This window comes from Allobosea sp. WAO (assembly GCF_001509835.1).
In the GTDB taxonomy this organism is placed as follows: domain Bacteria; phylum Pseudomonadota; class Alphaproteobacteria; order Rhizobiales; family Beijerinckiaceae; genus Allobosea.
Genome location: NZ_JXTJ01000004.1, coordinates 1 through 55,014 on the forward strand (window position 1 = coordinate 1; position 55,014 = coordinate 55,014).

56 protein-coding genes (1 of these 56 only partly in view) are annotated in these 55,014 nt (G+C 67.0%); 27 read left to right on the forward strand and 29 right to left on the reverse strand.

Annotation, left to right across the window (positions count from 1 at the left end; all coding sequences use genetic code 11):
- Positions 1-208: 208 nt before the first annotated feature.
- Positions 209-559, forward strand: a complete 351-nt coding sequence (locus tag DK26_RS04540; protein ID WP_066468831.1) for a hypothetical protein — start codon at positions 209-211, stop codon at positions 557-559.
- 132 nt (positions 560-691) lie between these two features.
- Positions 692-979, forward strand: a complete 288-nt coding sequence (locus DK26_RS29285; RefSeq protein ID WP_066468833.1) for a hypothetical protein — start codon at positions 692-694, stop codon at positions 977-979.
- 90 nt (positions 980-1,069) lie between these two features.
- On the opposite strand, the gene DK26_RS04550 is transcribed toward DK26_RS29285, so the two are convergent.
- Both DK26_RS04550 and DK26_RS29290 read right to left on the reverse strand, forming a co-directional pair.
- Positions 1,070-2,230 carry a glycerophosphodiester phosphodiesterase gene (locus DK26_RS04550; RefSeq protein WP_066468835.1) on the reverse strand — a complete coding sequence of 387 codons (1,161 nt, stop codon included), beginning with the start codon at positions 2,228-2,230 and terminating at the stop codon, positions 1,070-1,072.
- A 122-nt stretch (positions 2,231-2,352) separates the two neighbouring features.
- The gene (locus tag DK26_RS29290; protein ID WP_184231675.1) at positions 2,353-2,493 is read right to left on the reverse strand and encodes a hypothetical protein; all 141 of its coding nucleotides are present in this window, start codon (positions 2,491-2,493) and stop codon (positions 2,353-2,355) included.
- 149 nt (positions 2,494-2,642) lie between these two features.
- On the opposite strand from DK26_RS29290, the gene DK26_RS04555 reads away from it, so the two are divergent.
- The gene (locus tag DK26_RS04555) at positions 2,643-3,941 is read left to right on the forward strand and encodes an RsmB/NOP family class I SAM-dependent RNA methyltransferase (RefSeq protein WP_066468837.1); all 1,299 of its coding nucleotides are present in this window, start codon (positions 2,643-2,645) and stop codon (positions 3,939-3,941) included.
- Between the two features lie 50 nt (positions 3,942-3,991).
- Positions 3,992-5,566 (forward strand): glutamine-hydrolyzing GMP synthase, encoded by a 1,575-nt coding sequence (guaA, locus tag DK26_RS04560; protein WP_066468839.1) that lies wholly within the window; start codon positions 3,992-3,994, stop codon positions 5,564-5,566.
- Between the two features lie 118 nt (positions 5,567-5,684).
- Here guaA and DK26_RS04565 read toward each other — a convergent pair whose 3' ends face one another.
- From DK26_RS04565 to DK26_RS04575, 3 genes are all read right to left on the reverse strand, one after another.
- Positions 5,685-6,905, reverse strand: coding sequence for an NAD(P)/FAD-dependent oxidoreductase (locus tag DK26_RS04565; RefSeq protein ID WP_066468840.1), 1,221 nt, complete (start codon positions 6,903-6,905; stop codon positions 5,685-5,687).
- Between the two features lie 50 nt (positions 6,906-6,955).
- Positions 6,956-7,582 carry a TetR/AcrR family transcriptional regulator gene (locus DK26_RS04570; protein WP_083532966.1) on the reverse strand — a complete coding sequence of 209 codons (627 nt, stop codon included), beginning with the start codon at positions 7,580-7,582 and terminating at the stop codon, positions 6,956-6,958.
- A 331-nt stretch (positions 7,583-7,913) separates the two neighbouring features.
- A complete protein-coding gene (locus DK26_RS04575; RefSeq protein WP_066468841.1) occupies positions 7,914-9,401 on the reverse strand; it encodes a PLP-dependent aminotransferase family protein in 1,488 nt (495 codons plus the stop codon).
- Positions 9,402-9,515: 114 nt separating this feature from the next.
- Between DK26_RS04575 and DK26_RS04580 the strand changes: the two genes are divergently transcribed.
- Positions 9,516-10,745 (forward strand): benzoate/H(+) symporter BenE family transporter, encoded by a 1,230-nt coding sequence (locus DK26_RS04580; protein ID WP_066468842.1) that lies wholly within the window; start codon positions 9,516-9,518, stop codon positions 10,743-10,745.
- Positions 10,746-10,750: 5 nt separating this feature from the next.
- On the opposite strand, the gene DK26_RS04585 is transcribed toward DK26_RS04580, so the two are convergent.
- Both DK26_RS04585 and DK26_RS04590 read right to left on the reverse strand, forming a co-directional pair.
- Positions 10,751-11,380 (reverse strand): PQQ-binding-like beta-propeller repeat protein, encoded by a 630-nt coding sequence (locus DK26_RS04585; protein ID WP_066468844.1) that lies wholly within the window; start codon positions 11,378-11,380, stop codon positions 10,751-10,753.
- 57 nt (positions 11,381-11,437) lie between these two features.
- Entirely contained in the window at positions 11,438-12,658 is a 1,221-nt protein-coding gene (locus DK26_RS04590) for a DNA-binding protein (RefSeq protein WP_066468846.1), read from the reverse strand.
- A gap of 119 nt (positions 12,659-12,777) precedes the next feature.
- Between DK26_RS04590 and DK26_RS04595 the strand changes: the two genes are divergently transcribed.
- The 3 genes from DK26_RS04595 (at position 12,778) to DK26_RS04605 (ending at position 14,521) form a co-directional block, all read left to right on the forward strand.
- Positions 12,778-13,557 (forward strand): DUF899 domain-containing protein, encoded by a 780-nt coding sequence (locus DK26_RS04595; RefSeq protein WP_066468847.1) that lies wholly within the window; start codon positions 12,778-12,780, stop codon positions 13,555-13,557.
- A 7-nt stretch (positions 13,558-13,564) separates the two neighbouring features.
- On the forward strand, positions 13,565-13,825 hold the full coding sequence (locus tag DK26_RS04600) for a hypothetical protein (RefSeq protein WP_066468848.1): 261 nt from the start codon (positions 13,565-13,567) through the stop codon (positions 13,823-13,825).
- 126 nt (positions 13,826-13,951) lie between these two features.
- Positions 13,952-14,521: a 2'-5' RNA ligase family protein gene (locus DK26_RS04605; RefSeq protein WP_184231674.1), complete on the forward strand. Its 570-nt coding sequence runs from the start codon at positions 13,952-13,954 to the stop codon at positions 14,519-14,521.
- A gap of 15 nt (positions 14,522-14,536) precedes the next feature.
- Here the strand turns inward: DK26_RS04605 and DK26_RS04610 are convergent, their stop codons facing one another.
- Entirely contained in the window at positions 14,537-15,121 is a 585-nt protein-coding gene (locus DK26_RS04610) for a phosphoribosyltransferase family protein (protein ID WP_066468853.1), read from the reverse strand.
- 231 nt (positions 15,122-15,352) lie between these two features.
- Here DK26_RS04610 and DK26_RS04615 point away from each other — a divergent pair, with 231 nt between their 5' ends.
- From DK26_RS04615 to DK26_RS04625, 3 genes are all read left to right on the forward strand, one after another.
- Positions 15,353-15,706: an ArsC family reductase gene (locus DK26_RS04615; RefSeq protein ID WP_157089510.1), complete on the forward strand. Its 354-nt coding sequence runs from the start codon at positions 15,353-15,355 to the stop codon at positions 15,704-15,706.
- Between the two features lie 86 nt (positions 15,707-15,792).
- Positions 15,793-16,917, forward strand: a complete 1,125-nt coding sequence (tgt, locus tag DK26_RS04620; protein ID WP_066468855.1) for a tRNA guanosine(34) transglycosylase Tgt — start codon at positions 15,793-15,795, stop codon at positions 16,915-16,917.
- Positions 16,914-17,705: a hypothetical protein gene (locus tag DK26_RS04625; protein ID WP_248309868.1), complete on the forward strand. Its 792-nt coding sequence runs from the start codon at positions 16,914-16,916 to the stop codon at positions 17,703-17,705. The genes tgt and DK26_RS04625 overlap by 4 nt, the downstream gene beginning before the upstream one ends.
- Here the strand turns inward: DK26_RS04625 and DK26_RS04630 are convergent.
- The gene (locus DK26_RS04630; RefSeq protein WP_066468856.1) at positions 17,679-18,599 is read right to left on the reverse strand and encodes a DMT family transporter; all 921 of its coding nucleotides are present in this window, start codon (positions 18,597-18,599) and stop codon (positions 17,679-17,681) included. The two genes, DK26_RS04625 and DK26_RS04630, sit on opposite strands and share 27 nt — an antisense overlap.
- 90 nt (positions 18,600-18,689) lie before the next feature.
- Entirely contained in the window at positions 18,690-19,973 is a 1,284-nt protein-coding gene (gene eno, locus DK26_RS04635; RefSeq protein ID WP_066468858.1) for a phosphopyruvate hydratase, read from the reverse strand.
- Positions 19,974-20,406: 433 nt separating this feature from the next.
- Here eno and DK26_RS04640 point away from each other — a divergent pair, with 433 nt between their 5' ends.
- Both DK26_RS04640 and queF read left to right on the forward strand, forming a co-directional pair.
- Positions 20,407-20,697: an addiction module antidote protein gene (locus DK26_RS04640; RefSeq protein ID WP_066470114.1), complete on the forward strand. Its 291-nt coding sequence runs from the start codon at positions 20,407-20,409 to the stop codon at positions 20,695-20,697.
- A 24-nt stretch (positions 20,698-20,721) separates the two neighbouring features.
- Complete coding sequence (gene queF / locus DK26_RS04645; protein ID WP_066468859.1) at positions 20,722-21,177, forward strand: preQ(1) synthase; 456 nt, start codon at positions 20,722-20,724, stop codon at positions 21,175-21,177.
- 58 nt (positions 21,178-21,235) lie between these two features.
- On the opposite strand, the gene DK26_RS04650 is transcribed toward queF, so the two are convergent.
- The 3 genes from DK26_RS04650 to DK26_RS04660 form a co-directional block, all read right to left on the reverse strand.
- Positions 21,236-22,441: an MFS transporter gene (locus DK26_RS04650; RefSeq protein WP_066468861.1), complete on the reverse strand. Its 1,206-nt coding sequence runs from the start codon at positions 22,439-22,441 to the stop codon at positions 21,236-21,238.
- Positions 22,434-23,303, reverse strand: a complete 870-nt coding sequence (gene kdsA / locus DK26_RS04655; RefSeq protein WP_066468863.1) for a 3-deoxy-8-phosphooctulonate synthase — start codon at positions 23,301-23,303, stop codon at positions 22,434-22,436. Before kdsA ends, DK26_RS04650 begins: the two co-directional genes overlap by 8 nt.
- A gap of 152 nt (positions 23,304-23,455) precedes the next feature.
- Entirely contained in the window at positions 23,456-24,064 is a 609-nt protein-coding gene (locus tag DK26_RS04660) for a LysE family translocator (RefSeq protein ID WP_066468865.1), read from the reverse strand.
- Positions 24,065-24,193: 129 nt separating this feature from the next.
- Here DK26_RS04660 and DK26_RS04665 point away from each other — a divergent pair, with 129 nt between their 5' ends.
- The 4 genes from DK26_RS04665 to DK26_RS04680 all read left to right on the forward strand — a co-directional run bounded on the left by DK26_RS04665 (position 24,194) and on the right by DK26_RS04680 (position 27,695).
- On the forward strand, positions 24,194-25,072 hold the full coding sequence (locus tag DK26_RS04665; protein WP_066468867.1) for a transcriptional regulator GcvA: 879 nt from the start codon (positions 24,194-24,196) through the stop codon (positions 25,070-25,072).
- A gap of 91 nt (positions 25,073-25,163) precedes the next feature.
- Positions 25,164-25,826, forward strand: a complete 663-nt coding sequence (locus tag DK26_RS04670) for a tetratricopeptide repeat protein (protein ID WP_066468868.1) — start codon at positions 25,164-25,166, stop codon at positions 25,824-25,826.
- Between the two features lie 46 nt (positions 25,827-25,872).
- Entirely contained in the window at positions 25,873-27,276 is a 1,404-nt protein-coding gene (gene der, locus DK26_RS04675; RefSeq protein ID WP_157089511.1) for a ribosome biogenesis GTPase Der, read from the forward strand.
- Positions 27,276-27,695 carry an NUDIX hydrolase gene (locus DK26_RS04680; RefSeq protein WP_066468874.1) on the forward strand — a complete coding sequence of 140 codons (420 nt, stop codon included), beginning with the start codon at positions 27,276-27,278 and terminating at the stop codon, positions 27,693-27,695. The genes der and DK26_RS04680 overlap by 1 nt, the downstream gene beginning before the upstream one ends.
- A 107-nt stretch (positions 27,696-27,802) precedes the next feature.
- Here DK26_RS04680 and DK26_RS04685 read toward each other — a convergent pair whose 3' ends face one another.
- The 10 genes from DK26_RS04685 to rpsF all read right to left on the reverse strand — a co-directional run bounded on the left by DK26_RS04685 (position 27,803) and on the right by rpsF (position 37,582).
- Complete coding sequence (locus DK26_RS04685; RefSeq protein ID WP_066468879.1) at positions 27,803-28,543, reverse strand: SDR family NAD(P)-dependent oxidoreductase; 741 nt, start codon at positions 28,541-28,543, stop codon at positions 27,803-27,805.
- Positions 28,544-28,560: 17 nt separating this feature from the next.
- On the reverse strand, positions 28,561-30,033 hold the full coding sequence (purF, locus tag DK26_RS04690) for an amidophosphoribosyltransferase (RefSeq protein WP_248309869.1): 1,473 nt from the start codon (positions 30,031-30,033) through the stop codon (positions 28,561-28,563).
- 29 nt (positions 30,034-30,062) lie between these two features.
- A complete protein-coding gene (locus DK26_RS04695) occupies positions 30,063-30,761 on the reverse strand; it encodes a CvpA family protein (protein WP_066468883.1) in 699 nt (232 codons plus the stop codon).
- A gap of 194 nt (positions 30,762-30,955) precedes the next feature.
- Positions 30,956-32,380 carry a DNA repair protein RadA gene (radA, locus tag DK26_RS04700; protein ID WP_066468885.1) on the reverse strand — a complete coding sequence of 475 codons (1,425 nt, stop codon included), beginning with the start codon at positions 32,378-32,380 and terminating at the stop codon, positions 30,956-30,958.
- 6 nt (positions 32,381-32,386) lie between these two features.
- Positions 32,387-33,517, reverse strand: a complete 1,131-nt coding sequence (alr, locus tag DK26_RS04705) for an alanine racemase (protein ID WP_083532967.1) — start codon at positions 33,515-33,517, stop codon at positions 32,387-32,389.
- On the reverse strand, positions 33,514-35,004 hold the full coding sequence (locus tag DK26_RS04710; protein WP_066468887.1) for a replicative DNA helicase: 1,491 nt from the start codon (positions 35,002-35,004) through the stop codon (positions 33,514-33,516). The genes alr and DK26_RS04710 overlap by 4 nt, the downstream gene beginning before the upstream one ends.
- A gap of 152 nt (positions 35,005-35,156) precedes the next feature.
- Positions 35,157-35,723, reverse strand: coding sequence for a 50S ribosomal protein L9 (rplI, locus tag DK26_RS04715; protein ID WP_066468889.1), 567 nt, complete (start codon positions 35,721-35,723; stop codon positions 35,157-35,159).
- 36 nt (positions 35,724-35,759) lie between these two features.
- Positions 35,760-36,704, reverse strand: coding sequence for a DUF2232 domain-containing protein (locus DK26_RS04720; RefSeq protein WP_066468891.1), 945 nt, complete (start codon positions 36,702-36,704; stop codon positions 35,760-35,762).
- A gap of 179 nt (positions 36,705-36,883) precedes the next feature.
- Complete coding sequence (rpsR, locus tag DK26_RS04725) at positions 36,884-37,129, reverse strand: 30S ribosomal protein S18 (RefSeq protein WP_038367644.1); 246 nt, start codon at positions 37,127-37,129, stop codon at positions 36,884-36,886.
- 3 nt (positions 37,130-37,132) lie between these two features.
- Complete coding sequence (gene rpsF / locus DK26_RS04730; RefSeq protein ID WP_066468893.1) at positions 37,133-37,582, reverse strand: 30S ribosomal protein S6; 450 nt, start codon at positions 37,580-37,582, stop codon at positions 37,133-37,135.
- Between the two features lie 344 nt (positions 37,583-37,926).
- Between rpsF and fabD the strand changes: the two genes are divergently transcribed.
- The 7 genes from fabD to gmk all read left to right on the forward strand — a co-directional run bounded on the left by fabD (position 37,927) and on the right by gmk (position 44,625).
- Positions 37,927-38,874 carry an ACP S-malonyltransferase gene (fabD, locus tag DK26_RS04740; protein WP_066468896.1) on the forward strand — a complete coding sequence of 316 codons (948 nt, stop codon included), beginning with the start codon at positions 37,927-37,929 and terminating at the stop codon, positions 38,872-38,874.
- Positions 38,875-38,949: 75 nt separating this feature from the next.
- Positions 38,950-39,687, forward strand: coding sequence for a 3-oxoacyl-[acyl-carrier-protein] reductase (gene fabG, locus DK26_RS04745; protein ID WP_066468898.1), 738 nt, complete (start codon positions 38,950-38,952; stop codon positions 39,685-39,687).
- Between the two features lie 254 nt (positions 39,688-39,941).
- Positions 39,942-40,175, forward strand: a complete 234-nt coding sequence (locus tag DK26_RS04750) for an acyl carrier protein (RefSeq protein ID WP_066468900.1) — start codon at positions 39,942-39,944, stop codon at positions 40,173-40,175.
- Positions 40,176-40,228: 53 nt separating this feature from the next.
- Complete coding sequence (gene fabF, locus DK26_RS04755; RefSeq protein ID WP_066468901.1) at positions 40,229-41,494, forward strand: beta-ketoacyl-ACP synthase II; 1,266 nt, start codon at positions 40,229-40,231, stop codon at positions 41,492-41,494.
- 138 nt (positions 41,495-41,632) lie between these two features.
- Positions 41,633-43,006: an endolytic transglycosylase MltG gene (gene mltG, locus DK26_RS04760; RefSeq protein ID WP_066468902.1), complete on the forward strand. Its 1,374-nt coding sequence runs from the start codon at positions 41,633-41,635 to the stop codon at positions 43,004-43,006.
- An 84-nt stretch (positions 43,007-43,090) separates the two neighbouring features.
- Positions 43,091-43,972, forward strand: a complete 882-nt coding sequence (locus tag DK26_RS04765; RefSeq protein ID WP_066468904.1) for a YicC/YloC family endoribonuclease — start codon at positions 43,091-43,093, stop codon at positions 43,970-43,972.
- A gap of 5 nt (positions 43,973-43,977) precedes the next feature.
- Complete coding sequence (gene gmk / locus DK26_RS04770; protein ID WP_248309870.1) at positions 43,978-44,625, forward strand: guanylate kinase; 648 nt, start codon at positions 43,978-43,980, stop codon at positions 44,623-44,625.
- 38 nt (positions 44,626-44,663) lie between these two features.
- On the opposite strand, the gene rsmA is transcribed toward gmk, so the two are convergent.
- The 5 genes from rsmA to lptF are packed head-to-tail and all read right to left on the reverse strand — an operon-like array spanning position 44,664 to position 51,433.
- Positions 44,664-45,527, reverse strand: coding sequence for a 16S rRNA (adenine(1518)-N(6)/adenine(1519)-N(6))-dimethyltransferase RsmA (rsmA, locus tag DK26_RS04775; protein WP_066468907.1), 864 nt, complete (start codon positions 45,525-45,527; stop codon positions 44,664-44,666).
- Positions 45,524-46,543 (reverse strand): 4-hydroxythreonine-4-phosphate dehydrogenase PdxA, encoded by a 1,020-nt coding sequence (gene pdxA, locus DK26_RS04780; RefSeq protein WP_066468909.1) that lies wholly within the window; start codon positions 46,541-46,543, stop codon positions 45,524-45,526. The genes rsmA and pdxA overlap by 4 nt, the downstream gene beginning before the upstream one ends.
- Positions 46,544-46,589: 46 nt before the next feature.
- Positions 46,590-49,106, reverse strand: coding sequence for an LPS-assembly protein LptD (locus tag DK26_RS04785; protein WP_184231673.1), 2,517 nt, complete (start codon positions 49,104-49,106; stop codon positions 46,590-46,592).
- 48 nt (positions 49,107-49,154) lie between these two features.
- A complete protein-coding gene (gene lptG, locus DK26_RS04790) occupies positions 49,155-50,243 on the reverse strand; it encodes an LPS export ABC transporter permease LptG (protein WP_066468913.1) in 1,089 nt (362 codons plus the stop codon).
- Complete coding sequence (gene lptF, locus DK26_RS04795; protein ID WP_157089512.1) at positions 50,243-51,433, reverse strand: LPS export ABC transporter permease LptF; 1,191 nt, start codon at positions 51,431-51,433, stop codon at positions 50,243-50,245. The genes lptG and lptF overlap by 1 nt, the downstream gene beginning before the upstream one ends.
- A 179-nt stretch (positions 51,434-51,612) precedes the next feature.
- On the opposite strand from lptF, the gene DK26_RS04800 reads away from it, so the two are divergent.
- The 3 genes from DK26_RS04800 to DK26_RS04810 are packed head-to-tail and all read left to right on the forward strand — an operon-like array spanning position 51,613 to position 54,013.
- Entirely contained in the window at positions 51,613-53,106 is a 1,494-nt protein-coding gene (locus DK26_RS04800) for a leucyl aminopeptidase (protein ID WP_066468915.1), read from the forward strand.
- Positions 53,107-53,153: 47 nt separating this feature from the next.
- Entirely contained in the window at positions 53,154-53,606 is a 453-nt protein-coding gene (locus tag DK26_RS04805; RefSeq protein WP_066468925.1) for a DNA polymerase III subunit chi, read from the forward strand.
- A complete protein-coding gene (locus DK26_RS04810; protein WP_248309871.1) occupies positions 53,603-54,013 on the forward strand; it encodes a hypothetical protein in 411 nt (136 codons plus the stop codon). The genes DK26_RS04805 and DK26_RS04810 overlap by 4 nt, the downstream gene beginning before the upstream one ends.
- Before the next feature lie 43 nt (positions 54,014-54,056).
- Here the strand turns inward: DK26_RS04810 and DK26_RS04815 are convergent, their stop codons facing one another.
- Positions 54,057-55,014: the 3' portion of an ABC-F family ATP-binding cassette domain-containing protein gene (locus DK26_RS04815; RefSeq protein WP_066468929.1), read on the reverse strand. 923 nt of this gene lie beyond the right edge of the window; only the last 958 of its 1,881 coding nucleotides appear in the window; its start codon lies off the right edge, out of view — the gene reads right to left on this strand; the stop codon is at positions 54,057-54,059.

A 55,014-nucleotide genomic window follows, 5' to 3' on the forward strand; every position in this document is an offset into this window, starting at 1 on the left:
CTCAGCCAGATCCTGCACTGAGGTAGGCCTTTTCCGGCCTCGGGCCGGCCTTCGGGAACGGCGTCCGCTCAGGCGGGCGCCGTTTTCGTTTCGACACTCTTCTGGATCGGTCGCAGCCCGCGTTCACGATCGGTTCAAAAATTCCTGCCCATGGTCGCGCCAAGTCCGCGGCAGCCTCATCCGTTGCCGCCGTATCAGGAGAACGACCATGAAGCGCATCATCCCCGCCCTCGTCGCGGTTCTGCTCGCTGGCGGCGGCGCCTATGCCCAGAGCCTGAACATCGGGCCGGGCGGCATCACGGTCGACCCGCGCACCCCGCAGGAGCGCGCGATGGACCGCGAGATTCGCCGCGATGAGAGGGAGCGGGAGATCCGTCGCGAAGAGCGCGCCCGCGAGCGCGACGCCTATGAGCGTCGCCGTGAATGGGAACGCCGCCGCGAATGGGAGCGGCGTCGGGACTGGCGCGACGGTCGGCGCGGCGAGCGCTGCCGGACCATCACCACCACCGAGGAAACCCGCCGCGGGCCTGTGCGCCGGACGACCCGCATCTGCGATTGATCGGTCTTTCCCGACCACATCGGGCCGGCGCCGATTGCGCCGGCCTTTTTCGTTCCTCAGGCCGACGGGCTGCGCGTTCGGAACTTTTCGGCGATTTTCCCGTTATTTGCCCCGAAAGCGGAGGAAAACGTCATGAAACTTCTTCTCAGTACGCTCGCCGCCGGTCTGATGCTCGGCACTGTCGGCGCCAGCGCCCAGTCCGTGAACATCGGTCCCGGCGGCGTCACCGTCGATCCCCGCAGCCCGCGCGAGCGCGCGATCGACCGGGACATTCGCCGCGAGGAGCGCTGGCGCGAGCGTGACCGCTATGAGCGCCGCCGCGACTGGCGGGCCGAGCGCGGACGCGATTGCCGGACCGTGACCGAGACCCGCGAGACGCCGCGCGGCGAGGTCAGGCGCACCACCCGCGTCTGCGACTGACCACTGGACATTCCACAGCAGGGAATCGAAAGGCCCGTTCCGCAACAGCGGGACGGGCCTTGCTCTTGTCGGTCTGCTGTGCGGTGTCGGCTACTTCGCGTCGCGCGCCTTCACGGCCGTGCCCGGGAAATCGGAGAACAGCCCGTCGATGCCGAGCGCGAGGAACGCCTTGTACTCGGCAGCCGGATCCCCCTTGAAGTTGGAGGCGAGGCGCTTGGGCTCGCTGCGGAAGGTCCAGGTGTGGACGAACAGTCCGGCGGCGTGCGCGTCCTTGACGACATTGGTCGGCGCGATCAGCATCCGGTCCTGCTCGTCGATCTTGCCGTCGCCGTTCAGATCCTTCGGCTTGCCGTCGTCGCCGATCACCTGCTTGCCGGCCAGAATATAGGGCTTCCAGGGGCCGACACCGTCGGCATAGGTCTTGATCTCCTTCAGACCCTCGGCGGTGACGAGGTCCTTGAAGGTGCGTTTGTCACCGGTGACGACGAAATCATAGGGCTTGTCGAAGGGGGCGGCGAGCACGATGCCGCCGTCCTTGTCGACATCGTCGGCATCGACGAGCTGGACGAGGCGCAATTGCGTCTTGCCGCGCAGATATTTGAGATTGGCGGTCTCGAAGCTTTGGATGATCACCGGCGAGCTCTTCTCGGTCCAGCCGGCGGCCTTGAGCTGGTCGAGCATGCGATCCTCGAGCGGCAGGCCGATCGCGGCATGGAAGATCGGGTGCTTGGTCTCCGGATAGATGCCGATAGTGCGGCCGGTCCGGGCGCTCTCGGCCTTGGCGAGGTCGATCACCTGCTGCAGCGTCGGAATCTCGAACTTGCCGTTATGCGACTGGTCGCGATCGGCGAAGGCCTGCTTGGCCCGCAGGGTCTTGAGCTCGGCCAGGGTGAAGTCGCCGGCGAACCAGTCATTGGTGTCGACGCCGTCGACCTTCTTGATGGTCTTGCGCGCGGCGAATTCGGGCCGGGTCGAGACGTCGGTGGTGCCCGACAGCATCGGCTCGTGCCGCGCCACCAGCACTCCGTCCTTGGTCGCGACCAGGTCCGGCTCGATGAAGTCGGCGCCCTGTTCGATCGCAAGCTTATAGGCTTCCAGCGTGTGCTCGGGCAGGGTGCCGCTGGCACCGCGATGGGCGACGATCAGCGCCGGCTTGCCGTCGAGCGTCGGCGCCTGGGCGAGGGCGGCTGGCGCCGAGAGGGCGAGGGCGAATGTGGCCAGCAGCGAGGCCGAATGCAGCGAGGGCTTCATGACGATCCGATCCTTGGTCGCAAAATCAGGCGGCAAGCGTGGTCGGTCGATATGACAGCGCTTTGAAGGCGGCGCTCTTGTTGTTGGGGCGCCGGTTTCCGGCGCCCGCCTCGGCTCAATTCTCAGCGCCGGCCGCTTTCCAGCTTGGTCTTGGCATCGACCGGCTTGGCCGGCGGCGGGGTCAGGTCCTGCTGCTGGGTGGCGCAGGCGGCGAGCGAAAGGCAGAACAGGCCAGCGACGGCAAGGCGGGTGAGCTTGGACATTGACGACGGCCTCGAAGCTGGGTTGGCGTTGCGTAAGCTATTGTGTCGTCTTTCTGCTTGTGGAACGACGGCGTCAAGAGCCCCTAGCCCAGTTCAGAATCGGTCGAGATCGCGCGCGATCCGACAGGCATAATCCCAGGAAGCCGGACATGACTCCCGCCGCCCGCATCAGCGCCGCCATCGAGGTCCTGGCCGATCTGATCCAGCGCCGCCGGCCTGCCGCCGATGCCTTGAAGGATTGGGGGCTGGCCCGTCGTTTCGCGGGTTCCAAGGATCGCGCTGCCGTGGCCTCGCTGGTCTACGATGCCTTGCGGCGCCGGGCGTCCTCGGCCCACGCGCTCGGCGAGGAGACGCCGCGGGCGCTGGTGCTCGGCATGCTGGTCAGCCAGCGCGGGCTTCGGCCCGACGAGATCGCCGCCCTGTTCACCGGCCAGAACCATGCGCCCGCGCCTCTGACCGAGTTCGAGGTCGCCGGGCTCGCCACCTTCGATCTCTCGGCTGCGCCGGGCTGGGTTCGCGCCGACGTTCCCGAATGGCTCTGGCCCTCCTTCGTCGAGGCCTTCGCCGAGCACGCCATCGCCGAAGGCGAGGGGCTTGCGGCGCGCGCGCCCGTCGATATCCGCACCAACCGCCTGAAGACCGGGCGCGACGCGCTGCGCGCGGCCCTGTCGCATCTCCAGCCGGAAATGGGCGCCTGGTCGCCGGATGCGTTGCGCTTCCAGCCCGGCCCCGACGGGCGTGGACCGACGCTGCAGAGCGAGCCAGCCTTCTTCGCCGGCGAGTTCGAGATCCAGGACGAAGGCTCGCAGCTCGTCGCTGCCTTGGCCGGGGCGAGGCCGGGCGACAGCGTGATCGATCTTTGTGCCGGCGCCGGCGGCAAGACCCTGGCGCTCGCTGCCATGATGGGAAATGAGGGCCGCATCTTCGCGACCGATCTCGACAGTCGCCGGCTATCGCCGCTCCACGACCGGCTGACGCGCTCCGGCGCGAGCAATGTCGAGGTGCGCGTGCCGCGCAGCCGCGGCCATGACGCGCTCTCCGATCTCGCAGGCACGGCCGATCTCGTGCTGGTCGACGCTCCTTGCACGGGCTCAGGCACCTGGCGGCGCAATCCCGATGCGAAATGGCGCGTGCGCCCCGGCGCGCTCGCCGAGCGGATCAGGGAGCAGGCCGAGGTGCTGGACCGCGCGGCGGGGCTGGTCAGGTCGGGCGGGCGGATCGCCTACATCACCTGCTCGGTCCTGCCCGAGGAGAACGACGTCGCGGTCGAAGCCTTCCTGGAGCGCCATCCCGGTTTCGCCCTGGTTCCGATGCGTGACCTGTTGAGCGCCGGCGAGGTCGATTACGGCCTCCTCGCACGTTTCGCGACGCAGAGCGGGCTGCAATTGTCGCCGGCGCGAACCGGGACGGACGGGTTCTATCTGAGCTGCCTCGCGGCGCCGGGCTGAGCTGCGTCTGGGCCGTTGCGCGCTCGCCCGCGATGGCGTAACCGAGCGCGATGAGCGCCCAGCCCCAGAACCCCGTCCACGACTCCATCCTCATCATCGACTTCGGCAGTCAGGTGACGCAGCTGATCGCGCGTCGCGTGCGCGAGATCGGCGTCTATTGCGAGATCGCCCCGTTCCAGTCGGCTTCCGAGGCCTTCGCCCGGATGAAGCCGAAGGGCGTGATCTTCTCCGGCGGCCCCGCCTCGGTGCCGGACGCGAACTCGCCGCGTGCGCCGCAGGAGGTCTTCTCCTCTGGCCTGCCGGTCCTCGGCATCTGCTATGGGCAGCAGACCATGGCCCATCAGCTCGGTGGCAAGGTCGAGGGCGGCCATGCCGCCGAATTCGGCCGCGCCGATGTCGAGATCGTTACGCCGTCGGCCTTGTTCGAAGGCATCTGGGAGCAGGGCGGCCGCTACCCGGTCTGGATGAGCCATGGCGACCGCGTCACGCAGCTCCCCGCCGGCTTCACGGTCAAGGCGACCTCGGAGAACGCACCCTATGCGGTGGCGAGCGACGAGGACAGGCGCTTCTACTCGACCATGTTCCACCCCGAGGTGGTGCACACGCCGGATGGCGGCAAGCTGCTGCGCAACTTCGTCGTCGACATCTGCGGCTGCAAGCCCGACTGGAGCATGTCGGCCTATCGCGCCGAGATGCAGAAGAAGATCCGCGACCAGGTTGGCACCGGCCGGGTGATCTGCGGGCTCTCCGGCGGCGTCGACTCGGCCGTCGCGGCCGTGCTGATCCACGAGGCGATCGGCGACCAGCTGACCTGCGTCTTCGTCGACCACGGCCTGATGCGGATGAACGAGGCCGAAGAGGTCGTTCGTCTCTTCCGCGATCACTACAATATCCCGCTGGTTCATGTTGAAGCCGAAGAGCTTTTCCTCTCAGAACTCGCCAAATGCGGCTCCGACCCCGAGGCCAAGCGAAAGACGATCGGCCGGCTCTTCATCGATGTCTTCGACGCGGAGGCGGCCAAGCTCGGCGGCGCCGATTTCCTCGCCCAAGGCACGCTCTATCCTGACGTGATCGAGAGCGTCTCGTTCAGCGGCGGGCCTTCGGTGACGATCAAGAGCCACCACAATGTCGGCGGCCTGCCCGAGCGCATGAAGATGAAGCTCGTCGAGCCGCTGCGTGAGCTGTTCAAGGACGAGGTCCGCGTGCTCGGCCGCGAGCTCGGCCTGCCCGAGGCCTTCGTCGGCCGCCATCCCTTCCCGGGGCCGGGCCTCGCCATCCGCTGCCCCGGCGAGATCACCAAGGAGAAGCTCGACATTCTGCGCAAGGCGGATGCGATCTATCTCGAGGAGATCCGCAAGGCTGGGCTCTACGACGTGATCTGGCAGGCGTTCGCTGTGCTGCTGCCGGTGCGCACCGTCGGCGTGATGGGCGACTACCGCACCTACGATCATGTCTGCGCCCTGCGCGCCGTCACCTCGGTCGACGGCATGACCGCCGACTTCTACCCCTACGACATGGCCTTCCTCGGCCGCACCGCGACCCGCATCATCAACGAGGTCAAGGGCATCAACCGGGTGGTCTACGATGTGACGAGCAAGCCGCCCGGTACGATCGAGTGGGAATGATCCGGTAGCGTCGGGATAGGCTTTGCCTTTAGCTCGGCCTGCCGCATGAGGCATGCGCAACGTTCAATGGCATGCTCGTAGACCGCACTCGCCGACTGGCGAGTGCGAACTCGCCAGATCACCACGGGATCGGCGCACGAACACCTGTCGCGGCGAGATCAAGCCCTGTCCCGTCGAGGCCGCTCATCGCCAGGACATCGGCGCGCTGACGACTGGATGAGGCAAGTCGCGTCAGTCGAAGCGCCAGATTGACGATGATCTGGGACCCGGGCCAGCGCCCGAGCACACTCGTACTTTCATCCTGGCCCTGTTGCTGAAGCCTGTCGACCTGTGGTCGACGATCTTGTTCGAAGCGAGCCAGGGCAACGGAAATCTCCCCGTCCGGCTGTCCGGCCGCGATGTGGCTGGCAAGTGCCAGTGCGTCGACCAGGGCGCAGTTCGCGCCTTGGCCCAGGTTCGGGCTCATGGCATGCGCAGCATCGCCAATCAGGACCAAATTGCCGCAAGACCAGGCGTCACACCGCACGCTTCGGTGTTGCAGGCGCACCATGTCATCCCAACTGCTGTACTGTGATAAAGTGCGACGCATCGGGGGAAAGCGTCGGCATACATCGTCTCTCCAACCGGCGAACTCTCGGTCTGCCGCGCCGACGGCCGTTCGACTGGCTTCGCCCCAGAACCAGAACGTTACATCGCGCCCCATGGGCAGCATGCCGCAGGCCTCTGACCCGCTTAGATATTCTCCGTGGCAGTCGGCCTGAACCGAATACGGAACGACTCCTTGAACACTGCCTTCCACCACCGGCCAAAGATGAGTGGAGATTCCGGCCACCTTCCGTACCGCCGATTTGACGCCATCCGCGCCGACGATGAGATTGCCCGAAACCGATATGATTCCGTCTGCTGTTTCGCAGATCAGCGCTGACGCGGCCCGCCTCGTTTCGACGGCTTTTACTTTGCAGCCCAGGTGAGTTGTGACGCGCGCCCTGACACAGGCTTGCCAGAGAATGTCGTGCAGTCGGGCACGATGGATGCAGACCGGCCAGTACTGCGGAGGAAGGTGGACATTCACTTCGGTCGACGCCAGGCAGCGGCCGCTTGAATCGCGTAGCGCGAAGCGTGGTATTGCTGTTCCGAGGGCGCGAACCTGGTCGCCCAACCCGAGGGCGTCGAGCACCATCAGCCCGTTGGCTTGCAGCAGGATGCCCGCGCCCACAGGTGCAAAAGCGCGGACCCGTTCAACGATGGTGGCTTCGGCGCCGGCTTTTCGAAAGGCCAGCGCGGCTGCCAGGCCCGCTATGCCCCCACCGGCGATCGCAACTTCAAAGCGCCCTGGCATCGAAAATCCCTTCCGTGTTGGAAGCTACGGGAATTCGGTCGGGCTTCCGGTCAGTGGCCTCGCTCGTCTGCCGTACAGTCCGGCGCCGCAAGCATGCTCCGGAGCAGGTGATCGACGCCGCGAGCAAGCCGGCACTTGTCGATTTCCGGAGAAAGCACCGCGCGCCCGGCGATGCCGTCAAAGAGGGCGATCAGCAGGAACACCACGGTATCCGGGTCGAGCTCGGGGGCCACATGGCCGGCCATCTGTCCTCTCTGCAACGCGGCCGATAGTTGCTCACGCAGCTCCGTCTCGTTCTGCTCGAATGCCGCCTTGACCGCCGGGTTGCGGGTGGCTTCGGCCGCGACTTCGAGGGACAGGCGCCCATAGTTTTCGTCAGTCAGGCCGTTGACCAACTCTGGAACGGCATCCGCAAGCGCGGAGACGATGTTCGGCGATGCGTTGAGATGGGAAACGAGCTTTGCCGCTTCGGCGCGCTCTTCTTCGGCGAAGGCCACGATGATGGATTCCTTGGTCGGGAAGTAGCGGTAGAGTGCTCCGGCGCTCATCCCCGAGGCCTCGCAGATCTCCTGCATCGTGGTCTGATGAATGCCCTTGCGGGCGAAGCCATCGGCAGCCGCGCGGAGAACCTGCTGCCTGCGATGCTTGTGCAACTCGTCATTGCGCGTCCGGGCCATGATGTCCTCTACATAATGCGGTTGACCGTTCTCTTTTATGAAAGGGCACAGCGCGAGTCTATAAATAATAGAATGGCCATCCGCATTATTTATGCCAGTGGCGTACCGTTTTGCCTGGCTGCAAGCAGGTCGGACATCGCAGGCGGACTATGCCAAGTGGAGACGGCGTGAATTGCATGGCGCAGCCGGACGGTGGCGAGGCTCCGGCGCCGTTCGTCTTGGGGCATTGGAAGTCGGGGGCCCCGCGGACGCAATGTGGCAAACTGGCGGGAATGATCCGGCGCCAGAGCGGCGTCGCGGAGCGGCCGGCGGCCGGTGGCGATCTGCCGCTTCAAGGTATTGCCGCCCGAAGAGCGTGCGCCAGCTTGCCGACAGCGAGCTCGATTTCGTTCGGCGTATAGGCGGCAAAGCCCATCAGGAAGCCGGGCTTGCCCGCCCTCGAAGCGTAGAGCGACGACAGGCCCAGAAGCTCGATCCCTGCGCGTCGCGCCGCGTCGATGGCGGTGGTTTCCGCTAGGTTTCCGGTCAGCTCGCAGGGCATCTGCAGCCCGCCGGCCGGCACCTGGGCCTCGGTGATGCCCGAAAGGTGCTTGTCGACGAGGCCGGCCAGCAGGCCGAGGCGCTCGGCATAGATGCTGCGCATGGCGCGGACATGCGCGCCGAAATGCCCGCCTTCCATGAACCGGGCGAGCGTCATTTGGGCCAACGGCGCCGAATGCCCGTCGAGCAGAGTGCGCGCCACCGTCATCGGCGCGACCAACTGGGGCGGCAGCACGACATAGCCGATCCGCAGGCCCGGAAAGAGCGATTTGGTGAAGGTGCCGATATAGATGGTCCGCTCATGCGGATCGAGCCCCTGCACGCAGGCGGTCGGCTTTCCCGCGTAGTGGAATTCGCTGTCGTAATCGTCCTCGATGATCCAGGCCTGATGGCGGGCGGCCCATTCGATCAGCGCCAGGCGGCGGTCGAGCGACAGCGTCGCGCCGGTGGGAAACTGGTGCGAGGGCGTGAGGAACACGGCCCTGGCCCGGCGCGGCTCTGAGACGATCTGCTCGACCAGCAGGCCTTGGTGATTCAGTTGGATCGGGACGCAATCCAGTCCCGCCGCATCGAACGCTTTGCGCGCGCCGTAATAGGCGGGGTCCTCGATGAAAATGCGCTCGCCGGCGTCGAGCAGCACGCTCGCGCACAGTGCCAGCGCCTGCTGCGAGCTGGTCAGGATCAGAACCCGGTCGGGCGTGGCATGGGCGCCGCGCTCGAGGTTCACATAGTCGGCGATCGCCCGGCGCAGCGGCTCGACGCCTTGCGGGTCGCCATGAAGCAAGGCTGTCGTGCCGGCCTCCTTCAACACCTGCCGCTCCAGCCGCTCCCAGAGCCGCAGCGGAAAGCCGCGCGTCTCCGGCATGCCCGGCGCGAAGGGCCGCGGCGACAGAAGCTCGCGAACGCCGCCGCTGCGGAACATCGCCTCACCGCGCCGGCTGAGGTTTGGCGACTGGCTGCGAAAGGCAGTGTCACGCAAGGCGTGACGACGACTGGGCGCCAGCTCCGTCGCCTCCGCCACGAAGCTGCCGCTGCCGACGTGCCGCTCGATGAAGCCTTCGGCATGGAGCTGTGCATAGGCAGCTTCGACCGTGTCGCGCGACAGGCCGAGCGATTTCGCGAGGGCGCGCGAGGCCGGCAGCGGCTTCCCGCGCCCGAGGGCGCCGTCGAGGATGAGCTGGCGGATCGCACGCTGGATCCTGGCATGCAGCGGCAGCGCGGCGTGGGCAGGATGGGCCAGCCACGCCTTCACGGTTTCAAGTTGCGAATGCTTGAACAAATGGTCTGAGCCCCTGCTGGGAAGTGGCTGGGATTGTCAGACCATTGATCGGCTAGTTGTCAACGCGCCCCGCAGCGCCTGCGTCCCGAACCTCCCGGAAGACCTGTCACGATCATGCCGCCCGCTTCCACACCGTCCATCCGCCTGAACGATCTCGCGCATCCCGTCGTCGCGGGGCTGATCTCGGTGATCGTCAACTATGGCGGCACCTTCATCCTGGTCTTCCAGGCTGCCAAGGTCGCCGGCCTCAGCCCGGAGCTGACCGCCTCCTGGGTCTGGTCGGTTTCGATCGGCGTCGGGCTGACCGGGCTCTTCCTGAGCTGGCGCTATCGCGAGCCGATCATCACCGCATGGTCGACTCCGGCGGCGGCCTTCCTCGTCACCGCTCTCGCGACGACACCCTATGCCGAGGCGGTCGGCGCCTACATGATCTCCGCGGCGGCCTTCGTCGCGCTTGGTCTGTCGGGCTGGTTCGACAAGGTCATCCGGCTGATCCCGCCGGGTATCGCCTCGGGCCTGCTGGCCGGCATCCTGCTGCAATTCGGCATCGGCGCCTTCGGCGGCGCGAGCGTCGATCCGCTGCTGGTCGGCCTGTTGATCCTCGCCTATCTCGCCTTGAAGCGCTGGTCGCCGCGCTATGCCGTGGTCGGCATCCTCGTGCTCGGCCTCGTCTTCCTGCTGGCGCAGGGCAGGGTGGACTTGTCGGGCCTGCGGCTTCAGTTCGCGGCGCCTGTCTTCACCATGCCGGAGTTCTCCCTGAACGCGCTGCTCAGCGTCGCGCTGCCGCTGTTCCTGATCACCCTGACCGGCCAGTACATGCCGGGAATGCTGGTGCTGCGGAATGACGGGTTCAGGACCAGCGCCAGTCCGATCGTCACCGTGACCGGCTTCGGCTCACTGCTGATGGCGCCTTTCGGATCCCACGCCTTCAACCTCGCGGCGATCACGGCGGCGATCGCCACCGGCAAGGAGGCGCATGAGGACCCGGCGCGGCGCTGGATCGCCGGCATCGCGGCCGGCATCGCCTACATCCTCGTCGGAGTGTTCGGGGTGACGCTCGCGGCGGTGTTCATGGCCTTCCCCGCGACCTTCATCACGACGCTCGCCGGCCTTGCTTTGCTCGGCACGATCGGCGGTAGCCTTGCCGGCGCTCTGACGGAGCCAGCCTCCCGCGAGGCGGCGCTGATCACCTTCCTGGCCTCGGCTGCGAACATCCAGCTGCTCGGCATCGGCGGAGCGTTCTGGGGATTGCTGATCGGCCTCGTTGCGCACCTCATCCTGAACGGTCGTCTGCCGCGGCGTATGCGTGCCGAAACCCTCACAGGGCAGGGCGCAGGGAAATGATGACTCTAGCGCGGTCGCCGTACCGCCCTGAGCACGCCGCTCTTGCCGCCGCCGCAGTAGAAGCGGTCGCCGCCATCGGCCTCGAGGCCCGAGACACCGGTGCCGGCCGGCATGTCGAGGCGCTCGAGCACCGTCCCGGTTTGCGGATCGACGTGCCTGAGCTCGCTCTCGTCATTCTCCCAGGTGCCATGCCAGAGCTCGCCATGGCTCCAGGTGACGCCCGTGACGAAGCGGTTCGACTCGATGGTGCGCAGGATCGCGCCGGTTTCGGGGTCGATCTGGTGGATCTTGCGGTCGCGATGCTGGCCGACCCAGAGCGTGCCTTCCGCCCAGGCGAGCCCGGAATTGCCACTGCCCGGCGCCGGAATCGTATTCAGAACCGTGCCTGTCTGCGGGTCGATCTTCTGGATGCGGTCTTCGGCGATCTGGAACAGGTGTCTGCCATCGAAGGCGGTGCCGGCATCGGCGGTGACGTCGAGCGAGCGTTCCGTCTTGCCGCTCTCGGGATCGAGCGCGTTCAGCCTGCCGTCGGTCGCGAACCAGACGTGCCGGCCGTCATAGGAGACGCCGTGGACGCCATCGACGCCGGGGAAGGGGCCGTATTCGCGGATGATCTCGGCTGCTGATCGTTTCATGGCGCATCTCCGGAACGGGTTCGGTTGAGGCTTGCGACCTTGCTGTCGAGCGCAGTTCTAGCTGCCTGGGAAAGACGCCGGGAGTAACAAGACTGTCGGGAACCCCGGTACGGGCGGAGTCACCCAGCGCCGCGCCGGTCCGCGCCCAAAGAACTGGACCCGGCCTACCACGGCGAGCGCGTCGAGGGCGCGTTGCACGCTGCGCGAACTCGTCCCGAGTGCGAGCGCGAGCCCCGAGCTCGACCAGGCCTCGCCATCCGCGAGCAGGGCGAGCAGCGCCGCATGCCGTTCCTCGACGGGTGGGGCGAGAACCACGATCTCGGCGCCGCGGCGAGGACGCATGGCGAAGCCGTCGGCCGTCGCGTGGATCTCGGCGATGTCCCTGAGCTCGGCGCGCAGCCGCCCGATCTCGACCCGTAGCCGGGCGCGATGCGATTCATCGGCCTCTCTCGCGCGGAACGACCGCGCGACGAGAACGTTGCGCGACAGGTCGCCGGGCCAGGCCTCGGCAAGGGCGCGAGCGAGCGAAAACAGCACCGGCCGCGTCGCGAGCGAGACTGTCGCAGCCATGCTCCGCACGCTGTTTCGGCAGGCGTCGACGATCAGCGCTCCCGTTGCGGGAAGCCGCTCGACCTCCTCCAATAGGAGCAGCCTGGTCTCGCCTCGCGCGATCAGGCGGGCGGCCGGCGTGCGCAGCAGGGCCGCGGCGCTTTCGACCTCGGCTATAAGGGCGTCGATGCCGGACTGGCGGGCGGCGCGTTCGGCCTGCGCCACTGCGTCGTGGGCGATCTGCGTCCGCAGCCGCCTGATCGCGATACCGGCGATGACGAGCGCGTGTGCAGCCTGCAGGGCCGGCGGGAACGGGCTCGCGTCGATCTCGCTGAGCGCCTGTTCTGCTTCGTCGAGCTGGCCGATCAGGAGCAGACGGCGAACCGCGAGATGCCGGGCATGGGCGGCATTCAGGCGATCGCCATGCTGCTCCAGCACTGTCCTTGCCGACACGAGCGTCTTCGCCGGCCAGCCGAGATCGCGCGAGACCAGGGCGATCTCGGCTTCGGCGACGATGCATCTCGCGCGGGAAACGGCCTCTCTCGGCCCAAAGCCGCGCGCTGCCTTCTGCAGCAAGGCTTTGGCGCGGGCAAAGTCGCCGAGCCGGGCCATGGCGATGCCGCGCAGGGCCAGTGCCGGCGGGTCTTCGCGCAGCGCGACGCGGTTCAGCACTCCGAGCAGATCGCCCGCCGCCAGCGCACGCGCCGCGGCCGTGATCATCGAGTCCATTCAGATCCCGCCAAACTTGTCACTCCCACCGTCTCACGGCCGGCGACTACCAACAAGGCGACGCCGCACCGCCACGAAAACCTGCGGCGATGGACAGGCGACGACAGGAGACAAGACCGATGACGATGCATCAGACCGGTTCCCGCGACGAATGGCTCTCAGCGCGCATCGCGCTGCTCGAGAAGGAGAAGGAGCTGACGCGGCTCAGCGACGAGCTCGCCCGGCAGCGCCAGCAACTGCCCTGGGTCCGTATCGACAAGGCGTTCCGCTTCGAGACCGAGGAAGGCCCGGCCTCGCTGGCCGATCTGTTCCGCGGGCGCTCGCAGCTCCTTGTCTACCACTTCATGTTCGGGCCCGATTACAAGGCGGGCTGCCCGTCCTGCTCGGCGATCGCCGACGGCTTCAACGGCATCACGATGCATCTCGCCAACCACGACGTGACGCTTATGGCGGTGTCGCGGGCGCCGCTGTCCAGGCTCCTCGCCTACAGGGAGCGCATGGGCTGGGGCTTCCCCTGGGCCTCGTGCTCGGACGGCGCCTTCAATTTCGACTTCAACGTCTCTTTCACCGAGCAGCAGCAGCGCGACGGTGCGATCGAGTATAATTTCCAGCGCGAGCCGGCCTTCGTATGGCGTTCGCGTCTGGAGGGCGACAGCGCCTCGGTCACGGAGCGCTTCGCCGCCACGACTGGCACCGATGTTGCGAGCTATACTCGCGAGCGGCCGGGAGTGAGCGCCTTCGTCATCGAGGATGGCGTCGTCTATCACACCTATTCGACCTATGCGCGCGGCGTCGACGGCATCTGGAGCATGTATCCCTGGCTCGATCGGGCTCCCAAGGGCCGCAACGAGGCGAGCGGTCCGTGGTGGCGTCGCCATGACGAATACGGCCAGAGCTGAGACGGCCATGGCGAGCCATTCCGATTTCGCCGGTGTTGCATCTCTCCGTGCGGCGGACTGGCTGGCCTTGGTCGCTGCGCCGACCTTCGCCCTCATGGGCGTGCTCACTCTGGTCTTCGAGAACGACGCGCCGACGGTCCTTTGCGCGAGCATGCCGGACGCCGCGCCGATGAACGGCATGGCCGCGATGTATCTGCTGATGGGCGTCTTTCATCTGGCGCCCTGGCTCAGGCTGGCCGCTGGTCTGAGCTCAAGCAGCTCGGCCTGATGCCGGCAGCAAGGCGGGCGCGCTCGCCTTGCTGAAAATTCGCCAGCGGGCGCCAGGTTCTTGCGCTTTTGTTCTCTATATGTTCTTATTCATCGTGGGGGCGCATCCGAGGAGAGGCGCATGTTCATGGTCGAACCGGGCGGGTATTCCCGCCGCCAGCCTATCAATAGCTATTTCTTCGCGATCGTGCCGACCGCCGAGGCGGGCAGGGCGATCGACCGCATCGCCGACGGATTCCGGCGAGCCCACGACCTCCGCGGTTCGATCATCGGTCCCGGCCGCTACCATATCTCGCTCTGCGGTATCGGAGGGCCCGGTCCGGCGCCGGACGAGGTGCTGTCCAAGCTGCAGGCCATCGGCGACCAGGTTCGTTGCCAGCCATTCGATGTCGGTTTCGACCATGCGGTGAGTTTCAGCCAGGGCGTGCGCAAGCGGCCTCTCGTCCTCGCCAGCAGCGAGGGCTTGCCGGCGCTGGGCTGGCTTCAGGCCGGACTCAGGCGCGCAATGGCAGCCTGTGAACTCCAGGCGAAGAGCCAGTTCAATCCGCATCTGACCATGCTCTACGACGAGGAGATCGTGCTGGAGACCGGAATCCGGCCGCTGCGCTGGACGGTGCTCGACTTCGTGCTGATCCAGAGCGTGCATGGCGAAAACCGGCATCGCCATCTGGCGCGCTGGCCACTGGGCGGCGGGTAAGCATGCCCGCGTTCTTCAGGCGCTCTCCGCTGCCTCCGGCGCCGTTCGCGGAACAGTGCGGAGCACCTCCACCCGGATGCCGCCTTGGGCGAGGCGCTCGCGGCCGCCCATGCCCTCGATCTCGAAGACGAAGTGCGCCGTGTCGCAATGACCGCCGAGCCGGCGGATCAGCCGCGCGGTCGCCAGAGCCGTACCGCCGGAGATCAGGCAATCGTCGACGATCGCGACACTGCGGCCTGCCAGCCGGGCGCCTTTCGAGATCACGACGCCTTCGCCGAGTTCGTAGTTGGCCATTATGCTGCGCATCACCTCATTGCGCAGCGAATCCACCTTGCGGATATCAATGAAGCCGAGGCCGTTGCGATAGGCCAGCGCCCCTGCAAGCCCGAGCCCGCCAATGTCGAGACCGGCGAGCACCTCGATCTCGGCCGGTATCCACGAGGCGAGCGCATCGACGACGGAGCGCGTCCGGCTCGCTTCGCTGGTTGCGATGGAGAGGTCGGGGAAATCCACCCCGGCAGCCGGATGGTTCTTCCAGGAGCGGAACGGAATGTCGAGGTCGTGGTCGCTCGTCGTGGCCTGCTGCGATTGATCGATCATGGCGCGCCCGTCCGGTTCCTTGCTCGCCCGATACGCACCATCCTTGCCGGTCGGATGACAGAACGCGAGAGAGGCTGAATTGTTGGCGCTGCGACCGGCGATGGCAACGAGCCCGCGTGCGAAACACTCAGCTTTCTTCGCCGTCGTCCGGCAGCAAATGGCAGGATCGCTTGATCTCCGGTCGGCCGCATGCCACGCCCGCGCCGACGACAATCAGCGACGGTCGGAACGATGGTCACCCTCTACGGCATCCGCAACTGCGACACGATGAAGAAGGCCTGGAGCTGGCTCGACGCAAATCGTGTCCCTTACGAGTTCCACGATTACCGGGCCGTCGGCATCGACCGGGCGCGGCTGGAGGCCTGGTGTCGTGAACTCGGTTGGGAGAAGGTCCTCAACAAGGCGAGCACCACCTTCCGGGCCCTGCCCGAGGCGGACAAGCAGGGGCTCGATGCCGGGAAGGCTGTTGCCCTGATGCTGGCGCAGCCGACCATGATCAAGCGTCCTGTGCTCGACACCGGCGAGCGCCGCCTGCTCGGCTTCAAGCCGGACGCCTACGCCGCCGCCTTCGCCACCAAGGCCTGAAGCGTCGAACCGTTCGGCGGCGCCGGAACGTCCGGTCGGCGTCGGCTGCACTTCCTTCGCCGGCCCGGCTGGGCTAGGCCGGCGAAATGACAACCGATTTCAGTTTCCATCTGCTCGGCCGCGACGGCGCGGCGCGCACCGGCGAGGTCCGGATGCCGCGCGGCGTGATCCGTACCCCCGCCTTCATGCCGGTCGGCACCGCCGCGACCGTTAAGGGCATGTATCCCGAGCAGGTCAAGGCGCTCGGCGCCGATGTCGTGCTCGGCAACACCTATCATCTGATGCTGCGCCCCGGCGCGGAGCGCGTCGCCAGGCTCGGCGGGCTGCACAAGTTCATGAACTGGCCGCACCCGATCCTGACCGATTCCGGCGGCTTCCAGGTGATGTCGCTCGCCAACCTGCGCAAGCTGACCGAGGAGGGCGTGACCTTCCGCTCGCATATCGACGGCTCGAAGCATGTGCTGACGCCGGAGCGCTCGGTCGAGATCCAGAACCTGCTCGGCTCCGATATCGTGATGCAGCTCGACGAATGCGTCGCGCTGCCTTGCGAGCACAAGGTCGCCGAGAAGGCGATGCGGCTTTCGCTGCGCTGGGCCGAGCGCTGCAAGGCGGCCTTCGGCACGCAGCCGGGCAGGGCGCTGTTCGGGATCGTCCAGGGGGGCGACGTGCCCGCTCTGCGCGTTGAGAGCGCCCGCGAGCTCGCCGCCATGGACCTCAAGGGCTACGCCATTGGCGGGCTCGCGGTCGGCGAGCCGCAGGAGGTGATGCTGGCGATGATCGAGACGGTCGAGCCGCACATGCCGCAGGAAAAGCCGCGCTACCTGATGGGCGTCGGTACGCCCGACGACATCGTCGAGGCGGTCCGCCGCGGCGTCGACATGTTCGATTGCGTGATGCCGACGCGTGCCGGGCGCCATGGCCAGATCTTCACCCGCTTCGGCCGGATGAACCTGAAGAACGCCAAGCATGCCGAGGATACGAGGCCGATCGATCCGCAATCGAGCTGTCCGGCGGCGAACACCTATTCGCGCGCCTATCTCCATCACCTCGTCAAGGCCGAGGAGATGCTCGGCAAGATGCTGCTGACCTGGATCAACCTCGCCTATTACCAGGATCTGATGGCGGGGCTGCGCGCCGCGATCGCGGCTGGCCGTCTCGACGATTTCATCGCCGAAACCAAGGAAGGCTGGGCCAAAGGCGAGCCGGCGTGATCGAGCCCTGGCTCGGCCTGCTGCTTATGAAGATGGCGGTCGCGGCCGCCATCGTCGTCAGCTGTTCGCTGCTTGCCGAGCGGTCAGGGCCGCTGCTCGCGGCGATGATCGCGACGCTGCCGATCTCGGCCGGGCCGGTCTATGTCTTTTTGGCGCTCGATCACGATGCGGCGTTCATCGCCGGCAGCGTGCTCGGCAGCATGAACTCCAATCTCGCCAATGCCGGGCTGTCGCTGGTCTACGTCCTGCTGGCGCAGCGCTTCGGCACGGTTGTCTGCCTCGCGGCGGCCTTGCTGACCTGGCTGCTGATCGTCACGGGCCTGCAGAGACTGGCATGGCCGTTCGCCGCCGCATTGGTGGTGACGCCGATCGTCTTCCTGACCCTGCATCGCATCGTTCGCCCGTACCTCGCGGCGCGTCCGGCGATCACGCCGCGGCGGCCCTGGTATGCGATCCCCCTGCGCGCCTTGGCGGTTGCGATGCTGGCGGGAACGGTCACCACCATCAGCACGCGTGTCGGTCCGGCCTGGTCAGGTGTGCTGGCGACCTTTCCGATCGTCCTGTCGAGTCTGATCGCGATCCTGCAGCCGCGCGTCGGCGGTCCGGCCAGCGCCGCGGTCATCGCCAACGGTGTGCTCGGTCTGCTCGGCTTCGGGTTCGCGCTCGCGCTGGTCCATGTCACGGCCGTGCCGCTGGGTTCATGGACGGCGCTCGGCCTCGGCCTGCTGGTCTGTATCCTCTGGAATCTCGGCCTGATGGCGCTAGCGCGCCGCCGGGCGGCGCCATGAGGCGACGAACAGCCCGGCGATGATCAGCGCGATGCCGCCGATCTGCAGGCCGCTTGGGATTTCGCCGAGCAGGGGAATGGCGAGCAGCGTACCGACGACGGGGATCATCGGCGGGAAGCGCCCGGCGACCGAGGGACCGAGCACCGGCGTCGACCAGCTCCAGATCCACAGCCCGACGATGACGTTGAGCACGCCCTGATTGATCGCGTGCGCCAGCAGCACCCACCAGGGCGCCACGTCGAAGCCGCGAAAATAGAAGGCGAAGTAGATCGGCAGATAGGCCATCGACAGCACCGAGACGACGGCGGTCGCCTTCAGCGCGTCGACCCGCCAGAGCTGGATCAGAAGGGGATAGCCGCCCCAGATCAATCCGACGCCGAGGAAGCAGAGATCGCCGAAGACGATGCCTGGACTGGCATAGGCGGTACCGGCGATGCCGAGGCAGGCGAGGCCGATGAGCACGGCCGCGACGCCGAGCACCAGCTGCCGGGTCAGGACCGCGCCGAACAGGACGACGCTGCCGATGATCCCGATCACCGTGACGGTGCCGGGGCCGATCACCGCGCCATGCGCCGCCGGGGCGTAGGTCAACCCGGTCATGAGCAGGAAGCTCATCGGGAACCCGCTCATCACTGCCAGGACGAGGCCGCGCTTCCAGCCGAGCCCGGCGCAATCGCGCAGGCCCCCGGCCATCATGAAGCTGGGCAGCAGCAGGAAGCCGGCGGTCACGAAGCGCAGCGCCAGCATGTCATGTGAGGAGAGGCCGTTAAGCACCGCATGTCGGCTGACGACGAAGTTCGCGCCGAAGATCAGCATGGCCAGCGCCATGCCGCCGAAGGCCAGCCGACGCCGAAGGCGGGTCTTCGCGTCGGAAAGCGGCACTGTCTGATGCATGCTCCGGCTTAGCGCCGGAGCATGGGGTTCGTTAGTGGGTTTGCCGCATGGGCCGTGCGCGCCGCTCGCGCTGCGGCGCACAAGAAGTCGTCAGGCGAGCGCCTTGAGGGCCGAGCGGCCGGCATAGATCGCCTGGTCGCCGAGCTCCTCCTCGATGCGCAGGAGCTGGTTGTACTTCGCGGTCCGGTCGGAACGGGCGAGCGAGCCCGTCTTGATCTGCCCGCAATTGGTCGCGACCGAGAGGTCGGCGATGGTCGAATCCTCGGTCTCGCCCGAGCGATGCGACATCACCGCGGTGTAGCCGGCGCGCTGCGCCATATCGACCGCCGCCAGGGTCTCGGTCAGCGTGCCGATCTGGTTGACCTTGACCAGGATCGAGTTGGCGGTCTTGGCCTTGATGCCCTGCGACAGGCGGGTGACGTTGGTGACGAAGAGGTCGTCGCCGACGAGCTGGCACTTGTTGCCGACGAGATCGGTCAGCGCCTTCCAGCCCTCCCAGTCATCCTCGGCCATGCCGTCCTCGATCGAGACGATCGGATAGCTGCCGACGAGCTTGGCGAGGTACTTGGCCTGCGCTTTCGGATCGCGGGTTTTGCGTTCGCCGGCATAGACATAGGCGCCGTCCTTGAAGAACTCGGTTGCGGCGCAGTCGAGCGCCAGCGCGATGTCCTCGCCCGGCTTGTAGCCGGCCTTTTCGACAGCCTGCATGACGAAGTCGAGCGCCGCTTCCGCCGACTTGATGTTGGGGGCGAAGCCGCCCTCGTCGCCGACATTGGTGTTGTGGCCGGCGTCGTGCAGCGCCTTCTTCAGCGTGTGGAAGATCTCCGCACCCATGCGCAGGCCTTCGGCGAAGGAGGGCGCACCGATCGGCATCACCATGAATTCCTGGAAGTCGATCGGGTTGTCGGCATGGGCGCCGCCATTGACGATGTTCATCATCGGCACGGGCAGGACGCGGGCCTGGGTGCCGCCGACATAGCGGTAGAGCGGCAGGCCGGAGGCATCGGCGGAGGCCTTGGCGACGGCGAGCGAGACGCCGAGGATCGCATTGGCGCCGAGCTTGCTCTTGTTCGGCGTGCCGTCGAGATCGATCATCGCCTCGTCGATGGCGACCTGGTCCTCGGCGTCCATGGCGACGAGCGCTTCGGCGATCGTCATGTTGACCGCCTCGACGGCCTTCTGCACGCCCTTGCCGAGGTAGCGGCTCTTGTCACCGTCGCGCAGCTCGACGGCCTCATGCGCACCGGTCGAGGCGCCCGACGGCACGGCGGCGCGGCCCATCGAACCGTCTTCGAGAATGACGTCGACCTCGACCGTCGGGTTGCCGCGGGAATCGAGGATCTGGCGGCCGATGATGTCGATGATCGCGGTCATGGCAGGCTCCGGAGCAGGGGCGGGAAGGAGTGGATGCCGCGCTTCTAGACAAGAGAGGCGGCGACGGGAAGAGGTGGCTTTGACTGTTTGTGATTTATAAGTTACGTTCTATCGGAATAAGACCCGAGAGGATGCTGTGCTCCAACTCAGGCAGACCGAGACCTTCCGGAAGTGGGAGAGGCGGCTCACGTATCAGAAGGCGAGGGCGATGATCGCTGCGCGCCTTTTCCGACTGGCCAACGGCCTGGCCGGGGACGGCGCACCGGTCGGCGAAGGCGTCAGCGAACTGCGGATCCACTACGGCCCGGTTATCGCATCTACTTCAAGCGCCGAGGCCGGGAGATTCTCGTTCTGCTCTGTGGAGGCGACAAGTCCACACAGGAGCGGGATATCGCGACAGCGAAGAAGCTCGCCGAGCAATGGGACGAGTGAGATGGCGGAAAAACTGCACGATTACGACCCGGCCGACGCGTTGAAGACGGACGAGGCCGTCGAGGTCTTTCTCGGCGATGCCTTCGAGACGGGTGATGCGCGCTACATTGCGAAGGCGTTGGGCGTTGTCGCGAGAGCCAAGGGCATGACCAAAATTGCGCGAGAAACCGGTCTTGCGCGCGAACAGCTCTATAAATCGCTCAGCGAGCACGGTAATCCGACGCTCGAAACCACCCTGGCGGTCTTGAAGGCGATCGGCTTCGAGCTCACGGGCAAGCGCCACGCCGCCTGATCGCGACAATTTGGACAAAACGATATGACCCTCGACGCCTCGACCCTGCAGCTCGGCCAGGCCAGCGCCCTGCCGCAATCGCCGGAAGAAGCCCGCCTCGACCGCGTGCCGAACCCGCATGCCGGCACGGACTATCTCGCCCGCTTCACCTGCCCGGAATTCACCTCGATCTGCCCGGTCACCGGCCAGCCCGATTTCGGCATCCTGGTGATCGATTATCTGCCGGGCGACTGGCTGGTCGAATCGAAGTCGCTGAAGCTCTATCTCGGCGCCTTCCGCAACCACGGCGCCTTCCACGAGGATTGCACCGTCAATATTGGCAAGACGCTGGTCGAGCTGCTGCAGCCGAAATGGTTCCGCATCGGCGGCTACTGGTATCCGCGCGGCGGCATCCCGATCGACGTGTTCTTCCAGACCGGCGAGCCGCCGAAGGGGCTTTGGCTGCCCGACCAGGGCGTGGCGCCGTATCGCGGGCGCTGAGCCGTCGCCACTCCAGGCCTTGCCCCTGGGCGAAGGCCCGGAAAGACGAAGGTGGTTCTCAGGTCCTGCTGCCCCCGAGCCGCAGGGCCCGTGGCACCAAGAGGCCGAGCAGTCCGACCGCCACGGCGAAGGACAGGATCGCGCCGCTGGTGCCGAACAGGTGCAGGGCGGTGCCCATCAGGAGCGGCCCGAGTGCATGGCCGCAGAACAGGGCGCAGGCGAATAGCGCCACCGCCGACCCGCGTGCGCTCGGCGCGAGTTCGGTCGCCAGCGCCTGGAAGGTGCCGTGCATCAGGAAGAAGCCGAAGCCGCTCAGCGTGAAGATCGCGATCGCGCTCCACCAGGGCAGCATCGGCAGCGCGAACAGGCAGTAGGCCAGCGCCATCAGGGCGCCGCCGGCCGTGGTCATCCGCGCCGGGCCGAGCCGCTCGACCAGCACCCGCGTCAGGATGCCGTAGACGATACCGCCGAGGCCGGTACCGGCGATGACGATGCCGGCCTGCGAGGGGCCGACACCGGCGCGCTCGTGCAGGATCGCCGCGACATAGGGCGGCATGCCGAAGACCAGCGCGCCCTCGATGATGACGAGGCCGTAGAGCACCTTGGTCTGCGGGTTGGCGAAGACGGTGGCGTAGCGCGCCAGTGCGCCTGAAAAGCTCAGCTTCGGGCGCTGCGCGTCCGGCCTCGGCTTCAGCACGATCATCACGAGGACGCCGGCGATGGCGGCGAGCGCACCGGCAACCAGAAAGACGCCGCGCCAGCCGATATGCGTGGCTATAAGGCCCGAGCAGGCCGCGCCCGCCATCTGGCCGACGATCATCAAAACCAGGAAGCGCCCGAGCTGCACCTGGCGCTCAGCCATCGGAGCCCGGTCGCCGATCGCCGCCATCGCCGCCGGGATCACGCCGCCGGCGACGATGCCGGCTGCGGTGCGCATGATCGTCAGGGTATCGAAGGACCAGGCGAACGCTGCCGCTGCCGAGAGCGTGGCAAGCAGCAGCAGGCAGGTCGAGATGGTGCGCAGCTTGCCGAAGGAATCCGCCACGGGGCCGAGAAAGGGCTGCCCGATGGCATAGGCGAAGGAGAAGGCGGTCGCGATCGCGGCGACCTGCGGGATGCTGCGCGTGAACTCGTTCGCCAGCGTCGGCACCAGCGGATCGAGGATCCGCATGGTGAAGGTCGAGGCGAAGCCGCAGGCGCCGAGGACGAGGATCAGCGCCTTGAGCGAGCCGGGGGCGGGCCGCGGCTGCGCCGCCTCAGCCATGGGCTGGAGCCGCCTGCGCGAGGCGCTTGGCGACGCGGTCGAACTCCTGCAGCTGCCGGATCAGGGCCGGGAACTCGCGCAGCGGCACCATGTTGGGCCCGTCGGACGGCGCCTTGTCCGGGTCGGGATGGGTCTCGATGAAGACCCCGGCGACGCCGACCGCGACGGCGGCGCGCGCCAGAACCGGCACGAACTCGCGCTGCCCGCCGGTCGAGGCGCCCTTGCCGCCGGGCTGCTGCACCGAATGGGTGGCATCGAAGATCACCGGGGCGCCGATCTCCGACATGATCGGCAGGCTGCGCATGTCGGTGACCAGCGTGTTGTAGCCGAAGGAGGCGCCGCGCTCGGTCAGCATCACGTTCGGATTGCCGCTCTCCGTCACCTTGGCGGCGACGTTGACCATGTCCCACGGCGCCAGGAACTGGCCCTTCTTGACGTTGACGATCTTGCCGGTTGCGGCGGCCGCGACGAGCAGGTCGGTCTGGCGGCAGAGGAAGGCGGGGATCTGCAGGATGTCGGCGACTTCGGCGACAGCGGCGCATTGGCCGGCCTCGTGCACGTCGGTCAGCACCGGCAGGCCGGTGCGCTCGCGAATCTCGGCGAAGACGGGCAGGGCGGCCTCGAGCCCCATGCCGCGCTGGCCCTTGACGCTGGTGCGGTTGGCCTTGTCGAAGGAGGTCTTGAAGACGAGGCCGATGCCGAGTTCTGCGGCCATGTCCTTCAGCGCCAGCGCGACTTCCAGCGCGTGCTCGCGGCTCTCCATCTGGCAGGGGCCGGCGATCAGGGCGAGCGGCAGCGCGTTGCCGAAGCGGACCGGCTGGGCGAGATCGGCGCCGGCAGTGACGATGGCGTTGGCGCTCATGGCTTTGATCCTGCTGTCGGAGGGGCGATGGCCCACGCGCCCGGCAGGGAGATAGATCGGCCTGCCGCAGAATGCGGAGCCGCCCCTTCGGCGCGTCCCGGCTCTAGGGCCTCGGCAGGTTGTGGGTCAAGCTGGCGCGGAACGCAGACCTGTCACGACAAGGCGAGATAGGCGGCGACCAGCAGCATGCAGGCGCCGAAGACGATGCCCTGAACCCGAAGCGCGCCCGGCGAACGGAAGCGCCCGAGAATCACCTTGCCGCCATAGATCCAGGGGAAGTGGCAGGCGATTCCGACCAGCAGGAACGCCAGCGTGAACTGCCCCACCTGGGCCGCCGTTGAGCCGGCGGGATCGAGAAACTGCGAGAACATCACCGCGATCGTCGAATGGATCTTCGGGTTGAGAGCGACCGCCAGGAAACCATCGGCGAAGGTCAGCCTTGCCGGGCTTGCAGCTTCCGGTTCGGCCGCCGGCACCGAGCTGCGGATGAAGCTCCAGGCGAGGTAGACGAGATAGACGATGCCGCCCCATTTCAGTGCCAGCTCGAACTCCGGGTGGCCTTGCAAGGCCCGCCCCAGCCCCAGGCCGTAGAGCAGGCAAAGGGCAACGTTCGCTGCCTCGAAGCCTGTCCAGAACGGCACGGTCCCACTGACGCCGAAGCGTGCGCCGGCCGTTGCCAGCAAGGTGTTGCCCGGCCCGGGGCTGAACACCATCGGAACGGCAAAGCCCAGGAACAGCAGCCAGATATCCCAGGCGATCATAGTTCTCATCCATGCTGCTGGGAGCACCGGGCAACACCTTGCTGACGCCGGCGGCGCGAATAGAGCCCGCTTCCCGCTGCCGGCAAAGCGAACTATCCTCACCCGTTCGATAAGCTGGGGTCATCGAGCATGCGTCGTCTTCCGCCGCTCGGCGCATTGCGCGCTTTCGAGGCCGGCGCCCGTCATCTCAGCTTCACCAGGGCGGCGAGCGAGCTCTGCGTGACCCAGGCCGCGATCAGCCATCAGGTCCGTCAGCTCGAGGATTGGTTGGGCGTGCGGTTGTTCGCGCGTCGGGGGCATGCGCTGGCGCTGACGCCGGAGGGCGCTGCCTACCTGCCCGAGCTGACCGAGGCCCTGGACCGGATGGCCGCGGCGACGCAGCGCCTGCGCCGGCGCACGGACGGGCCTTTACGCCTGACCGTGCTGCCATCCTTCGCCATGTGCTGGCTGGTGCCGCGTCTCGGCCGGTTCCGTGCCTTGCATCCGCAGGTCGATCTCAGATTGACCACCACGGCGGAGCTCTGGAATTTCGCGAATGAGGGCTTCGATCTCGCCATTCGTTCCGGTCTGGGCCGTTGGCAAGGGCTGCGTGCGGACCTGATCGCGCGTGAGAGCCTGAGCCCGGTCTGCAGCCCGGCGCTGTCCGCAGGGCCGTCGCCGCTGCGCGAGCTAGGCGATCTGCGGAACGCGACGCTGCTGCACGATACACCGCGCTCCGGCTGGGCGCGCTGGCTCGCCCATGCCGGCATTACGGGCGTCGATGCCGGTATCGGCATTGCCTTCGACGATGCCGGTCTGGTGTTGCAGGCGGCGGCCGAGGGGCAGGGGATCGCCCTCGGCCGGCTGACCCTGGCAGCGGGGGCCTTGCAGGCCGGGCGCCTCGTCCAGCCGTTCGAGACGGTCCTGCCGAACGATTACAGCTATTGGTTGGCCTATCCGCGCGTGGCGCTCGAGCGGCCGGAGGTCGTGGCGTTCCGGAGCTGGCTGCTCGCGGAGGCGGAGAGCTAATCCTGCTTGGTTCCTGCGCGATTGCCGAACCGGCTCGCAATCTGCTGGCGAAAGTGCTACCCGGCAGGGCAGCAAGCATTCCCGAGGCGTTATGTCTGATATTTTCCGCGAGATCGATGAGGAGGTCCGCCGCGAGAAGGCGGCCGCCATCTGGAGCAAGTACAGCACCGTCTTCATCACTGTCGCCGTGATCGCGGTGGCGGGCGTTGCGGGTTGGCAGTTCTGGCAGCATCAGGAGCGGCAGAAGGCGGAGGCCGTCGGCGCCAAGTTCGAAACGGCGATCCGCGCTGCGCGCGACGGCAATGGCAGCGAAGCCGAAGCCACGCTGACCGAGCTCTCCGCCAACGCCCCGGCCGGCTACCGTCAGCTCGCTCGCTTCCGCCTGGCCGGCGAAGTCGGCAAGCGCGATCCGGCAGCCGGTGCCGCGGCCTTCGACGCGATCGCCAATGAAGGCTCGCTCGATGCCAACTATCGCGATCTTGCCCGCCTGCGGGCCGGGCTGCTGCGCGTCGATCTCGTCCCTTATGCCGAGCTGCGCACGGGGCTTGAGCCGCTTGCGACGCCCACGGGCAACTGGCGCCATTCCGCCAGGGAGGCCCTCGGCATCGCCGCTCTCAAGGCCAATCTCTACGAAGACGCCGGCCGCTGGTTCGACGCTATCGTGACTGACACCCAGACACCGCCGGCCCTGCGCCAGCGGGTCGAACTCTACCTCACTCTGGTACGCGGCGGCGCCGTCGAGACCAAGAACTGAAGCCGAACACCGGTCCGTATCGGCCGGTGCCGGCCCAACTGGACGGATCATGACCGCGACCATCGCCATTGTCGGCCGCCCCAATGTCGGCAAGTCGACCCTGTTCAACCGGCTCGTCGGCAAGAAGCTGGCGCTGGTCGACGACCGGCCCGGCGTCACGCGCGACCGGCGCGAGGGCGAGGCCAGCCTCGGCCATCTGCGCTTTTCGGTGATCGACACCGCCGGCCTCGAGGAAGCCGACGAGAACACGCTCGCGGCCCGCATGCGCGCGCAGACCGAGACTGCGATCGAGCAGGCCGACGTCATCCTGTTCATGATCGACGCCAGGCTCGGCCTCACCCCGATGGACCAGGTCTTCGCCGATCTGGTGCGCCGTTCCGGCAAGCCCGTCATCCTGCTCGCCAACAAGGCGGAGGGGAACAAGGGCAAGGACGGCGTCATGGAGTCCTATTCGCTAGGCCTCGGCGACCCTGTCCCGTTCTCCGCCGAGCACGGCGAGGGCACCTCCGACCTGCTCGAAGCCCTGATGCCTTATGTCGCCGACGAGCCGGAGGAGGACGGGGACGACGAAGAGCTCTGGGCCGATGCTCCCGCCGCCCTGACGGACGGTGAGGAGGAAGGCGACGACCCCAACAAGCCGCTGCGCGTCACCATCATCGGCCGCCCCAATGCCGGCAAGTCGACCCTGGTCAACCGGATGATCGGGCAGGACCGCCTGCTGACGGGCCCGGAGGCCGGCATCACCCGCGACACCATCTCGGTCGACTGGGAATGGCGCAGCAGTCCGGTCCGGCTGTTCGACACGGCGGGCATGCGCAAGCGCGCCCGCATCGAGGAGAAGCTCGAGAAGCTCTCGGTTGCCGATGCGCTGCGCGCCATCCGCTATGCCGAGGTCGTGGTCGTGCTGCTCGATTCGACGATCCCCTTCGAGAAGCAGGATCTGACGCTGGTCGACCTGACCGAGCGCGAAGGCCGCTGCGTCGTCATCGGCCTCAACAAATGGGACCTGGTCGCCGACAAGCAGGGGCTGCTCGCCGAGCTCAAGGAAAAGGCGCACCATCTGCTGGCGCAGGTCCGCGGCGTCGAGATCGTGCCGCTCTCCGGCCTTGCCGGCGAAGGCATCGACAGGCTGATGCAGGCGGTCTTCCGTGCCTATGGCGTCTGGAACCGCCGCGTCTCGACGGCGCGGATCAACCGCTGGCTAGAAGGCGTGCTCTCGGCCCACCCGCCGCCGGCCGTCGCCGGCCGCCGGATCAAGATCCGCTACATGACGCAGGCCAAGGCGCGCCCGCCGACCTTCGCGCTGTTCGGCAATCAGCTCGACCATCTGCCGGTGTCCTACACGCGCTACCTCGTCAACAATCTGCGCGACGCCTTCGAGCTGCCGGGCACGCCAATCCGGCTTCACACCCGCGGCGGCGACAACCCGTTCGACAAAAACAAGCGCTGATGGGGAGCGCGCCCGAAACGGTCAGCGCGCTCTTCCTCAGATCGGACGGCAAGGTCCTGCTCGGCCTGCGCGCCTCGTGGAAGCGCGCCTGGGCCGATCACTGGGATGCGATCGGTGGGCGGGTCGAGGTCGGTGAGGGCCTGGACGAGGCCCTGCTGCGCGAATGCGGCGAGGAGGTCGGGCTCGTGCCGACGGTCTATCGCCTGATGCTGTCGGCGCCGGAGCATTTCCCGGAGCGCAACGGCGCGGCGCTCCACCACATCTACGTGGTTTCGGCCTGGGACGGCGGCGACGCCGAGAACCTGAGCGACGAGCACAGCGAGATCGGCTGGTTCTCGCTCGATGAGATGGCGGCCCTGCCGAACCTGACGGTGGCCGAGCTGATCGCGGTAGTGCGGGAGTACGGAGCGGCGGCGTAAGGGCGCGTCACGCTCGGGTCTGACCCGAGCATCTCGTGATGAGAAAGGCGCCTCTGTCGGCCAGAGCTTCTCAGCTCTTCGCTACGCTCCGGCCGAGAATGACGGCCTTACGCCGGCATCTGCGGGCTGAGCACCTTGCCCTGCGGGAAGTCGAAGATCTTGCCGGTTTCGGTCCAGGCCGGTGAGGCGAGCTCGACGAGATGCGGCGCCAGCTCCTCCGGCGTCCTCAGCGTCTGCGGATCCTCGCCGGGCATGGCCTGCGCCCGCATCCGGGTCCGCAGCGGGCCGGGATTGACCAGCATGACGCGCAGCGGCGACTTCTGGGTCTCGTTGGCGTAGCTGCGCGCCATCGCCTCGAGAGCGGCCTTCGAGATCGAGTACGGCCCCCAATAGGCCATGCACTTATGCGCCGCGCCTGAGGAGAGCATGATCACCCGGCCGGCATCGGAGGCCTTCAGCGCGGGCTCGATCGATTTCAGCAGGCGCCAGTTGGCAGTGACGTTGATGTCGAAGACCTGTGCCCATTCCTTGGGGCTGGCATGGGTCAGCGGCGAAAGCGGGCCGAGGATGCCGGCATTGGCCAGGAATATGTCGAGCTTGCCCCAGCGCTGCAGCAGGGCCGGGCCGAGCCGCTCGATCGCGCCGGCATCGGCCAGATCGGCCGGCACAAGCGTGGCGCTGCCGCCGACTGCTTGGATCGCGTCGTCGAGCTCCTCGAGCGCGCCGGTGGTGCGCGCCAGCGCCACGACATGGGCGCCGGCTTCGGCATAGGCGATGGCGGCCGCGCGGCCGATTCCGCGCGAGGCGCCGGTGACGAGCGCGACGCGCCCCTGCAAAGGCTTGGTCATGACAATCCGCCGAAGGTTCAGCCGGCTTCGGCCAGCAGCGACAATTTCTGCTTGGCGCTCTCGCCGATCACGTCGGTCAGCGAGGTCGGGTAGTCGCCGGTGAAGCAGTGATCGGTGAAGGCCGGCTTGGCCGGGTCGCGTCCGGGATGCCCCATGGCGCGGTAGAGCCCGTCGACCGACAGGAACGCCAGCGAGTCGGCGCCGACGAATTGGCGCATCTCCTCGAGCGAATGCGTCGCGGCGAGCAGCTTCTCGCGGTCCGGCGTGTCGATGCCGTAATAGTCGGGATGGGTGATCGGCGGCGAGGAGATGCGGAAATGCACCTCGCGGGCACCGGCCTCGCGCATCATCTTGACGATCTTGAAGGAGGTCGTGCCGCGCACGATCGAATCGTCGACGAGGACGATGCGCTTGCCGGCGACGACGCTGCGATTGGCCGAGTGCTTGAGGCGCACGCCGAGCTCGCGGACCTTCTGCGTCGGCTCGATGAAGGTGCGGCCGACATAGTGGTTGCGGATGATGCCGAGCTCGAACGGGATGCCGCTCGCCTGGGCATAGCCGAGCGCAGCCGGAACGCCGGAATCCGGGACCGGCACGATGACGTCGGCATCGGCCGGCGACTCGGCGGCGAGCTGGGCACCCATGCGCTTGCGGCGCTCATAGATGCTCTGGCCCTTCACGACCGAGTCCGGACGGGCGAAATAGATGTACTCGAAGATGCAGGGGCGCTCGGCCGCGGGCGGGAAGGGCTTGTGGCTCTCGATGCCCTGCTCGGAGATGACGACGACTTCGCCGTTCTCGATCTCGCGCACGAACTTGGCGCCGATGATGTCGAGCGCGCAGGTCTCGGAGGCGAGTATCGGGCAACCGTCGAGCTCGCCCAGGACGAGCGGCCGGATGCCGAGCGGGTCGCGCGCGCCGATCAGCTTCTTGTTGGTGACGCCGACGAAGGCATAGGCGCCCTCGATCTGGCGGATGGCCTCGACGAACCTGTCGATGAAGCGGCTCTTGCGGCTGCGTGCCACCAGATGCAGCAGCACCTCGGTGTCCGAGGTCGACTGGTAGATCGCGCCGTCGCGAACGAGATTGCGCCGCAGCGTCAAACCATTGGTCAGGTTGCCGTTATGGGCGACCGCGAAGCCGCCGCCATGCAACTCGGCAAAGAGCGGCTGGACATTGCGCAGGATGGTCTCGCCGGTGGTCGAGTAGCGCACATGGCCGATCGCCTGCGTGCCCTTGAGCTTGTCGATGACGCCGGCATCCGAGAAGGCGTCGCCGACGAGGCCGAGCCGGCGCTCGGAATGAAAGCGCTTGCCGTCGAAGGAGACGATGCCGGCCGCTTCTTGGCCCCGGTGCTGGAGCGCGTGCAGTCCGAGCGCCGTCAGCGCCGCCGCATCGGCGTGTCCGAAGATGCCGAAGACGCCGCATTCCTCACGCAGACGGTCGGCATTCGGGTCGAACGCAGCCTCGCTATCGTGGATATGGCTCATCTTTGGCTCCATCGGGAGGGGCTCTCCAGTCAGGGACGCGGTGCGGCCGGAGCGGTGGTTCCGGTCGGGCTATTGGAATCGATCACGCGCTGCAGCGCCTGGCGGTCGGTCGCGCCCGGCGCCTGCGTGCGCCGCTGCGGATCGGTCGAAGGCGAGCCCGCGGGCGGGGTGCGCGGCTCTTCGGCCGGTGCCTCGGTCGGCTCGCCGCCGGCCTTGGGTTGCAGCAGCTTCTTGATGAACTCGGAATCGATGTCCTGCGGCAGCATGGTCAGCAGGCTGCGCCCGGTTTCCTCGAGGATCGGCTTCGAGCGGGAATCACGGGCCCAGGCCGGCTGCATCTTTTCGGGAACGAGCGCGGTGAAGAAGAGATAGCCGACGACCGCCAAGAGCAGGCCGCGGCCGGCGCCGAAGACGAAGCCGAGGGTGCGGTCGAGCGCGCCGATACGCGAATCGAGCACGAAGTCGGAGATCCGCGCCGTGATCAGCGAAACGATGATCAGCGTCGCCAGGAAGAGGCCGGCGATCACCACGACCAGCGCCACCGTCTTGTTCGGAATGTGCTGCTGAGCGAACGGCAGGAGCTGCGGATGGAATATCCAGGCGACGACTGCTGCGGCCGCCCAGGAGGCGATCGCCAGAACCTCGCGGGTCAGCCCGCGAACCGCCGCCAGCAAAGCGGAAACGAGAACCACGCCGATGACGACGAGATCGAGAAGGGTCACAGGCATGTCGGGGCCGCTTCGCTGAGAAACCGGGGCCAGCTCCCGAGAGATGGGGTGGCCATGCGGGTTTTGCTATACAAGTTCGTGTGTCGCACGTCACCCATGCAGTCGGCTCATTTTGCACTGCGAGAGCCGGGGTCGATCAGGGGGTATCCAGACTGAGCGGTGAACCGGTCTCGCCATGGTCGGACAGCGTTGTCTTAGCGGTCGGCTTGCTGGGCGCGCTGACCGGAACGGGCCCGCGGCGCCATCGCGGCAATCTCCGCGACGAGCTCGCCGACATGACTGAGCCGCTTCAGCCCGAGTCCGCCGCCATCGCCCGATTCGGCGCCGCCGACGGGCATGACCGCGCTGCCGAAGCCGAGCTTGGCGGCTTCGCGCAGCCGTGCGGCCGAGACGGAGACCGGGCGGATGGCGCCCGAAAGCGCGATCTCGCCGAAATAGACCGATCCTGCCGGCAGTATCGCGCCGGTCAGGGACGAAACCAGCGCCGCCGCGACCGCGAGGTCAGCGGCCGGCTCGGCGACGCGCAGGCCGCCGGCGACGTTGAGATAAATGTCGTGCTGGCCGAGCTTCAGCCCGCCATGCGTTTCCAGCACCGCCAGCACCATGGCGAGGCGGCTGTTCTCCCAGCCCACCACCGCGCGCCGCGGCGTGCCGAGCGCGGTCGGCGCGACCAGCGCCTGGATCTCGACCAGCACCGGCCTCGTGCCCTCGACGCTGGCGAGCACTGCGGCGCCGGGCGCGCCTTGATCGCGGCCAGTCAGGAACAGGGCCGAGGGGTTGCCGACCTCGGAAAGCCCCTGTCCGGTCATCTCGAAGACGCCGATCTCGTCGGTCGCTCCGAAGCGGTTCTTCTGGCCGCGCAGGATGCGGAAGGCATGCGCGCCCTCGCCCTCGAAGGAGAGCACGGCGTCGACCATGTGCTCGACGACGCGCGGGCCGGCGATCTGCCCGTCCTTGGTGACATGGCCGACCAGGATCAGGCAGGCGCCAGAGGTCTTGGCATAGCGGATCAGCGCCTGCGCCGAGCCGCGCACCTGCGTCACCGTGCCCGGCGCGCTCTCGACCTCGCCCGACCACATGGTCTGGATCGAATCGATTACCACCAGGGCAGGGCGCTGACCCTGGCCGAGGGTGGCTATGATGTCCTCGACATTGGTCTCGGCCGCGAGATCGACCGGCGCTTCGGCGAGGCCCATGCGCTGCGCCCGCAGGCGCACCTGGCTGGTCGATTCCTCGCCCGAGACATAGACGACGCGCCGCCCGGTCAGCGCCATAGCGGCGCAGGCCTGCATGAGCAGGGTCGATTTGCCGATGCCTGGATCGCCGCCGATCAGCAGGACCGAGCCCGGCACGAAGCCGCCACCGGTGACGCGGTCGAGCTCGCCGATGCCGGAAACGATGCGCGGCGCATCTTGCGTCTCGCCCTTCAGGCTCTCCAGCGCGAAGATGCGGCCCCGCGCCCGTCCGCCGCCATTGACCCTGCCGCCGCCGGGGACCGGGGCGGCCTGCGCCTCCTCGGACAGCGACGACCAGGTGCCGCAGGCATCGCACTTGCCCTGCCAGCGGTGATAGACCGCGCCGCAGGCTTGGCACGCATAGGTCGGACCGCGCTTCGCCATTGCGGCCTAGAGTCCGGTATAGCGCCGCGCATGGCGCCAGCCGAGGCTGGTGAGCACCTCGTATCCGATGGTTTTGGCGCCGGCACCGACCGTTTCGAGATCGAGCTCGCCGCCGATCAGGGTGACGGGCGCTCCGCGCACGGCCGTGCCGGCCGGGGCGTGGGTGACATCGACGATGATCAGGTCCATCGAGACGGTGCCGACGAAGGGGCAGCGCAGTCCGCCGACCAGCGCGGAGCCGCCCGGCGTGATATCGGTCCAGCTCGCATTGCGCGGATAGCCGTCGGCATAGCCGAGGCTGATCGTCGCCAGCTTGCGGCGCCCTGGCGCCGTCCAGCGGCCGTTATAGCCGACCTGCGTGCCACCAGCGATTTCGCGGACCTGGATGATGCGCGCCTCGAGGCCGATGACCGGCTGCATCGGATTGGGCTGGCCGGGGGTCGGATTGCCGCCATAGAGCGCATAGCCCGGGCGAGTGAGCTGGTAGGATGGGCAATCCGGCAGGAAATGGGCCGACGAGTTCTTCAGCGAGGCCGGCACGCCCGGAAAGGCTGCCGCGATCTCGGCGAAGGCGGCGATCTGGCGGGCATTGGCTGGATTGGCCAGATCCTCCGAAGCGGCGAAATGGCTCATCACCAGCCCGATCCCGGCAGCGGCAATGACGCCGGAGCGCTCACGGGCGAGGTCGAGCCCTTCGCCGACCCAGAGCCCGAGCCGGTTCATCGCCGTATCGACATGCAGCGCCGCCGGGCGGACCTTGGCGCCGCTCTGGCGGAATCCGGCCCATTCGAGCAGCTCTTCATGCGAGCCGAGCACAGGCGAAAGATTGTGCTCGGCGAACAGCCCGGAACTGTCGGGAGGCAGTCCGTTCAGCACATAGATCGTCGCTTCGGGAGCGGTCGCGCGGGCACGGATGCCTTCGGAGAGATGGGCTACGAAGAAGTTGCGGCAGCCGGCGGCGGCGAGCGCCGTCACGGCCGGTTCGATGCCGATGCCATAGGCATCGGCCTTGACCACGGCGGCGGCCTCGGTGTCGGCGCGCGCGCCGAGCGCGCGCCAGTTGGCGACGAGCGCGCCGAGGTCGATCTTCAGCAACGGGCCGTGGTCGGCATTGGTCGGTGTGTCGAAGGGGTTCATTCAAGACGCTCCGGAAGTCCGCTCTGGTCGGCCCTGTCGGAGAAGCGCGTCACGTCGGCGTCGAACTGCAGGGCGATGGTTCCGGTCGGGCCGTGGCGCTGCTTGCCGATGATGAGCTCGGCCAGGCCATGGGCCGCCTCCATCTCGATCTGCCACTTGTTGTGGTCTTCGGTGCCGGGGCGCGGCTCCTTGCCCTTCAGGTAGTACTCGTCGCGATAGACGAACATCACCACGTCGGCGTCCTGCTCGATCGAGCCGGATTCGCGAAGGTCGGAAAGCTGCGGCCGCTTGTCGTCGCGGGATTCGACCTGGCGGGAGAGCTGGGAGAGGGCGATGATCGGAACGCTGAGCTCCTTGGCCAGCGCCTTCAGGCTGGTGGTGATCTCGGTCAGCTCCTGCACGCGGTTCTGGCTGTTCTTCGAGGAACCGGCGAGCAACTGGAGATAGTCGATGAACAGGACATCGAGCCCCTTCTGGCGCTTCAGTCGCCGGGCACGAGCCATCAGCTGGGCGATCGAGATGCCGCCGGTCTGGTCGATATAGAGCGGCAGCTTCTCGATCTGCGCGGCAACGTCGCTGAGCCTGGCGAATTCGGCCTCGGTGAGACGACCCTGCCTGATCTTGTAGGACGAGATGCTCGCCTGCTCGGCGACGATACGGGTCGCCAGCTGGTCGGAAGACATTTCGAGCGAGAAGAAGCCGACGATCCCGCCATCGACGGATTTGAGTTCGCCGTTCTCCTGACGCTCGGCCCGCCAGGCCTTGGCGATGTTGAAGGCGATGTTGGTGGCGAGCGAGGTCTTGCCCATGGCGGGACGGCCGGCCAGCACGATCAGGTCGGAGCGCTGCAGGCCGCCCATCCGCTGGTCGAGGTCGCGTAGACCGGAGGAAATGCCGGACAAGCCGCCGGCTCGCTGGAAGGCGCTGGCCGCCATGTCGATGGCGAGCCGCATTGCCTGGTCGAATTTTTGGAAGCCGCCCTCATAGCGACCCTTCTCCGCCAGCTCGTAGAGGCGACGCTCCGCCGACTCGATCTGCTCGCGCGGCGGCATGTCGACCGGGGCGTCATAGGCGACGTTGACGAGCTCCTCGCCGACGCCGATCAGCTGCCGGCGGATGGCGAGGTCGTAGATGGTGCGGCCATAGTCCTGTGAGTTGATGACCGTAGTCGCTTCGGCCGCCAGCCGCGCCAGATATTGCGAGGCGGTGATGCCGCCGAGATCGAGCTCGCCTACATAGGTCTTCAGCGTGATCGGCGTCGCGATCTTGCCGGCACGAATCAAACCCGACATCAGCTCGAAGATGCGCTGGTGCAGCTCCTCGAAGAAGTGCTCCGGCTGCAGGAAGTCGGAGACCCGGTAGAAGGCTTCGTTGTTGACGAGGATCGCGCCCAGCAGCGCCTGCTCTGCCTCGATGTTGTGAGGCTGGACGCGGAAATTCGCCTCGCGGGTTTCGAGACGGGTGACGAGGGCGGTTGCGCTGGACATGGCCTTGGATAGGTCAGAGTCGCCGAGTCATGAACCTGAACAAAGTGGGAACGGATGGAATAGCCGGAACTCTGCCCGTTGTCCACAGTGCCAACGAAAAGGGCGCCGTGTTGCCACGGCGCCCATTGACTCCGGACAGGCCGGAAAAGCGATCAGCGATCGTCGTCGTCGCCGGCCTCGGCCAGCGCGGCGCCGACCTCGAGGCCGAGATCGTCGAGGTCGAAGGCCTCGCGTGCGGTGACGTCCTCACCACGCACCTGGCGCTCGGCCTCTTCGGCCGAACGGGCGATGTTGACGGTGACGGTGACCGAGACTTCCGGATGCAGTACGACCGGGACGGTGTGCAGGCCGAGCGTCTTGATCGGCGCGTTCAGGGTGATCTGGCCGCGTTCGACCGAGAAGCCGTCACCGCTCAGCGCCTCGGCGATGTCGCGGGTCGAGACCGAACCGTAGAGCACGCCGGATTCGCCCGACTGGCGCAGCATCACAACCGAATGGCCGTTCAGCGTCTCGGCGACCGATTCGGCCTCGTGCTTGAGCTCGAGGTTGCGGGTCTCGAGCTGGACGCGCTGGTTCTCGAAGCGCTTCTTGTTCTCTTCGGTCGCGCGCAGGGCCTTGCCACGAGCGAGCAGGTAATTGCGGCCGTAGCCGTCGCGCACGCGCACAGTCTCGCCCATCTGGCCGAGCTTGGCGACACGTTCGAGCAGGATAACTTCCATGGTCTTTCTCCTTGATGTTCGTCGAAAAGGTTGATGTCAGGCGGTAGGCGGCGTCGACGATCTGCGCCGGCGCAAGTCGATCAGCGCGTCGGCGATGCCGAGCAGCGCGAGGAACGGGAACACCGTGATCAGCATGATCAGCAGTGCCAGATAGACCGCGAACAGGGTCGGCATCCGCCAGGGCTTGCCGCGGCTGAGGTCGTGAACCGCGGCGAGGCCGGCGAGCCCGAAGGCTGCGATCAGCGCCCCGGTGATGGCCGCGCCAGCGAGACCGACGAAGCCCCCCATCAGGCTGAGCAGGAAGCCGGCGCCGAGGGCCGCGACGGCCTTGGCGGGCAGGCGGGTCGCCGGGATGAAGGGCCAGGGGCGGGGCAGGCGGCCGGAAAGCTGAACGGCCTTCGCTGCCAGCCAGAGATTGGCGACGATCATCGGCACGAACGAGGCACCGGCGGCGGCCGGAACCAGGGCCGCGAGGCGGGCTGCGAGATCGGCGACGTCGATGCCGCTCGGCAGGCGCACCGAGGGGCCGACGCCTTCGCCGCCGCTGAGCACCAGCTGCAGCCCGCGCGTCATGGCGCTGCGATAGGTCTCGTAGTCGGAGGAGATCGCCAGCGCACCGCCGATCGTCACCAGCGTCGCGACCGCGGCGATCCAGACCAGCAGCCGCCCTAGTGGATACCATTCGCTGGTGCCGTCGCCGTTGTCGCGCGCCAGCAAGGCGAGATAGGCGATCCACCAGGCCGGCAGCGCGGCGCCGATGGCGAAGGCGAGCCCGAGCGGAACTTTCAGCACGAGCGCGACGGCGGCCGTCCCGCAGGCCGCGGCGACGAGCCCGGCGCGATGGTTCCAGCCGAGCGCCGCGATGAAGACAGGAAGCGGGGCGACATAGGACAACAGCAGCGCCAGCGGCGATCCGGTGATCACCACTGTGAATAGAAGGGCTGAAACCAGCCCGGCGCCGATGCCGACGATGGGTAGCATGTCCGTCCTGCTGTCCCGCTGCTCTCGCGTGCTTTCCGTCAGACCGGAATTGGCTCGCGGCAGGGTGAGAGGGCTCTTCGCCTCAACATACCCGGAGGGGTTTCACCGCCGGGCGACTAGTGGTCTATCGCTTTAGAAAGCCGGTGGCGCCGAAGCGCCACCGGGAAACATTCAGCCGCTCAGCGGATGACGTAGGGCAGCAGGCCGAGGAAGCGGGCGCGCTTGATCGCCTGGGCGAGCTCACGCTGCTTCTTGGCCGAGACGGCCGTGATGCGCGACGGGACGATCTTGCCGCGCTCAGAGATGTAGCGCGAGAGCAGACGCACGTCCTTGTAGTCGATCTTCGGAGCGCCTTCGCCCGAGAACGGGCAGGACTTGCGGCGACGGAAGAAGGGGCGGCGAGCGCCAGCAGATGCGGTCGACATGGATCAGGCCTCCCCGGTGGCGGCTTCAGTGGCTTCGTCTTCGCGACGCGGGCGCTCGCGGCGCGGGCCGCGGTCGAAACGATCACCGCCGCCCGGTCCACGGTCGAAACGGTCGCCGCGCTCGTCGCGGTCGCGCTTCTGGAGCATGACCGACTGGCCATCCTCGAGAGCCTCGACGCGGATGGTCATGAAGCGCAGAACGTCTTCATTGATGCGCATCTGGCGCTCCATCTCGGCCACGGCGGCAGCCGGGGCGTCGATGTTCAGGAGCGAGTAGTGCGCCTTGCGGTTCTTCTTGATGCGGTAGCCCAGCGACTTGACGCCCCAGTACTCGACCTTCGAGACCGAACCGCCATTCGCCTCGAGGATTCCCTTGAACTGTTCGACAAGGGCCTCGACCTGCTGCGCGCTGACATCTTGTCGCGCGAGCAGAACATGCTCGTACAATGCCATGAGTGGCCTTCCTTCTTTCACCTGCTTCGTTCGGCGCGGAGCCCTTCGAGCCCTGGATAAGGCCCGACAGGATTTCATCGAAGGCGGAGACACGGGATGATGGCTGCCCAGGAGAGAAGCCGAGCGGAGCAGGTCCGGAAAGGAAAGCTCCGCCATCCGTTCAGCCTCCGGCCGAACAAGCAGAGGGCTCGTTACAGGCAGATGGCCTTCCGCGCAAGCCGAAAACACCGGAAAATGTCCGCGCAAGTCGAGTTTGAGGTCGTTGAAGCCTTGACTTGCCGGGCCGCGCGGTGCGACTGCGCCCCGCAACGTTAACCAGGCGCGATCTTCAGGACCAGCAGGACATGGCGACGGCTTTCATCTTTCCAGGGCAAGGTTCGCAGGCGGTCGGCATGGGCAAGAGCCTGGCCGAGGCCTTTCCGGCGGCCCGCGCCGTCTTCGACGAGGTCGATGCGGCTCTGTCGCAAAAGCTCTCGACTCTGATGTGGGAAGGGCCGGGCGAGGAGCTCACCCTGACCGCCAATGCCCAACCGGCATTGATGGCAGTGAGCCTCGCGGCGATTCGCGTCCTTGAGGCGGAAGCCGGCTTGTCGCTGGCACGCGACGCTGCCTTCGTCGCCGGTCATTCTCTCGGCGAGTATTCGGCCCTGGCCGCTGCCGGCACCTTCTCGATCTCTGATGCGGCGCGCCTGCTGCGCATTCGCGGCGACGCGATGCAGAAGGCGGTGCCGGCGGGCGAGGGCGCCATGGCGGCGCTGCTCGGCGTCGATCTGGATCAGGCTCGCGCGATCGCCGCCGATGCGGCCGAGGGCCAGGTCTGCGAGGCCGCGAATGATAATGGCGGCGGTCAGGTTGTGCTCTCCGGAGCCAAGGCTGCGGTCGAGCGCGCCATCGTTCTCGCGGGCGAGCGCGGCGTGCGCCGCGCCATGCTGCTTCCGGTCTCCGCGCCCTTCCATTGTGCCTTGATGCAGCCCGCCGCCGAAGCGATGCAGGCCGCTCTTGCCGAGGTCTCGATGCAGGCGCCGGTGGTGCCTGTGATGGCCAATGTCGGCGCTGCGCCACTGAGCGATCCGGCCGCGATCCGCGCCTCGCTGGTGGCGCAGGTCACCGGCACTGTCCGCTGGCGCGAATGCGTCGAGGCGATGGCCGGCGCGGGCGTGACGCAGTTCTACGAGGTCGGCTCAGGCAAGGTGCTGGCCGGGCTGCTCAAGCGCATCGCCGCCGGGGCGTCGGCTGCCTCGGTGGGGACACCGGACGATATCGCGAGCTACAAGGCCCAGCAGGGCGCCTGACTGGCTGTTACGAGACGGGCCGGCTCCTCGCATGAGCCGGCCGAGAAGACGGCAGAACGCCGAAAAGGAGGAAAAATGCTTGATCTGACCGGAAAGAAGGCGCTGGTCACCGGCGCCACCGGCGGGCTCGGCGGCGCCATCGCAAGGCGGCTGCATGCGCAAGGCGCCACCGTCGCCTTGTCGGGGACCCGGGTCGAGGCGCTGGAGGCTCTGGCGAAGGAGCTGGGCGAGCGTGCCGAGATCGCCCCGTGCAATCTCTCCGATCGCGATTCGGTCGAAGCGCTCGTGCCGGCGGCCGAGGCCAAGCTCGGCGGGCTCGATATCCTCGTCAACAATGCCGGCGTGACCCGCGACAACCTGTTCATGCGCCTCAAGGACGAGGATTGGGACCTTGTCCTCGCCGTCAACCTGACCGCGGCCTTCAGGCTCTCGCGTGCGGCCGTGAAGAGCATGATGCGCCGGCGCTACGGCCGCATCATCTCGATCGGCTCTGTGGTCGGTACCTCCGGCAATCCCGGCCAGGGCAATTATGCGGCGTCGAAGGCCGGCCTGATCGGCATGTCGAAGTCGCTGGCGGCGGAGGTCGCCAGCCGCAATATCACCGTGAACGTCGTCGCGCCGGGCTTCATCGAGTCGCCGATGACCGAGGTGCTGAACGAGAAGCAGCGCGAGTCCATCCTCGCCGACGTGCCGATGGGCCGTTTGGGTGTGGGTGACGACATTGCTGCCGCAGTGGCCTATCTAGCCAGTTCAGAAGCCGGCTACGTCACCGGTCAGACGCTTCACGTAAATGGCGGAATGGCAATGATCTGAATGGGTTGTTGAGTTTTCCTGGAGCGTGTCGAGGCTTTGGGACAACTCTCGCCAGCCCATTACTAGTGTGTTAACTACCCAGCCGGCCGCGCGACGATCGGCACCCGGGGGGCTTGACGCCAACCTGGTTGTTGCGTTTGTGCAGCCATGAACACCCCGACCGGCGCGCCGCCAGGTGCGAGCGCCGACCGGGAAACCGATTTCAACCACGCGTCGCTTCCGGCGGTGTGTTTTCAAGGTTTGAGGAAAGACCCATGAGCGATGTCGCCGAGCGCGTGAAGAAGATCGTGATCGAGCACCTCGGCGTCGACGCCGACAAGGTGGTCGAAGGCGCGAACTTCATCGAGGACCTGGGTGCAGACAGCCTCGACACCGTCGAGCTGGTCATGGCCTTCGAAGAGGAATTCGGTGTCGAGATCCCCGACGATGCCGCCGAGACGATCGTGACGGTCGGCGACGCCGTCAAGTTCCTGTCGAAGTCCGCCTGAGCGGCTCAGAGTCCGGCGCGCGAACCAGCGTCTTGACCGAGCGAGGAATACCGATGCGGCGCGTCGTCGTCACCGGACTTGGCATGGTGACCCCGCTTGGATGCGGGGTCGACGCGACCTGGTCCCGTCTGATTGCGGGCGAGAGCGGCGCTGGGCCGATCACGAGCTTCGACGCTTCTGATCTGCCCGCGCAAATCGCCTGCAACATTCCGCGTGGCGACGGCTCGGCCGGCACCTTCAATCCCGACGATTGGATGGAGCCGAAGGAGCAGCGCAAGGTCGACGACTTCATCGTCTTTGCCATGGCTGCAGCGACCCAGGCCCTGCGCGACGCAGACTGGAAGCCGGAATCCTATGAGGACCAGATCGCGACAGGCGTCGCGATCGGCTCCGGCATTGGCGGCCTGGGCGGCATCTACGAAGCCTCGATCCTGCTGAAGGAGCGCGGCCCGCGCCGCCTCTCGCCCTTCTTCATCCCGGGACGGCTCAGCAATCTTGCCGCCGGCTATGTCTCGATCGAGCATGGCCTGAAGGGCCCGAACCACGCCGTCGTGACTGCCTGCTCGACCGGCGCTCACGCCATCGGCGATGCGGCACGCATGGTCGCGCTCGGCGATGCCGAGGTGATGGTCGCGGGCGGTACCGAATCGGCGATCAACCGCATCGGCATCGCCGGATTCTGCGCCTGCCGCGCTCTGTCGACCAATTTCAACGATACCCCCGAGAAGGCCTCGCGTCCCTATGACAAGGACCGTGACGGCTTCGTCATGGGCGAGGGCGCCGGCGTCGTCGTGCTCGAGGAACTCGAACACGCTCTGGCCCGCGGCGCGAAGATCTATGCCGAGGTCGTCGGCTACGGCATGTCCGGCGACGCCTATCACATCACCTCGCCGGCCGAGGACGGAGACGGCGCCTATCGCTGCATGCAGGCCGCGCTGAACCGGGCCGGGCTGCGCGCTTCCGATGTCGACTACATCAACGCGCACGGCACCTCGACGCAGGTCGGCGACGAGATCGAGCTGCGCGCGGTCGAACGCCTGCTGGCCAATGCGCCGCAGCGGCCGGCCATGTCCTCGACCAAGTCGGCGACCGGCCATCTGCTCGGGGCGGCCGGTGCGATCGAGGCGATCTTCTCGGTGCTGGCGATTCGCGACCAGATCCTGCCGCCGACGATCAATCTCGATAATCCGTCCGTCGAGACCGAGATCGACCTTGTCCCGCACAAGGCCAAGCCACGGAAGATCGACGTCGCACTCTCCAATTCCTTCGGCTTCGGCGGCACCAACGCCTCGCTGGTCATGCGGCGTTTCGTCGGCTGATCCGGCGACAGCGCGCTTTCGCCATAATTTTCGCTAGCCTGTCGCCGCTGCCGTGCCAGAATGTCTGGAGCGCAGTCGACAGGTGGAATCCATGCCGGCAAAGCGGATCGTGATGTCGGGAGATCGAGCGTAAGCATCATGAATCAGCCGCCCCGCGTTGCGCCGAGAAGCCCGAACGAGGCGTTGAAGCCGGTGGCGCCGCCTTCGCCGCCGCCAAAGGTGCGCCGCCGCCGGCGTTCGCCCTTCATCGCCATGCTGAGCGGCCTGTTCACCACAGCTCTGGTGCTGGCTGGTGCGGTCGGCGGCGGCATCGCTTATCTCGACAGTCGCAGCAAGGCGCCCGGGCCGCTTGCGACCGATCGCGTCCTGATCATCCCGAAAGAGAATGGGGTGACGGAGATCGCCGACCTGCTGCAGCGCGAGGGCCTGATCGACCATCCCTGGGCCTTCAAGGTTGCGGCCTATACATCGGGCAAGGCAGCGAGCCTCAAGGCCGGCGAATACCTGTTCAAGGCGCGCGCCAGCCAGAAGGACATCCTCGACATCATCGCCGAGGGCAAGGCGGTCGAGCACTCCGTCACCATCCCCGAAGGGTTGACGAGCGAGCAGATCATCGCCCGCCTGAAGGAGAACGATCTGCTCTCCGGCGAGATCATCCAGGTACCGCGCGAGGGTGCGATCCTGCCGGATACCTACAAGTTCCAGCGCGGCTCGACGCGGCAGGCCATGGTTGACAGGATGACGCGCGATCAGCGCCGCATCCTCAACGATATCTGGGCCCGCCGTCCGGCCGACCTGCCGATCAAGACTCCCCAGGAGCTCGTGATCTTGGCTTCGATCGTCGAGAAGGAAACCGGACGCGCCGACGAGCGCACCCGCGTCGCCGGCGTTTTCATCAACCGGCTCAACCGCAAGATGAAGCTGCAATCCGACCCGACGATCGTCTACGGGCTGGTCGGCGGCAAGGGCACGCTCGGGCGCGGTATCATGCGGACCGAAATCACTCAGGCGACGCCCTACAACACCTATGTGATCGACGGCCTGCCGCCGGGGCCGATCGCCAATCCGGGCCGCGCCGCGCTCGAGGCCGTGGTCAATCACTCGCGCACCAAGGACCTCTATTTCGTCGCTGACGGCAGCGGCGGCCACGCTTTCGCCGAGACGCTCGATCAGCACAACCGCAACGTCGCGCGTTGGCGCCAGGTCGAGGCCGGCCGGCGCGAGGCGGGCAAGCCGGCGCCGGAGGCGAGCATCGACAAGGCCGAGCCGCCTCCGTCGCCCGATTCCCGCACCGAAGCGCCGGGCGGCGCCGGGCAGGGCATGCAGGCCTCGGGGCAGCCCGAGAGCTTCCCGGTGCCGGGCAACCGCCGCGCCGGTCAGACTGCGCAGGGCGGGACGGACGGTACCCGCGCACGCGCCTTCGACGCCTCGGAGGGGACCGATCGCGATCCGCTGCGCAACCGGACGTTCGACCTGAACAGCCCGAAGGTCGTTCCGGCCCTGCGGCCCTGATCGCGCCTTTCCACATCCCGCGCTTGTCGTCGTGACAAGCCCTGTCTAGGGTCCGGCCGCATTCGCGGGCAGGAATATCGCAATATGGCAATCGAAAGCATGACGGGCTTCGCGCGTGAAGCCGGGACCGTCGCCACCCACGCCTTTGCCTGGGAGGTTCGCAGCGTCAACGGTCGCGGCCTCGATGTCCGCGTGCGCGTTCCTCCCGGCTTCGAGCTGTTCTCCGAGGCCGCGCGCAAGCTGATGTCCGCCGCCTTCTCGCGCGGCACGCTGCACGTCAATCTCGCCATCACCAGCGCTGCGGCGCCGGCCCGGCCGCGGATCAACCAGGAGGCGCTGGCCGCCCTGGTCGAGGCTGCCTCAGCTGTGCCTCTGCCGGCCGGCATGGCGCCGGCCTCTCTCGACGGTCTTCTCGCCATTCGCGGCGTCGTCGAGATCGCCGAAGAGGCGGAGGACGCCGTCTCTGCGCTCGAAAAGCCGGTTCTGGCCGCTCTGGAACGCCTCGTCGCATCGCTCAAGCAGGCACGTCTCGCCGAGGGCCTTGCCCTGGAGGCTGTGATAGCCGGGCACCTTGCCACGATCGCCCGGTTGACCGGAGAGGCCGAGAACCATCCAGCGCGCAGCGTCGAGGCGGTGAAGGCGCGGCTCGCCGGCCAGGTCGCCGCGCTGCTCGAGGCCGGCCATGCGCTGGATCCCCAGCGCCTGCACCAGGAGGCGGCGCTACTCGCCGTCCGCGCTGACATTCGCGAGGAAATCGACCGGTTGCATGCCCATGTCGCCGGCTTGCGTGAATTGCTCGCGCAGGGCGGCCCTATCGGCCGCAAGCTCGATTTCCTGGCGCAGGAGTTCGGCCGCGAATCCTCGACGCTCTGTGCCAAGGCGGGCGATCCCGGCCTGTCGCGCATCGGCCTCGATCTGCGCACGACGGTCGACCAACTGCGCGAGCAGGTCCAGAACGTGGAATGATGGCGATGGCTGATCTCGTCCGCCCGGCCCGTCGCGGCCTGATGCTGATCCTGTCGTCGCCCTCCGGCGCCGGCAAGTCGACCCTGACGCGCACCCTGTCGCAGAAGGAGACCAATCTCGACCTCTCCGTGTCTGTGACCACCCGCGCCCGGCGGCCGTCGGAGATCGAGGGGGTCCACTACCATTTCATCGAGCGCGATCTGTTCGATGGTTTGCGCCAGCGGGACGAACTGCTCGAATCGGCCGAGGTCCATGGCAATGGCTACGGCACGCCGCGCAAGCCGGTCGAGGAGGCGCTCAAGGCCGGCCGCGACGTCCTCTTCGACATCGACTATCAGGGCACGCAGCAAATCCTCGAAAAGGCGCGCGAGGATGTCGTCGCGATCTTCATCCTGCCGCCTTCCATGGCCGAGCTGCGCTCGCGCCTCGTGCGGCGCGCGGAGGATGCGCCCGAGGTCATCGCCAAGCGCCTCGCCAACGCCCGTGACGAGATCGCGCGCTGGAGCGTCTACGACTACGTCATCATCAATGACGATCTCGGGGCGGCCTATGAATCGGTCCGCGCGATCCTCGTCGCCGAACGCCTGAAGCGAGCGCGCGCAACCGGTATGGCGAACTTCGTCGAGCAGCTGCTCGAGGAACAGACGGTCTGAGGGACGGAAGTGCCGCGCCGATCGCGCCGCCTGCTGGTTTACACCGCCTCGGCCAACGCGTTCGCCAGCCGCACGAAGCCGGAGACCGGGATTTCCTCGGCCCGCGCCGTCGGCAACAGGCCGGCGGCCTCGATGATCGGCGTCGGCTCGGCGAGCACCGGCTTCAGGCTCTGCCGCAGCATCTTGCGACGCTGCCCGAAGGCGGCGAGCGTCAAACGCTCGAGCAACCGGCGGTCGCAGGGCTCGGGATGCTGCCGTGGCACCAGCTGCACGATCGAGGAGGTGATCTTCGGCGGCGGCACGAAGGCGGTCTTCGGCACGTCGAACAGGATCTTCGCCTCGCAGCGCCAGCCGGCGAGGACGGCGAGGCGGCCATAGGCGGCGCGCTGCTCGGGCGTCGCGACGATGCGCTCGGCGACCTCGCGCTGGAACATCAGGGTCAGCGAACTCCACCAGGATGGCCAAGGCTCGGCGCTGAGCCAGCCGACGAGCAACGGTGTGCCGATGTTATAGGGCAGGTTGGCGACGATGCGGGCCTCGGCTCCGCCGAGCAGCTGCGACAGGTCGACGGCGAGCGCGTCTCCGTCGACGATTTCGAGCCGGCCGGGATAGTGCGCGGCGATCTCGGCCAGGGCCGGCAGGCAGCGACGGTCGCGCTCGATTGCGATCACGCGTCCCGCGCCGTTCGCCAGCAGCGCCCGTGTCAGGCCGCCGGGCCCGGGCCCGATTTCGACGACGGTCTGCCCGGCGAGCGGCCCGGCCGCGCGTGCGATCCGACCGGTCAGGTTGAGGTCGAACAGGAAGTTCTGGCCGAGCGCCTTCTGCGCCATCAGCCCGTGGCGCTCGACTACCTCGCGTAGCGGCGGCAGCCCGTCCTGCGCGAGGCCATCCGATGCGCTCATACTTTCGTCTCCGTCTCGGTCTCGGCCATCCTGGCTGCGAGCCGCAGCGCCGCGCACAGGCTGTCGGGCCGTGCCACGCCCTTGCCGGCTATGTCGAACGCGGTGCCGTGATCGGGCGAGGTCCGGATGAAGGGCAGGCCGAGCGTGACGTTGACGCCCTCGTCGAAGGCGATCGTCTTGATCGGGATCAGCGCCTGATCATGGTACATGGCGAGCGCGACATCATAGCCGGCGCGGGCCCGCTCATGGAACATGGTGTCGGCCGGATAGGGGCCTTTGGCGTCGATGCCGAGCGCGCGGAGCCTGGCTACCGCCGGGGCGACGACGGCATCGTCCTCGGAACCGAGCGCACCGCCTTCGCCGGCATGCGGGTTTAGCCCGCTCAGCGCCAGCCGCGGGCGGGCGATGCCGAAGCGGCGCGCGAGATCGGCCGCGACGATCTTTCCGGTTTCGACGATCAGTTCTGTGGTGAGCAGGGCTGGCACGGCCGACAGCGGCACATGGATCGTAACCGGCACGACCGCGAGCCCCTCCGACCAGATCATCATCACCGGTTGCGGCACGGCCTTGCCGCCCCGCCCGGCGAGCTCGGCGAGGAATTCGGTGTGGCCGGGATGGCTGAAGCCCGCGGCGTAGAGCACGCTCTTGGCGATCGGATTGGTGACTAGAGCCGCGGCCAGACCTGCATTGACGGCTGCGACACCGGCTTCGATCGCTTCGATCACGCCTGCGGCATTTGCCGGGTCAGGTTGGCCGGGGTTCGCCGGTGACGCCCCCTCGATCTCGATAACCGGGAGCGCTTCGTCGAAGCTCGCAGCGGCTTCATCCCAGCCGACGCGGAGGACCGGTACCGCGAGCCCAAGCTGCGCTGCTAGAGACTGCAGGGCAACAGCATTGCCGAGATAGACGAAGGCCGGCAGCCGCAGCTGCTTGCGCAGCAGCCAAGCCATCAGGCTGATCTCAGGGCCGACCCCGGCGGGATCGCCCTGGGTCAGGGCCAGAAGATGATTGCGCAAGCGCGGTCTCCCTCCGGAGCGATGGCGAGACCGCGTCTTGGCTTCGTCAGTTGCTGGCGACGCCGTCGCCCGCGCTGCTCGTGCCGAGATTCTGCGAGTAGCTGATCTCGCCCAGCGTGCGCAGCTCGAGCCGGAACATCACGGTTCGGGTGTCGTTCTTCGCGCCCGCCTGCCGGTCGGCATAGGATTGCGAATAGGTCACGTCGAAGATCGTGCACTCGTCCTGGTATCTCAGCCCTGCGGACAGAGACGCCGTCTGGAGCGGTCCGGTCTTGGGATAGATCGGCGCGGCATAGACGGCTGTATTGAGCTGGCTCAGCGCATAGGCGTCACGATAGCGCTCTCGGTCGTACTTGTACTTGTCGAGGTCGAACAGCACGCTGCCGCGGACGGTCCAGTACTGGGCGAAGTTGAACGACTGGCTCAGGCTGAGGCCCTCGCGACGCCGCGGAATGCCGAGTTCAGGCTGCGGCTCGTATCGGCTGTACCCGATCGTGGTCGAGAACAGTTTGTGCGAGTACGAGGCGGACGCGTCGATGCGCTGCGTTTCCCAGGTCGACTCGTCGAGCCGCGCTCCGCCCTGCAGGAGCAGGCCCTTGAACGGCTGGTACTGCGCCCGGGCGACATAGTCCGAGCGGCGGGTGTCCAGGCCGGATTCGAGCCCGGTATTGACCAGGTCGCCGGTGGCGTAGGAGTTGCGGCCGCCGAGATGATAGGACTGGCCGACCAGCAAGTTGGCGTAGGAATCCTTGCCGAAGGTCCCGGAGTAGCGCAGGCCGACATTGGCGCGGCTGCCGCCTTCCACGCGATCGTAGCCCGAGAACTTGTTCCATTCGAACAGGTTGGTGTCGTCGAAGACCAGGCTCTGGGCGTCTTCGTTGGCGACGCGCAGGCTGTTGGTTTCGTTCGGCCGAGCCACGACCTGGGCGACCGGCTCCAGGATATGGGTGCCCCAGGACGTCGTCGCCACGAACGGATAGCGATAGAGCAGTCCGGCCGCCGGCATCACGCGCCCGAACACCTCGTCCGACGTGTCGGCGATCGTGCGGACATGATAGTTCGTATAGTCGGTCGTGTTCGGATTGATCGAGAAGATGTCGGCCCGCATCGATGCATAGGGCATCCAGACCTGACCGAAGGAATCGGTGAAGTTGCGGCGCCAGGCCACTTCCGCCGTCGCACGCGCGATGTTCCCGGCGAGGCCACGGATCAGGCAGGTGTCTTTCTGGTAGACCGCGCAGCCGTCGAACAGGGAGTAGGACGGTGTGTTGATGAGGTAGGTGTTCTGGTTCGGGATTTCCTTGAACGCCGCCGCCTCGCGCGTCAGATGCGTGATGTTGACGGTGAAGGAGAGCTCTCCGCCGATCAGCGAAGGCTTGTGAAGCCGCTTGTTGTAATCGACCACCGGTAGAGCGACGGGCTGCTGCTTCTGCCAGTCGAGATAGCTCAACGGCTGGAAATAGTAGCCGCGCATGTCGAACCAGGCATCGGGGCTCTGGCCGTTGAGCGAGACGGTCGAGGTCGATTCCTGAAGGAAGCTGCCGCTCGTGATGCTCTCGCTGCGAATGCGGTAGTTCTTGTAGAAGAACCGGTCTGTCGAGCCGGCGATATCCCAGCTGAAGGTCCAGCGCGGATTCAGGAAGACCTTGCCGGCGGTCTCGATCGAACCGCGGAAAGTGTCGTCGCCGGCGCCGAAGGGGCTCTTGAGGAAAGCGTCCTTGTCGCGCTGAAAGATCCCCGCGGCGCGGATGTTGTACGAGCCGTTCGAGAAACGATGGCGCCATTCCACCTCGCCGAGGAGGCCCTGGCGGGAGAGGTAGGTCGGCGTCAGCGTGACGTCGTAGTTCGGCGCGAGGTTGATGAAGTACGGCAGCCCGACGCCATAACCCAGCGCCGAGGTGTTGATGAACTTCGGCGACAGGAGGCCGGTCTTGCGCTTAACGGTCGCGTCCGGTCCGGACATATAGGGGATGTAGGCGATCGGGACGCCGGCGAATTCGAGCCGTGCATCCTCGTAGTAGATCATCTGCTCGGATTTCTTGTGAATGATCCGGGCGGCACGAACTTGCCAGAAAGGCGGCTTCTCAGGGTTCTCGGCGCAGGGCTCGCAGGCGGTGTAGATGCCCTTGTCGAAGACGAATACCTCGCCATCGGTCCGCTCTGCGCGCGGCGCCGAAAAACGCGTCTTGTCGGTGTTCACGACGCGCAGCGAATCGATGAATCCGTCGCGGAAATCGTCGGTCAGGTTGAACCGGTCGCCGGTGATGACGGTGCCGTTCGCTTCGGTGATGCGGGCATTGCCGGTCGCCACGACGCGCTTGCTCATCCGGTCGTAGACGACGCGGTCGGCCTCGATGGTGCGCCCCTGATACAGGATCTGGACGTCGCCGACGGCCGAGACCGTGTTCTTATCCTTGTCGTAGACGAGCTCGCGCGCATCGACGACCATGCGCTCCTGCGGCTTGGCCGCCTGTTGCGCGAAGGCAAGGTCGGGTCCCGCGAAAACCGGCGCAAGCGTCGTCGCGAGCGCGGTCGCTGCGGCAAGGCGCGCAATGCGTCTCACGCCGGGAACCATGAACTCAATCCAAAATTAACCATAGGCACCGTACTATCAGCCGTCTTCCTGATGAAGGAGGGCAAGAGCGCCGAGCAGGCTGCCCACGATTGCGGGCAGCCACGCGGCCACCGGGGCGTTGACGATCCCCGACGAGCCCAACTCCTCAGATAGTTGCGTCGCCACATAGAGCATGAACCCGGCCGCCACGCCACCTACCACCAACTTGGTGACACCACCAAACCGGAAAAATCTTAAGGAAACGGATGCTGCCACCAGAATCATCGCAATGAGCAGCAGCGGGCGGGCTTTCAGGGATTCATAGCGCAATTCATAGCGCGTCGTGTCCAGTCCGGCCTTGCGGGTTCGCTCGATCACGGTCGGCATGGACCAGAAGCCCACGGAGTCCGGTGGAGTGAAACTTTGCCGCACCTGCTCTGGCTCCAGATTCGTCGCGACGAGGTATGTCGGGTAGCTCTGTGGCTCTTCCATGACCGACGTCACGCGCGCATCCGACAACTCCCAGTAGCCGCGGTGCAGCACGGCTTGGCGGGCTTCGATGCGCTCGCTGAATCCACCGTCCGGGGCATAGTTGAAGAACGCGACCTGCGCCAGGCCGACGCCGTCCTCCAGCGCCGCCGCTGCCCGGATGATTGCCTGGCCATCGCCGCTGCGCTGGCGGATCCAGATCTCCTTACCGCTGGCCACCTGGCCGGTGCGCGCGAAGAGCGAGGCTTCCAGCTTGGTGGCGCGCTGCTTCAGTTCGGCCGCGACGGGGTTGTAGATGCCGATCGAGATCAGGCCGACCATGCCCGCGACCAGGGCGGCCGGTTGCAGGAATTGCCAGGCCGAGATGCCGACGGAGCGGGCGACCACGAGCTCGAGCTTCCGGCTCAGATTCAGCAGGGCGAACATCCCGCCGAACAGCACGGCGAAGGGGAAGATCTGCTCGGCGACCGAAGGCGCGCGATAGAGCGCGAGCTGGATGATGCTCGGTGTCGTCGCCGCCGGCGAGTCGCCGGCGCGGCGCATCAACTCGACGAAGTCGAGCGTCAGGATCAGGAAGAAGAACGTCCCGAACACGCTCAGAATGGCGCGGAAGAAGCGCTGGGTCAGGTAGCGCCCGAAAGTCTTGAAGAGCAGCATCAGCTTCGCCGCAAGCGGGCCGAGATGGCGAGGAAAGGGGCGGCCAGCGGTTCCGTCAGCCCGTCGACGAAAGCCCGTGCACGAGCACCGAAGGCGATCATGCTTGCCGAGACCGCGATGGTGACGAGCGGCAGCACATAGAGCAGGACGACGGCGAATTGGGAGCGCACGCTCGCGGTCCAGGCAGCGTAGGCGCCGATTCTGATCGCGCCGACCAGCAGGATCGCGAGCTGGATGGCGACTGCACGGCCCTGGCGGGTGGTGCGCGCCTCGCCGAGGAAAGCGAAGGCGACGAGCATGAAGGCGATCGGATAGAGCGGAGCCGAAAGGCGGTTGTGCAGCTCGGCGCGGAAGCGGCCTTCCTGGATCTTGTAGTAGGGTTCGTTCTTGTCCTGCGTCAGCAGCGCCCAGGTCGTCCGTTCGCGCGGCTTGTAGATCACCTTGTCGCCATCGCCGCCGCCGGCTCCATCGGAGTCGCCCGACAGCGCCGACAGATTGAGGGCGTAGCGCTCGAAGGAGATGATCGAGCTCGAATTCCGGTCGCGGCTCTCGCGCTGGATCGTGCCCTTCTCCAGCATCAGGAAGCTGTTGCCGTCGGCTTCCGCTGTCTGGCCACGCTCGGCGATGTATACCGCCGGTTGGTTCGGGTCGCGCCGGTCCTGCATGAAGATGCCGAGCAGCGCCTGGCCCGAGCGCTCGCGATAGTGGAACGTGACGCCGGAATCGAGTGCGACGAACTGGCCTTCCTTGACGACGTTTGCGACGAAATCGGCCCGGATCAGGGTGATCAGGTCGCGCAGCGAACGGAAGCCGGCGGGCATCACCGAAAGCGACATCCAGCCGACCAGCGCTGCCGTCACCAGCGTCAGTGCGACGAAGGGCCGGGTCAGGCGCTTGGGCGCGACCCCGGTCGCGTTCATCACGATCAGCTCGGAATCGCTGTTGAGTTTGTTGAGCGTGTAGAGCGTCGCCATGAACAGCGCGACCGGCGCTATGCCAGCGATCAGCGCCGGCAGCGAGAGCAGGGTCACGGTGAAGAAGATCATCACCGTCTGGCCCTTGCCGGTGATGAGGTCGACCTCGCGCAGGGCCTGCGTCACCCAGATGACGCTGGTCAGGCCGACGAGCAGGATGACCGTCGCCGCCGCGGCAATCTTGAGGATATAGCGGTCGAGCAGTCCAAAACGCACGCGGTCGATCCTGGGCAGGCGGGCACAAGGGCGGAAGGCGCTGCCCTTGGACGGCTCGCCTCGAAGCTCCTATGGTATAGCTTCGATCATGGCGCAAACGGGAATCGTTTGTGGCCTTCCCGAGCCATCGCCAGTTCATCCCGCCCTTTCCGTCCGCCCTCCGCCAATGTGAGCCGTCGATGTCGCAGCGCCTGAAGCTTGAGGTCAAAGCCCTGAATGCCATTGCCGGGGAGGATCTCGTCATCCTCGTTTCGGACAAGCTCGCGCCGGCCCGGGCCGCCGAGGAATGGCTGGGCGAGGGCGGTTCCAGCCTGATCGCCCGCGCTGCGGCGGCAGAGCGGTTCAAGGGCAAGTCTCTGTCGGGGCTGACGGTCCTGGCGCCCGAAGGGGCGGGCTATGAGCGTCTGATCCTGATCGGCACCGGGCCCGAAAGCGAGCGCGACAAGCTCGATTTCGCCCTGCTCGGCGGCGCCATCGCGGGCCGGCTCGGCCATGGCCGCAGCGCCGACATCATCGCAGCCCTGCCGGATAGCGAGCTTTCCGCCGCCGAGATCGCCGAGATCGGCCTCGGTCTGAAGCTCCGTTCCTATGCCTTCAATCAGTACAAGACGAAGAGCCGCGAGGCGGAGCAGTCCGAGCCGAAGGCTGCGATCCTGCGCGTCGCCGACACGTCCGCGGTCAAGAAGGCGCTGAAGGCGCGCGAGGCGATCGCCGGCGGCGTCGAGCTCGCTCGCGATCTCGTGAACGAGCCGCCGAACGTGCTCTATCCCGAAGAGTTCGCCGAGCGCGCGGCCAAGCTCGAAAAGCTCGGCGTCGAGGTCGAGATTCTCGACGAGAAGCAGCTCAAGAAGATCGGCATGCGCGCGCTGCTCGGCGTCGGCCAGGGTTCGCGGCGCGAGAGCCGCGTCGTGGTGATGCGCTGGAACGGCGCGGGCAAGGGCGACAAGCCGGTGGCCTTCGTCGGAAAGGGCGTAACCTTCGACACCGGCGGCATCTCGATCAAGCCGGCCGGCGGCATGGAGGATATGAAGGGCGACATGGCCGGCGCCGCCTGCGTCACCGGGCTGATGCACGCGCTCGCCGCCCGCAAGGCGAAGGTCAATGCGGTCGGGGTCATCGGCCTCGTCGAGAACATGCCGGACGGCAATGCGCAGCGCCCAGGCGACATCGTGACCTCGCTCTCCGGTCAGACCATCGAGATCATCAACACCGACGCCGAGGGCCGGCTCGTTCTGGCCGATGTGCTCTGGTACACGCAGGACCGCTTCAAGCCAGTCTTCATGGTCAATCTGGCGACGCTGACCGGCGCCATCCTCGTCGCGCTGGCGCAGGAGCATGCCGGCCTGTTCTCGAACAATGACGAGCTAGCGGAGCGGCTTGCCACCGCCGGCAAGGGTACGGGCGAGACGGTCTGGCGCATGCCGCTCGGCGCCGCCTACGACAAGATGATCGATTCCAAGTTCGCCGACATGAAGAACTCCGCCGGGCGCCATGGCGGCTCGATCACCGCGGCGCAGTTCCTGCAGCGCCATGTCAACGATACGCCCTGGGCTCATCTCGACATCGCCGGCACCGGCATGGGTTCGCTGAGCACCGAGATCAACCGCTCCTGGGGCTCGGGCTGGGGCGTTCGCCTGCTCGACCGGCTGGTGGCGAACCACTACGAGGCTTGATTCGAATTATCAGCCGACGCGCGTAAGCTGCTGGAAATACCGGCATCATGGCCGAGATCTGGTTCTACCATCTGCAATCCCGCCCACTCGAGCAGGTCTTGCCGACGCTGCTCGAGCGTTCGCTGGCGCGCGGCTGGAAGGTGGTGGTGCAGTGCTCTAGCCGCGAGCGCCTCGGCTCGCTCGACGACCGGCTCTGGACCTATGCCGACGATTCCTTCCTGCCGCACGCTGCCGCGGGCGAGCCGGATGCGGCAGGTAATCCGATCGTCCTCACCACTGACGCGGACAATCCGAATGCGGCGCAGGTCCGCTTCTGCGTCGACGGCGTCCGTATTCCCGACGCATTGGACGCCTATGAGCGCGTCATCCTGATGTTCGACGGGGATGATCCGGAAGCCTTGGCTTCGGCCCGCGAGGACTGGAAGAAATTGCGAGCGCGGGGCCTGGCTGCGACCTACTGGCAGCAGGACGACACCGGCCGCTGGGAGAAGAAAGCGTGAAAATTCCTGTTGCCCTGGCCCTGGCGGCTGCGCTTGCCGGCTGTTCCGTCGACATGGGCGGTTTTTCCTTCGTTTCCGACGAGCGCGGCACCCGCACCAGCAGCGCTTCGGTGCGTGCCGCGACCAGCGAGGCGGTGCTGATGCCGGACGGCGAGTGCCAGGCGGGCGCCTCGCTCGATCCTTCGACTCGGCCCTTGCCGGCCGAGATCGCGGTCGGCATTACCGAATGCGAGCTGGTCAGGCTGAAACGTACGCGCCCGACCGACGTGCTGATCGGCGAGAGCGGCAAGGGCCAGCGCGAGGTTCAGGTGCTCTATGCCGAGCCCGGCGGGCGCGAGATCTACATGTTCACCGACAACCGCCTGACCCGTATCGTCAAGCCGGGCCAGCCCGAGCAGCAGGGCTAGCCGGCCTCCAGGGAGCGCTACCCCATAGCCATCGAGCGCCGTCTCAGGCGCTCTCCAGTTCCTCGCTCAGCGAGAGCCATTCCTCTTCGGCGGCGCCGAGCGCCTCCGCGAGTTCGGCGCGCTGACGCGAGAGCTGCAAGGCCTTGTCCGGATCGCGCGCGAAGGCCGCGCCGTTGCCGAGCACCTCGTCGACCTTCTCGATCAGCCCGGTGAGCTTGGCGATCCGCGCCTCGGCAAGGTTGAGCTTCTGGCGCAGCGGCCCCTGCGCCGCACGCTTCTGGGCGTTGCCCTTGCGGTCATCGGCCTTGCCGCCAGGTGAGGCGGGCTCCTGCTTGCCCGCCTTCTCGCGCCGCGCAGCCTTGGCGCCGCCGAGCACGAGGCTGCGGTAATCCTCCATGTCGCCGTCGAAGCTCTTCACCGTGCCGTCGGCGACAAGCCAGAGCTGGTCGGCGCAGGCCTCGATCAGGAAGCGATCGTGGCTGACCAGGATCACCGCGCCTGGATAGTCGTTGATTGCCCGAACCAGTGCCGTGCGGCTGTCGATGTCGAGATGGTTGGTCGGCTCGTCGAGGATCATCAGATGCGGCCCGCCGAAGGTGGCGATGCCGAGCATCAGCCGAGCCTTCTCGCCGCCTGAGAGGTTCTTGACCGGCGTGTCGGCCTTGGCTGCAGGAAAGCCGATCTGCGCCGTGCGAGCGCGCACCCGGGCCTCCGGCTGGTCCGGCATCAGCTCGCGGATATGGCCGACCGGCGTGTCCTCCATCCGGAGTTCGTCGAGCTGGTGCTGGGCGAAATAGGCGGTCTGGAGCTTGGAAGAGCGCCGCATCTGGCCAATCTTCGGCTCGAGGCGCCCGCCGATAAGCTTGCAGAAGGTCGACTTGCCGTTGCCGTTCGAGCCGAGCAGGGCGATGCGATCCTCGGGCGAAAGCGTCAGGTTGAGTCGCGACAGGATGGTCCGGTCGCCATAACCGGCGCTTGCGCTTTCCAGCACGACCATCGGC

Excerpts from the sequence above, each read along its gene's own strand:
- DK26_RS04540 (WP_066468831.1), top strand. The coding sequence starts at position 209 with ATGAAGCGCATCATCCCCGCCCTCGTCGCGGTTCTGCTCGCTGGCGGC.
- DK26_RS29285 (WP_066468833.1), top strand. The coding sequence starts at position 692 with ATGAAACTTCTTCTCAGTACGCTCGCCGCCGGTCTGATGCTCGGCACT.
- DK26_RS04550 (WP_066468835.1), bottom strand. The coding sequence starts at position 2,230 with ATGAAGCCCTCGCTGCATTCGGCCTCGCTGCTGGCCACATTCGCCCTC.
- DK26_RS29290 (WP_184231675.1), bottom strand. The coding sequence starts at position 2,493 with ATGTCCAAGCTCACCCGCCTTGCCGTCGCTGGCCTGTTCTGCCTTTCG.
- DK26_RS04555 (WP_066468837.1), top strand. The coding sequence starts at position 2,643 with ATGACTCCCGCCGCCCGCATCAGCGCCGCCATCGAGGTCCTGGCCGAT.
- guaA (WP_066468839.1), top strand. The coding sequence starts at position 3,992 with ATGAGCGCCCAGCCCCAGAACCCCGTCCACGACTCCATCCTCATCATC.
- DK26_RS04565 (WP_066468840.1), bottom strand. The coding sequence starts at position 6,905 with ATGCCAGGGCGCTTTGAAGTTGCGATCGCCGGTGGGGGCATAGCGGGC.
- DK26_RS04570 (WP_083532966.1), bottom strand. The coding sequence starts at position 7,582 with ATGGCCCGGACGCGCAATGACGAGTTGCACAAGCATCGCAGGCAGCAG.
- DK26_RS04580 (WP_066468842.1), top strand. The coding sequence starts at position 9,516 with ATGCCGCCCGCTTCCACACCGTCCATCCGCCTGAACGATCTCGCGCAT.
- DK26_RS04585 (WP_066468844.1), bottom strand. The coding sequence starts at position 11,380 with ATGAAACGATCAGCAGCCGAGATCATCCGCGAATACGGCCCCTTCCCC.
- DK26_RS04590 (WP_066468846.1), bottom strand. The coding sequence starts at position 12,658 with ATGGACTCGATGATCACGGCCGCGGCGCGTGCGCTGGCGGCGGGCGAT.
- DK26_RS04595 (WP_066468847.1), top strand. The coding sequence starts at position 12,778 with ATGACGATGCATCAGACCGGTTCCCGCGACGAATGGCTCTCAGCGCGC.
- DK26_RS04600 (WP_066468848.1), top strand. The coding sequence starts at position 13,565 with ATGGCGAGCCATTCCGATTTCGCCGGTGTTGCATCTCTCCGTGCGGCG.
- DK26_RS04605 (WP_184231674.1), top strand. The coding sequence starts at position 13,952 with ATGGTCGAACCGGGCGGGTATTCCCGCCGCCAGCCTATCAATAGCTAT.
- DK26_RS04610 (WP_066468853.1), bottom strand. The coding sequence starts at position 15,121 with ATGATCGATCAATCGCAGCAGGCCACGACGAGCGACCACGACCTCGAC.
- DK26_RS04615 (WP_157089510.1), top strand. The coding sequence starts at position 15,353 with ATGGTCACCCTCTACGGCATCCGCAACTGCGACACGATGAAGAAGGCC.
- tgt (WP_066468855.1), top strand. The coding sequence starts at position 15,793 with ATGACAACCGATTTCAGTTTCCATCTGCTCGGCCGCGACGGCGCGGCG.
- DK26_RS04630 (WP_066468856.1), bottom strand. The coding sequence starts at position 18,599 with ATGCATCAGACAGTGCCGCTTTCCGACGCGAAGACCCGCCTTCGGCGT.
- eno (WP_066468858.1), bottom strand. The coding sequence starts at position 19,973 with ATGACCGCGATCATCGACATCATCGGCCGCCAGATCCTCGATTCCCGC.
- DK26_RS04640 (WP_066470114.1), top strand. The coding sequence starts at position 20,407 with ATGGCGGAAAAACTGCACGATTACGACCCGGCCGACGCGTTGAAGACG.
- queF (WP_066468859.1), top strand. The coding sequence starts at position 20,722 with ATGACCCTCGACGCCTCGACCCTGCAGCTCGGCCAGGCCAGCGCCCTG.
- DK26_RS04650 (WP_066468861.1), bottom strand. The coding sequence starts at position 22,441 with ATGGCTGAGGCGGCGCAGCCGCGGCCCGCCCCCGGCTCGCTCAAGGCG.
- kdsA (WP_066468863.1), bottom strand. The coding sequence starts at position 23,303 with ATGAGCGCCAACGCCATCGTCACTGCCGGCGCCGATCTCGCCCAGCCG.
- DK26_RS04660 (WP_066468865.1), bottom strand. The coding sequence starts at position 24,064 with ATGATCGCCTGGGATATCTGGCTGCTGTTCCTGGGCTTTGCCGTTCCG.
- DK26_RS04665 (WP_066468867.1), top strand. The coding sequence starts at position 24,194 with ATGCGTCGTCTTCCGCCGCTCGGCGCATTGCGCGCTTTCGAGGCCGGC.
- DK26_RS04670 (WP_066468868.1), top strand. The coding sequence starts at position 25,164 with ATGTCTGATATTTTCCGCGAGATCGATGAGGAGGTCCGCCGCGAGAAG.
- DK26_RS04680 (WP_066468874.1), top strand. The coding sequence starts at position 27,276 with ATGGGGAGCGCGCCCGAAACGGTCAGCGCGCTCTTCCTCAGATCGGAC.
- DK26_RS04685 (WP_066468879.1), bottom strand. The coding sequence starts at position 28,543 with ATGACCAAGCCTTTGCAGGGGCGCGTCGCGCTCGTCACCGGCGCCTCG.
- purF (WP_248309869.1), bottom strand. The coding sequence starts at position 30,033 with ATGAGCCATATCCACGATAGCGAGGCTGCGTTCGACCCGAATGCCGAC.
- DK26_RS04695 (WP_066468883.1), bottom strand. The coding sequence starts at position 30,761 with ATGCCTGTGACCCTTCTCGATCTCGTCGTCATCGGCGTGGTTCTCGTT.
- radA (WP_066468885.1), bottom strand. The coding sequence starts at position 32,380 with ATGGCGAAGCGCGGTCCGACCTATGCGTGCCAAGCCTGCGGCGCGGTC.
- alr (WP_083532967.1), bottom strand. The coding sequence starts at position 33,517 with ATGAACCCCTTCGACACACCGACCAATGCCGACCACGGCCCGTTGCTG.
- DK26_RS04710 (WP_066468887.1), bottom strand. The coding sequence starts at position 35,004 with ATGTCCAGCGCAACCGCCCTCGTCACCCGTCTCGAAACCCGCGAGGCG.
- rplI (WP_066468889.1), bottom strand. The coding sequence starts at position 35,723 with ATGGAAGTTATCCTGCTCGAACGTGTCGCCAAGCTCGGCCAGATGGGC.
- DK26_RS04720 (WP_066468891.1), bottom strand. The coding sequence starts at position 36,704 with ATGCTACCCATCGTCGGCATCGGCGCCGGGCTGGTTTCAGCCCTTCTA.
- rpsR (WP_038367644.1), bottom strand. The coding sequence starts at position 37,129 with ATGTCGACCGCATCTGCTGGCGCTCGCCGCCCCTTCTTCCGTCGCCGC.
- rpsF (WP_066468893.1), bottom strand. The coding sequence starts at position 37,582 with ATGGCATTGTACGAGCATGTTCTGCTCGCGCGACAAGATGTCAGCGCG.
- fabD (WP_066468896.1), top strand. The coding sequence starts at position 37,927 with ATGGCGACGGCTTTCATCTTTCCAGGGCAAGGTTCGCAGGCGGTCGGC.
- fabG (WP_066468898.1), top strand. The coding sequence starts at position 38,950 with ATGCTTGATCTGACCGGAAAGAAGGCGCTGGTCACCGGCGCCACCGGC.
- DK26_RS04750 (WP_066468900.1), top strand. The coding sequence starts at position 39,942 with ATGAGCGATGTCGCCGAGCGCGTGAAGAAGATCGTGATCGAGCACCTC.
- fabF (WP_066468901.1), top strand. The coding sequence starts at position 40,229 with ATGCGGCGCGTCGTCGTCACCGGACTTGGCATGGTGACCCCGCTTGGA.
- mltG (WP_066468902.1), top strand. The coding sequence starts at position 41,633 with ATGAATCAGCCGCCCCGCGTTGCGCCGAGAAGCCCGAACGAGGCGTTG.
- DK26_RS04765 (WP_066468904.1), top strand. The coding sequence starts at position 43,091 with ATGGCAATCGAAAGCATGACGGGCTTCGCGCGTGAAGCCGGGACCGTC.
- gmk (WP_248309870.1), top strand. The coding sequence starts at position 43,978 with ATGGCTGATCTCGTCCGCCCGGCCCGTCGCGGCCTGATGCTGATCCTG.
- rsmA (WP_066468907.1), bottom strand. The coding sequence starts at position 45,527 with ATGAGCGCATCGGATGGCCTCGCGCAGGACGGGCTGCCGCCGCTACGC.
- lptG (WP_066468913.1), bottom strand. The coding sequence starts at position 50,243 with ATGCTGCTCTTCAAGACTTTCGGGCGCTACCTGACCCAGCGCTTCTTC.
- DK26_RS04800 (WP_066468915.1), top strand. The coding sequence starts at position 51,613 with ATGTCGCAGCGCCTGAAGCTTGAGGTCAAAGCCCTGAATGCCATTGCC.
- DK26_RS04805 (WP_066468925.1), top strand. The coding sequence starts at position 53,154 with ATGGCCGAGATCTGGTTCTACCATCTGCAATCCCGCCCACTCGAGCAG.